Below are 51,638 nucleotides of genomic sequence, written 5' to 3'. Positions count from 1 at the left end.
GGAGGGCAGCGAAGGGGGGGGGGAGGGGACAGGCCCTCCCCGCCGAAAGACCCCGGTACCTCGGTTACGTCAGAAGCAGGGGTTGCTGCCGGACGAGAGGTTGAGGTGCATGTTCGCCAGAGCGAAGGTGCCGGCCGAGGTGGCCCACGCCGTCTGCTTGACGTTGGTCAGGTCGGCGGAGTCCGCCTCCTGGCCGAAGCTGCCCGCGAAGCCCGGCTGGCCGGCGGAGGTGGAGTCCACCGGGCCCTTGCTGATGGCGCCGCCGGCGACACCGATGTTGATGTTGTTGAAGGTCGCGGTGTCGGCCTTCAGGTCCGTCATGTCGATGAACAGCTTCGACGCCTGGACCGGGGTGCCCGCGTCACCGGCGGTGATGCGCAGGGTGTAGTCACCCCACGGCATCGGCACGTCGACCGACTGGCACAGGTTGGTGATGCTCGCGCTGTTGAAGCCCGAGACCGCCACCGGCAGGTTGGTCTTGGCGCCCTTGCTGTCCACCACCGCGTCGACGGTGCCGTACTGCGAGAACCCGTCGCCGTGCAGCTGGCCGGCTTCGACCTTGAACGACGCGCCGGAGAGCGCGAAGGACGCGGCGAGCGCGCCCTGGGCGATGCTGACACCGACGGCGGCGGTCGCGGCCAGCGTCGGGACCATGACGACGGCGAACCGCTTCCAGCGGGTCTTGCCGAAGGTCTGGGACATGAGTCGAGATCCTCCTTCTCGGACGTACATCTCCCGGCGAGGTGTGGGGGCCCGGCCGGAGATGGGGAGAAGAGCTACGTCCTCGGGAGGTGAGAGCACCCCCGAGCGACAACCACTCGAGCGTGCCGAGGGGCACGCCCGTTGCGAGTACAGGCTCCATCCGCTGGACGGAGACCCCCCTGTCCTCAACTCAGATGCCGGCGAACCGACACCCCGCTCGGTGGGGATTCCGTCCCCCGCCCCCGACCGGCTGCCGGGGATATGAGTGATGGACCGAGCGTGCTGATCGTGGTCCATGCGGAGCCTCTGCACAAGTGGTTCATTACCGATGAGTAAGGAACACGTGAACCGGGCTCCACTTCGCGGTGCGCCCGACATGACGCTCCGTGAGCGCGACTGACAGGCACTCAGGGCCAACCCGCAGGAAAGGTGGGCACAACAGGCGAAGACGGCCACTTTGCGTGACCGTCTCGCCGGAATGTCAAGATTTGATAAACCTAATCACCGTGTCGACACATCCCCGCAACACGCTCACAAAGGTGACACCCGTCAGAAGAGCTTGCGTGCCAGTGCCCCCCGGGCCTTCACAACCCGGGGGTCCTCGGCGCCGATCACCTCGAAGAGCGAGAGCAGGTGGAGACGCACCTTGTCGCGCTCCTCGCCGAAGGTGCGGCCCACGGTGTCGACCAGGCGCCCGAAGGCGTCGTCCACATGACCGCCCACCAGATCGAGGTCGGCCGCGGCGATCTGAGCCTCGGCGTCGTTCGGCTTCTCCGCGGCGGCGGCCCGCACGGCCGCCGGGTCCAGGCCCTGCACCCGCTGGAGCAGCTCCGCCTGAGCCAGGCCCAGCTTGGCCTCCTCGTTGCCCGGCTGCTCGGCCAGCACGTTGCGGTAGGCCTGGACGGCGCCGCCCAGGTCACCGGCGTCGAGCGCCTGGTGCGCCAGCGCGAGCGCGGGATCCTGCGGGAGCTCGACGTCCTCGGCCGGGCTCGGCTCGCCCTTGCCGCTGCGGGCGCCGGGCTCGCCGGCGATGCCGAAGCGCTCGGCGGCCTCCTTGATCAGCTGGTCCAGCAGCGGACGGATCTCCTCCGCCAGGGCCGGGCCCTCGAACAGCGGGATCAGCTGGCCGGCGACGACGACCAGCACCGTCGGCAGGTCGCGCAGCTGGAGCTGCTGGGCCAGACGCTGGTTCTCGCGGACGTCCACCTCGGCCAGCACGAAGCGGCCGTCGTACTCCTCGGCCAGCGCCTCCATCACCGGGACCTGCTGCTCGGCCGGGCCGTAGCCCTCGGCCCAGAACAGCAGCAGCACCGGGACCTCGGCCGAGAGGGGGACGATCTGGGCCTCGAAGTCGGCCTCGTTGACGGAGAAGATCAGAGGCTCGGCCGCTGCGTCCGCTCCGCTCGCTTCGGCCTTTCTGGCGCGCTCGGCGCGCATCTGCTCCGCCTTGGCGGCGGCGTCGGCGGCCGCCTTGACCGCGGCGAGGTCGACCGCGCCGCGCAGGGACATGTTGTTCCGTGGCTGCATGGGCCTATCCTCCCCCGTCGGCCGGTCCGTTCGCACCAATACCCCCGCTGTGCTGCCGGATGCAGGACCACGGGGGCTGTGACGCGCGTGACAAGGTCGTACTGTTCAGCGAGCGCGGATCCCCATCCGCGCGACAGCGTGGTTGTCGCTCTTTCGCTACGAGTCGTAGCGTATATCGAGCCCGGGACGCCGCGCAGCAGGATTCGGGTGAGCTGCGCCACTCTTCCGGACGGCGTCTCGGCGACAGGAGTACCGACGAGTAGCCTTCGTTAACCCAGTCGTCACACAAGGAGCCGACGTGACCGCACCGTCCGGCCCCCGCAAGGGCCGCCCGCGCAACGCCGACGCGGACGGCGCGATCCTCGCGGCCACCCGCGAGGCACTGGCGGAGCTGGGCTGGGGCGGCCTCACCATGGGCGACGTCGCCGCGCGCGCGGGCGTCGCCAAGACGACGCTCTACCGGCGCTGGCCCTCGAAGAACGAACTCGTCGTCGCGGCGGTCGCGGAACAGCTGGACGAGCTGGAGATGGCGGATCTCGGCAGCCTCCGCGCCGACATCGAGGCCGTGGTCGCCCAGTTCGCCGCGCTGCTGTCCGCGCCGGAGACCCAGGCCGCGCTGCTCGCGCTCTTCGCCGAGGCGACCCGCGACCCGCTGCTGCGCAAGCGCGTGCGCGAGTCCATCATCGAGCCGCAGAAACGTCTCGTCATCGCCGGCCGCGCGGCCGCGCAGACCCGCGGCGAACTGCCCATGGACTCCTGCGAGGAGATGGCCTCGGCAGCGGTCGACATCATCTTCGACACCGTGGCGGGCACGGTCGTCCACCGCATGCTGGTCAGCGGCGAGCCCGCCACGGCGGAGTGGATCAGCGCCTTCACCACCCTGCTGCTCGCCCCGCTGACGGAGATCGCCGCAGGCTAGGGCCTGTCTTCGGACTCGCGCCGGATCAGCCCGGGTCTCCCCCGGCCTCCGGCCGGGGGTGCCCCACGGCGCGGCCAGATGCACGGCGGAGGGGCGCCCTCGTACTGGGCGTACTTGGGCGTGCCGCCAACGCAGCGCGGGGGTCCCCCGGCCCTCAGGCCTGCCGGCCCGTAGGCGCGAACGGCTCGTAGGCGCGAACGGACCGACGGCGTCGATGGTCGACGCCGTCGGCCCGGAGAAGGGGAAGTGAGGGCGGCTCAGAAGCCGGCCGGCTCCACGTAGACGCCCCACTCGTCGCGCAGCGCGTCGCAGATCTCGCCGAGGGTGGCCTCCGCGCGGACCGCGTCGAGCATCGGGGGGACCATGTTCTCGCCCGCACGCGCGGCGGCGAGCATCGCGTCGAGGCCGGCCTTGACCGCGGCCTCGTCACGGGCCGCCTTGCGGCCGGCCAGGACGCGGACCTGCTCCCGCTCGACCTCGTGGCTGACCCGGAGGATCTCCAGCGGCGGGGTGACCGAGCCGGTGTGGCAGTTGACGCCGACGACGCGCTTCTCGTCCTTCTCCAGCGCGGTCTGGTACTGGAAGGCCGCCTCCGCGGTCTCGCCGGTGAACCAGCCGTTCTCGATGCCGCGCAGGATGCCGGAGGTCATCGGGCCGATCGGGTGCTGCTTGCCCGCGCCGACGGCCACCGCGCCCATGTCCAGGATCTTGCTGAAGATCGCCTCGGCCTGGGCCTCGATCCGGTCGGTCAGCGCTTCGACGTACCAGGAGCCGCCCAGCGGGTCGGCGACGTTGGCGACGCCCGTCTCCTCCATCAGCACCTGCTGCGTGCGCAGCGCGATCTCCGCCGCCTGCTCGCTGGGCAGCGCGAGGGTCTCGTCGAGGGCGTTGGTGTGCAGGGAGTTGGTGCCGCCCAGCACGGCCGACAGGGCCTCGACCGCGGTGCGCACCACGTTGTTGTAGGGCTGCTGCGCGGTCAGCGAGACGCCCGCCGTCTGGGTGTGGAAGCGCAGCCACTGCGCCTTCTCGGTCTTGGCGCCGTAGACGTCGCGCAGGCGCTTGGCCCAGATCCGGCGCGCGGCGCGGAACTTGGCGATCTCCTCGAAGAAGTCCAGGTGGGCGTCGAAGAAGAAGGAGAGGCCCGGCGCGAAGACGTCCACGTCCAGCCCGCGCGAGAGGCCGAGCTCGACGTAGGCGAAGCCGTCGGCGAGGGTGAAGGCCAGCTCCTGCGCGGCCGTCGCACCGGCCTCGCGGATGTGGTAGCCGGAGACCGAAAGGGGCTTGTACGCCGGGATGTTGGCGGCGCAGTACTCCATCAGGTCGCCGATCAGGCGCAGGTGCGGCTCGGGGGCGAAGAGCCACTCCTTCTGCGCGATGTACTCCTTGAAGATGTCCGTCTGGAGCGTGCCGTTGAGCACGCCCGGGTCGACGCCCTGGCGCTCGGCGGCGACGAGGTACATGCAGAAGACCGGGACGGCCGGGCCGGAGATGGTCATCGAGGTGGTGACGTCCGCCAGCGGCAGGCCGCGGAAGAGCACCTCCATGTCGGCGGCGGAGTCGATCGCGACGCCGCAGTGGCCGACCTCGCCGAGCGAGCGCGGATCGTCGGAGTCGCGGCCCATCAGCGTCGGCATGTCGAAGGCGACGGAGAGGCCGCCGCCGCCCGCGTCCAGGATCATCCGGTAGCGCTCGTTGGTCTGCTCGGCGTTGCCGAAGCCGGCGAACTGGCGGATGGTCCAGGTGCGGCCGCGGTAGCCGGTCGGGTAGAGGCCGCGGGTGAACGGGAACTCACCGGGCCAGCCGATGTCCTCGAATCCGGGGTAGGTCGTGCCGGCCGGCGGGCCGTACGCGGGCTCGACCTCGTCACCGGAGAGCGTGGTGAAGTCGGCGTCGCGCTTGCGGGCGCGGTCGTAGCGCTGCTGCCACCGCTCCCGGGCGGCGTCGGTCTGCTGTGCGTCCATCGGTGGTGGCCCTGGCCCTTCGGCAGAATCTGCAGATACAGAAGATATTCGGACGTCCTAGTACCTCAATTTACTCGGACGTCCTACTACCTGTCGATGGAGACATGACGCACAACGCCCCACGGTCCGGTGAACCGTGGGGCGCGGGCGGAGGTCGCGAAAGATCAGGCGCCGACCAGTTGCTCCTGCTCCTGGGCGGCGATCTGCTCCTTCATCTCCCGCACGACGCGGCGCTCGACGAAGAAGACGGCGGTGGGGATGGTCCCGGCGAGGACCGTCCAGATGATCTTGCCCATCGGCCATTCGAGCTTCATGCCGAGGACGAAGGCGACCACGACGTAGGCCATGTACAGCCAGCCGTGCAGGGTGCCCACGATCATCACGGGCGTCGCCGACGCGCCGAAACCGTAGTGGGCGATGCAGGCGACGCAGAGCAGGACCAGGCCCACGCCGGTCACGTACGCCAGTGCACGGTAGGCCGTGAGCAGGGAGGTGGGGTTGGACTTGTTCATAGTCATCGAGAGTAGACCGACAAAAGTCGATCTCTCACACCGCCCCGGACTCTTCCGCGTCCTCGAAGTCGCCGGCGGCTATCCGCAGCGGCCGCAGCATTTCGAAGAGCTGCTTGCAGCCCTCCGCGTCGTAGCCGGTCAGGCCGAAGTCCATGGCCATCAGGTCCCGGGTGGCGGCCTCGACGACGTCGCGGCCCTTGGGCGTGATGGCCGCCAGGACGCCGCGGCCGTCCAGCGGGTTCGGGCGACGCGCGACCAGCCCGGCCGCCTCCAGGCGGTCGACGGTGTTGGTGACACTGGTCGGGTGGACCATCAGCCGCTGGCCGATCTTGGACAGCGGCAGCTCGCCGGCCTGACTGAAGGTGAGCAGCACCAGCGCCTCGTAGCGGGCGAAGGTCAGCTTGTACGGCTTGACCACCGCGTCGACCTGCGCCAGCAGGATCTGCTGTGCCCGCATCACCGAGGTGATCGCCGCCATGGACGGCACCGCGCCCCAGCGCCGCGCCCACAGTTCGTCGGCGCGTTCGATGGGGTCGAAGGAGAGGCTCAGCGGCTTCGGCACGCTGACACCGTACCGCTTGGTCGACGAACGGTGACCGGCCGTCTCACGCCATGGAGGGCGCGGTCTCCCGCTCCTCGCGGGCCAGCAAGCGCTCGGCGTACAGGCCGCCGAAGGGGATGACGGAGAGCGCCATCACCCACACGAAACGGCCGAAGCTCCAGCCCTGCTCGCGCCAGGCCAGCATCGCGAAGATCACGTAGGCGATGAAGAGGCACCCGTGCAGCGGGCCGAGCACCGGGACGGCGTTGAAGCCGGAGTTGTACTTCAGGTACGTGCAGATGAGCAGGAGCACGAACGAGACGCCCTCCGGCATGGACACCAGACGCAGGCGGTGGACGGCGGTGGTCTTCACTTGGAACCTCTCGGAAATGTCGCAATCGTGCGCCAAGGGCGCCGGTTCAGTATGACCGACCGACCTTTCCCGCCCGTATCCGGCTATTCTCCCGCGCATGACGAGGGACTGGGACCGCCGACACTGCGCCCGCAAGGGGCACACCACCTACGCGCCGACCGAGCCGGAACTGCGTGACCGGCTTCACGTCCAGGCGGCGGTCGGCGAGGCCTGGCGCTGCCTGCGCTGCGGGGACTTCGCCGTCGGCGCCCCGCACGGCGAGGGCGCCGCCGCCGACGCCCCCTACGTCCCGCGCGGCAAGGCGCTGCGCGACCTGTTCATCCTGCGCCTCCTGGCCGCGGAGCGGCTGGTGCGCGGCGTCTTCATCGTGCTGGTGGCGTGGGCGGTCTGGAAGTTCAGCAACAGCCAGACCTCGGTCCAGCAGCTGTTCGACGACAACCTGACGCTCTTCCGCCCGATCGCCCAGCACTTCCACTACGACCTCGACCACTCCCCGATCGTCGACACGATCCAGAAGACCTTCCAGTACAAGCACAACACGCTGCTGATCACCGCGGCCGCGCTGCTCGCCTACGCGCTGATCGAGATCGTCGAGGCGTTCGGCCTGTGGGCGGCCAAGCGCTGGGCGGAGTACCTGACGGTCGTGGCGACGGCGGCGTTCCTGCCGCTGGAGATCATGGAGCTGACGCACAAGGTCAGCGGGTTCAAGATCGGCACGCTGGCGCTGAACGTGCTGGCCGTCCTCTACATCCTGCTGGCCAAGCGCCTCTTCGGGCTGCGCGGCGGGGCGAAGGCCTTCGAGGCGGAGCGGCACGGCGCCTCGCTGCTGGAGGTCGAGGCCGCGGCCCAGCAGGCCTCGCTCAAGGCCCGCGAGGCCAGCGTGGCCGAGGCGCTGGCGGGCGTCCACCGGACGCTGCCACTCGATCGGGTGGCAGCACAGCCGGACGAAGCCGTGGGCGGGCCTTCGACGATCGTTGAATAGTACACTTTTCAACTAAACGACGTATCATCGAGGTCATGGACACCACCACAGCCCCAGCGGTCCTCCCCGACGAGTCCCACCAGGACACCGACGAGGACGCACCGTGGCTCACCGCGGAGGAGCAGCGTCTGTGGCGAGCCCACCTGGAGGTGAGCCGGCTCCTGATGTACCAACTGGAGCGCGAGCTGCAACCCTACGGGCTCTCGATCAACGACTACACCATCCTGGTGGAGCTGTCCGAGGCGCCGCAACGGCGCATGCGGATGACCGACCTCGCCGTCGCCACGCTCCAGTCGAAGAGCCGCCTCTCCCACCAGATCACCCGCATGGAGGCCGCCGGGCTGGTCGCCCGCGACACCTGCCCCGGTGACCGGCGCGGCCTGTTCGCGGTGCTGACCGAGCAGGGCTGGCAGACCATGCGGCACGTGGCCCCGCACCACGTCCGCAAGGTCCGCGAGCACTTCATAGACCGCTTCGACGAGGACCAGATCGCCTCCATGTACGAGGCGCTCGCCCCCGTCGCGGAACACCTGCGCGAACTGCGCGGCCGGGGCTAGCACTCACGCGCCGGTGCGGAAGACCGGCCAGCAGATCTCGGTGCGCCAGCGGCTCCCGTCCTCCGTGTCGCGACGGCCGGTGAGGTAGTACTCCCTCACCGGCCCGGCCACGGCGAGGGAGTGGCGTGCCACGTACGAGGCGAGCGCGCCGTAGCTGCGGTCGGCCTCGATCGGCGGGCCCCGGTGCACCAGCACGGCCAGCCGGGCGGCGGGGATCACCGACGGCCCGACCCGGCCGATGGGCCGGACCGGGCCGTCGCAGGGCACGAACACCGTGGCCAGGCCCCGGTGACGGGTGAACAGCTCGTCGTCGAAGACCCCGCCGGTCGGTCCGGTCCCCCGCAGCCCCTGCCCGCCGAGCGTCGCGTCCAGCTCCCCAGAGCGCCCTGGCACCAGGCGGCGCAGTCCTGCGCGTCCACCACCGCCGACACCGCCGCGGCCCGCACCGCGGGCACCTCGCGCAGTTCGACCGCCGGCCCGTCCGCGGGCGGCCCCACCAGCAGGTCCCGCAGCGAGGCCACGGCTCGCCGGGTCCGCCCGAGCTCCTCCTCCAGCCGGTTCAGGTGGGCGCCGAGGTGCCGGTCTCGCGCCTCCGCGTCGGGCGCGGCCAGCACCGCCTTGATCTCCTCCAGCGGCATCCCGAGATCCCGGAACCGGCGGACGACCTGTGCGGTCGGAATCTGCTCGACGCCGTACCGGCGGTACCCGGTCGACGGATCGACCTCGGCGGGCTCCAGCAGTCCGATGTCGTGGTAGTGCCGCAGTGTCTTGACGGTCATGTGGGTGGCGCGGGAGAAGTCCCCGATGGAAAGCCGGCTCGTCACGTCCTCGATTCTCACCCCTCCGGTAGGGGGAGAGTCCCGCATTCCCACTCCTCTTGACCCTCCCGCGACGGTCGCCGCGATCGTGGGGACCACCTGAGAGACAGGTTCGGAAGAAGGAGTCGAGAAGATGTCGTCGATCGTCGACCGTTACGTCGCCGTCTGGAGCGAGCCGGACCCGGAGGCCCGCCGGAAGACCGTCTGCGCGCTGTGGACCGAGGACGGTGTCGAGTACGTCGAGGGAGCGCAGTTCCGTGGCCACGAAGGCCTGGTGGAGCGGATCGCCGGAGCGTACGAGCAGTTCGTGGCCACCGGCGAGTACCGGGTGGACCACGACGGGACCTTCACCCGGCACGGGGACGTCGTCGTTCTCACGCTCCGGCTGGCCCGCCCGGACGGGTCCACCGCCTGGGCGGCGCGGGCCTTCCTGGTGCTGACCGAGGACGGCGGCCGGATCCGCGAGGACTACCACCTCACCGTCCAGCCGCTGCCGCCGGCCTGAGGCGGGCGAGGGTCTTGTGCGCCAGGCCGCGGGCCGTCAGGCGCAGCATGTCCCGCTTGCGCGGCTCGTTGTAGACGAGGAAGTCGTCGAACCGGTGCACCCCGCGCCGGTCCGCGACGGACGCGGCCGCGTCGCGCACGGCGGTCAGTTGGGCGGGCGTCATCTGCGGCGCCGGCTCGTCCGGCTGGTACTGCGCGCCGATCGGGTAGTCCCGGCCCGGGGTCCTGGTCATCTCGATGTGGCAGCCGAGGACGTGCGTCACCGGGTGCTCCGCGGTGAAGGCCACGAGCCGGTCCAGGGTCGCGACGAAGGCGGGGAAGTCGAACGCGTAGAGGCGGCCGGGGTAGACGGTGTCGCCGGTCAGCAGGAAACCCGTCGCCGGGTCGTAGTACGTGACCGCGGCGGCGTGGTGGCCGGGCGAGCCGATCAGCGTCAACTCGCGTCCGCCCAGCTCGAAACGGACAGTCCCGGTGGGCCAGTCCGCGCCGAAGCCGAAGAACTCCCGCACCGCCTCGGCCTCGCGCGCCACCACGGTGGTGTGCGGGCGGCCGGCGAACTGGGCGTCGCCGGCCACGTGGTCGCCGTGGCCGTGGGTGTGCGCGACGACGAGCTCGTAGCCCTCGCGGGGGTGCCGCTCCAGCCACTGGGCGACCAGGCCGTCGACGGTCTCCCGCAGCGGGAACGCAGCCGGGTCCTCGGTGGCCCCGGTGTCCAGCAGCAGCGCGCGATCCGCCCCGAAGAGCAGGAACAGGAACGGCGCCTCGTAGTTGATCCGCTTGCTCTGCCGCAGGATCACCGTCGCGTCGTCGTACCGGTGCACCTGGATCGCGGGCTCCCCGGGAGCGCCGTGGATCCACGCGACGTCGAGCGAACGGTCGGTCATCGCGCTCCCCAGCTCCTGTTCCCCTGTGTCCGGCATCGGCATCAGTGTGGCCCACCCGGGCCCGCCCTGGTCCGCTCGGGTCGCGGAGGCGGGCGGCACCAGCCGACGGAGCGCGCGACGGTCCGGGCTGCCGCCCGCCGGCTCCGGGCTTCCGTTCTGCCGCAGCGGTCAGCCGGTGACCGAGGCGATCAGGTCGTCCGCGGCGGCGTACGAGTCCAGCTCGCCCTGCGCGACCTTCTCGGCCAGCGCGTCCAGGTGACGGTCCCCGTGCAGGCTGCCGAAGCGCTCGCGCAGCGCGGTGAGGGCGATGGCCTCGATCTCCTGCGCGGCGCGGCGCAGCCGCCGGGCGGCGAGCTCGCCGTTGTTGGCCATCCAGGCGTAGTGCTTCTCCAGGGCCTCGACGACCTCGCCGACACCCTCCTGCTTCGCCGCGACCGTCTTCACGATCGGCGGACGCCAGTCCCCCGCGCCGCGGGCCTCGCCGAGGCCCAGCATGTGGTTGAGCTCGCGCGCGGTGGCGTCCGCGCCGTCGCGGTCGGCCTTGTTGACGACGTAGACGTCACCGATCTCCAGGATGCCCGCCTTCGCGGCCTGGATGCCGTCGCCCATGCCGGGGGCGAGCAGCACGATCGTGGTGTCCGCCTGCGCGGCGATCTCCACCTCGGACTGGCCCACGCCGACCGTCTCCACCAGGATCACGTCGCAGCCTGCCGCGTCCAGCACGCGGATCGCCTGCGGCGCGGACCAGGCCAGACCGCCCAGGTGGCCACGGGTGGCCATGGAGCGGATGAAGACCTCCGGGTCCGTCGCGTGCTCCTGCATGCGGACGCGGTCGCCCAGCAGCGCGCCTCCGGAGAAGGGCGAGGACGGGTCGACGGCGAGCACCCCCACCCGCTTCCCGAGCCGCCGGTACGCCGTGACCAGCGCGGACGTCGACGTCGACTTGCCCACGCCCGGGGAGCCGGTCAGGCCCACGACGTAGGCGTTGCCGGTCAGCGGCGCGAGCGCGGCCATGACCTCCCGCAGCTGCGGGCTCGCGCCCTCGACCAGCGAGATCAGCCGGGCGACCGCCCGGGGTCGCCCTTCTCGGGCCTGTGCGACGAGGGTGGGGACGTCGATCATCGTGCGGAGCTCCAGAGATGCGTCGGACGGACCAGTTGCACTACCCAGGGGCGCGGGGAACTGCGCGACAAGCCACCGCAGGTGGTGCGTCGCTCAGCGAGCAGGGCCACCCGCGTACCGGTGGTTGCCCGCGCAGTTCCTCGCGCCCCCGGAGTGGCTACGCCTTCGGCACGCGCACGATCAGCGCGTCGCCCTGGCCGCCGCCGCCGCACAGCGCGGCCGCGCCGACGCCGCCGCCGCGACGCTGCAGCTCCAGCGCCAGGGACAGCACCAGGCGGGCGCCGGACATCCCGATCGGGTGACCCAGGGCGATCGCGCCGCCGTTGACGTTCACCTTGTCGAGGGAAATCCCCAGGTCCTTCACGGACTGCACGGCGACGGCCGCGAACGCCTCGTTGATCTCGACCAGGTCGAGGTCCTCGACGCCGATGCCCTCCTTGTCGAGGGCGTGCTTGATCGCGTTGGACGGCTGCGACTGGAGCGAGTTGTCCGGGCCGGCCACGTTGCCGTGGGCGCCGATCTCGGCGATCCAGGTCAGGCCCAGCTCCTCGGCCTTGGCCTTGCTCATCACGACCACCGCGGCGGCGCCGTCGGAGATCTGCGAGGCGGAACCGGCGGTGATGGTGCCGTCCTTGGTGAAGGCCGGACGCAGCTTGCCGAGCGACTCGACCGTGGTGTCGGCGCGGACGCCCTCGTCCACGGAGAACAGCACCGGCTCGCCCTTGCGCTGCGGGATCTCCACCGGGACGATCTCGGCCTCGAAGACGCCGTTCTTCTGCGCGGCCGCGGCCAGCTGGTGCGAACGGGCGGCGATCTCGTCCTGCTCGGGGCGGGCGATGCCGAGACGGGTGTTGTGGATCTCGGTGGACTCGCCCATCGGGATGCCGTCGAACGCGTCGGTCAGGCCGTCGTAGGCCATCGCGTCGAGCATCCCGATCGCGCCGTACTTGAAGCCCTCGCGGGACTTGGGCAGCAGGTGCGGGGCGTTGGTCATCGACTCCTGGCCGCCGGCCACGACGATGTCGAACTCACCCGCGCGGATCAGCTGGTCGGCCAGCGCGATGGCGTCCAGGCCGGAGAGGCAGACCTTGTTGATGGTCAGCGCCGGGACGCTCATCGGGATGCCGGCCTTGACCGCGGCCTGGCGGGCGGGGATCTGGCCGGCGCCGGCCTGCAGCACCTGGCCCATGATCACGTACTGGACCTGGTCCCCGGAGACACCCGCGCGCTCCAGCGCGGCCTTGATCGCGACGCCGCCGAGGTCGGCGCCGGAGAACCCCTTGAGCGAGCCGAGCAGGCGGCCCATGGGAGTGCGGGCGCCCGCGACGATCACGGACGTGGTGGCGCGGCTTGCCGTGTTGCTCATGGTGGTCGAGCCCCTTTGCTGCGACGGGAACTGGCGGGCGACGGTGTGCCACGGCACCGAGTGCCAGTTGGGAGTTTTCCGCCAATGTATCGACCGGCCGGGACACCGTCACCCGGCGAACGGTGTGATCACGGGCACGGTCGGCGCGGGTTTCGTCCGAACGCGAGTTGCGCTCTATTGGAGTGAAGCGACCTGTCGTCGCCCGCCATTCCCAGACGAGCACAGTCCCAGGAGGACCTCCCCGTGCTGACGCGCATCGACCACATCGGCATCGCCTGCTTCGACCTGGACAAGACGGTCGAGTTCTACCGCGCGACCTACGGCTTCGAGGTCTTCCACACCGAGGTCAACGAGGAGCAGGGCGTCCGCGAGGCCATGCTGAAGATCAACGAGACCTCCGACGGCGGCACGAGCTACCTGCAGCTGCTGGAGCCCACCCGTGAGGACTCCGCGGTCGGCAAGTGGCTGGCCAAGAACGGCGAGGGCGTGCACCACATCGCCTTCGGCACGGCGGACGTCGACGGCGACTCGGCGGACATCCGTGGCAAGGGCGTCCGGGTCCTCTACGACGAGCCGCGTATCGGCTCCATGGGCTCCCGAATCACCTTCCTGCACCCCAAGGACTGCCACGGCGTGCTCACCGAGCTGGTGACCTCCGCCTCTCACGAAACTCACGAGTAGCAAACATCTGAGCACGCACTGCCAAGAAAATCCGGCCGACCCCCCTGCGCTCACCCCCGATGACGTGAGAAAATGCGCCGGTGCCACGGGCCCGGTAAGCGGGGGGTGCGGGCGGGGCAGGCGGGACACCGAGTGGCCCACCCTCTCCCACGATCTGCCACCATTCTCCGTAAGGCATAGGGTTCACCAAGGAGCTCACCCGGACGGCGGAGCGGGATACACCCGATCCGCGCACGGTGCGGCGACGCGATCATGGAGACGGATGGGACCGCGGAGTGCGGGGCAACGACGGCTACGAGGTTGACGATCACCTCGCCAAGTTCGAGGCCGACATGGAGCGGCTTCGCAAGGAGCGCGAGAAGGCCGTCACACACGCCGAGGACCTCGCCTACCAGGTCGAAGTCCTCCGCGCCAAGCTGCACGAGGCACGTCGGCAGCTCGCGCAGCCACGCGCTTTCGACTCCGTGGCCGGGCAGGCCGAGCAGATCCTGCGCAACGCCGAGGCCCAGGCCGAGCAGCTGCGGCAGGAGGCCGAGCGCACCCGGATGGAGGCGCAGAACGCCACCGCCCGGCTGATGCAGGAGGCCGCGGACCGCTCCGCCCGGCTCCAGGCCGAGTGGCAGGCCGAGGCCGAGGCCCGGCGCCGCCACCTGGAGGCCGAGCTCGCCGAGCTGCGCCGCAACGCCGAGCAGCACGTCAACGAGAACGTCTCCTGGGCCGAGCAGGCCCGCGCCGGCACCGAGGCGCAGGCCCGTCAGATCATGGACGAGGCCCGCGCCGAGGCCGAGCGCCTGCTGAGCGTCGCCCGCGCCGAGGCCATGGCCGTCTCCGAGGCCGCCACCTCCCAGGTCGCCGCCGACGTCGAGTCCACCCGCGCCGAGGCCGACTCGGTGCTGCACCGTGCCCGCACCGAGGCCGAGCGGCTGCTGAACGCCGCCGCCGCGCAGGCCCAGGACGCCACCGAGCGCGCCGAGCGCGTCCGCGCCGACGCCGGGGTCGAGGCCGACGAGCGGCTGGCCGGCGCCCAGGCCGAGATCCAGCGGCTCCGCGACGAGGCCGCCGCCCTGCGCGGCGAGGCCGAGCAGCTCAGCCACGAGGCCGAGGCCCGCCTGGCCACCGCCGAAGCCGCCGGTCAGCAGCGCGCCGACACCGCCAAGGCCGAGGTCGCCCGCATGGTCGCCGTCGCGACCAGGGAGGCCGACGAGCTCAAGGCCGAGGCCCAGCGTCTGCTGGAGGAGGCCCGCGCGGAGATCGAGCGGCTCAAGGCCGAGGCCCTGGAGTCCGCCCGCACCGAGGGCGCCGCCAGCGCCACCGTCCACCTCGCCAAGGCGGCCCGCACCGCCGAGGAGGTCGTCGCCCGCGCCACCGCGGACGCGGAGACGGTCCGGCAGAACGCCGCCGACGAGGCGGAGCGGGTCCGCGCCGAGGCCAAGTCCGAGGTGCAGCTGCTGCGCGAGCAGGCCAAGGCCGGCGTCGAGCAGGCCCAGGGCATGGCGCTGGACGAGATCGCCGCGCACCAGGACGCCGCCGCCCAGCTGCGGGCCGAGGCCGAGCAGCTGCGCGCCGAGAGCGCCGTCGAGGTCGAGCGGACCCTCGGCGAGGCCCGTCGTCAGGCCATAGCGCAGATCGAGGAGTCGGCCCGCTCCGCCGAGGAGCTCCTGGTCAAGGCCAAGGCCGACGCGGACGAACTGCGCGGCGGGGCCGCCGAGGAGGTCGCCGCCGCCAGGGCGCGCGCCGCCGAGGAGGCCCGCGAGATGCAGGCCCGCGCCGAGCAGGTGCTGACCCGCGCCAAGGCCGAGGGCGACCGCATCCGCGGCGAGGCCGAGGGCGTCCGCGACACCGAGGCCGCCAAGGGCGCCGCCAAGGCCGAGGAGATCCGCGCCGCCGCCCAGGCCGCCGCCGAGGAGACCCACCAGACCGCCGCGACCGCCGCCGACGAGCTGCGGGCCCAGGCCGCCGCCGAGGCCGAGCGCCTGCGGGCCGAGGCGCGGCAGGAGCGCGACGAGATCCTCGCCGCCACCGAGCAGCTGGCCGGAGAGCGTGCCCAGCAGGCCGCCGCCGACGCCGACCAGGCCGCCGAGGACGCCCGCGCCGCCGCCGAACTGCGCGAGCGGACCGCCGCGGAGGTCGCCGAGTCCCGCGCCCAGGCCGAGAACGAGCTCGCCCGGATGCGCGCCGACCTGGACTCCGAGATCGAGCGCCTGCGCGCCGAGGCCCAGGAGCACCTCGAGCGGGACCTGGCCGCCGCCAAGGCCAAGACCGACTCGGCCGAGGCCGACGCCGAGCAGATCCGTGCCGAGGCCCGCGACGCCGCCGCCCAGGACATCGAGGACGCCAGGACCCTGCGCGAGCAGGCCGCCGCGTCCGTCGCGGAGGCGGAGGCGGAGGCCGAGCGGATCCGCGAGGCCGCCCGCGACCTGGAGGCAGACCTGGTCAGCCGCCGGGAGGCCGCCGAGGCCGAGGCCGAGCGCCTGGCCGAGGAGGCCCGCCAGGCCGCCGAGCAGCAGGCGAACGAGCTCGCCGAGCGCCGCGTCACCATGCTGGCCACCGCCAAGGCCGACGCCGACATGATCCGCGGCCGCGCCCAGGAGGCCGCCGAGCAGGCCGACCAGGAGCGCGCGCAGCAGCTCGCCGAGGCCGCGCAGCAGCGCGAGACCCTGCTCGTCGCCGCGCAGGTGGAGGCCGAGCGGCTGACCGCCGAGGCCCAGGCCGCCGCCGAGCAGCTGCGGCTGACGATGGACCAGCACGAGGCGGACGCCACCGCCCGGCGCGAGGCCCTGCACGCCGAGGCCCGGACCGCGGTGGAGCAGACCGAGCAGGCGCGCGTCCAGCACGCGGCCGACCTCGCCGACCTGCGGGCCAAGGCCGAGCTCGAGCACGCCGAGCAGCGCGAGGCGGTCCTCGCCGACGCGCACGGCGAGGCCGACCGGGTCCGCGCCGAGGCCCGCGAGGCTGCCGCCGTCGACCTCGCGGACGCCAAGAACTCCCGCGAGTCCGCCGCCAAGGCCCTCACCGACACCGAGACCGCCGTCGCCGAACTGCGCGAGGAGGCCGCCAAGACCCTCGCCGACGCCGAGGCCAAGGCCGCCGCCGACCGGGAGGCACTGGAGGCGGAGTTCGCCGAGCTGCGCGCCGAGGCCGATCGCGCCGCCGCCGGCATCCGCGAGGCCGCGCAGGCCGCCGCCGACGAGATCCACGCGCGCGCCCGCCGCGACTACGACGAGGCCGGCGTCGAGCTGGCGAGGATCCGCGCCGAGGCGGACGCGGCGATCGAGTCCGAGCGTGCGGCGATGATCGAGCAGCGCGGCGCCGCCGACGCCCGCACCGCGGAGATCATCGCCCAGGCCGAGCAGGACGCCGCCCAGCACGCCGCCGACCTGGCCGCGCTCCGCGCGGAGACCGAGCACGAGCTCGCCGACCGCCGCGACGCCGTACTGGCCGAGGCGCACGGCGAGGCCGACCGGGTCCGCGCCGAGGCCCGCGAGGCCGCCGCCGTCGACCTCGCGGACGCCAAGAACTCCCGCGAGTCCGCCGCCAAGGCCCTCACCGACACCGAGACCGCCGTCGCCGAACTGCGCGAGGAGGCCGCCAAGACCCTCGCCGACGCCGAGGCCAAGGCCGCCGCCGACCGCGCGCTCTTCGACGCCGAGCTCGCCGAGCAGCGCACCGCCGCCGACCTGGCCGCGGGCGAGACCCGGGACTCCGCCGAGCGCGAGGCCGCGCAGGTCCGCCAGCTGGCCACCACCGAGGCGGCCCGGCTGCGGGCCGAGGCCGCGGAGGACCGCGAGCGGGTCACCTCCGAGCTGGCCGCGCTGCGTGCGGAGGCCGCCGAGGCCTTCGCCGAGGAGCGGGCGGCCGTCGAGGCCGAGCGCGAACGGCACGAGCGCGACGCCGCGAGCCGCATCGCCGCCGCCGAGGACGAGGCCGCCGAGGTCCGCCAGTCCGTCGCCGGCCTCTACGAGCAGGCCGAGGCGCAGACCACGCAGACCCGCGCCGACGCCGAGCGCGAGGCCGCGCAGATCCGCGAGCTGGCCACCGCCGAGGCCGCCCGGCTGCGCGCCGAGGCCGAGCAGGTCCGCGAGCAGGCCGAGCAGGAGTCCCAGCGCCTGCGCGCCGAGGCCGAGGAGCTGCGCGCCCGCGCCGCGGAGGAGTCCACCCGGGCTCTGGCCGAGGCGCAGGAGCTGGCCGAGTCGGTCGCCGCCGACGCCGAGACCGCCGCGCTGGCCACCACGGCCGCCGCGGAGGAGCAGGCCGACGCCATGGTGTCGGCCGCCCGCAAGGAGGCCGAGCGGATCACCGGCGAGGGCGCGGCCGAGGGCAGCGCGCTCGTCGAGCAGGCCCGCCGCGACGCCGACCAGATGCTGGTCGAGGCCCGCGGCGACGCCACCTCGATCCGCGAGCGCGCCGAGGAGCTGCGCGAGCGCACCCACGCCGAGATCGAGGCGCTGCACGAGCGGGCCCGCAAGGAGTCCGCGGAGGCGATGCGCGCGGCCGGCGAGCGTGTCGACAAGCTGATCGCCGACACCGGCGAGCAGCTCGACGCCACCCGGGCCGAGGCCGCGCGCGAGCTCGCCGTGGCCAAGGAGAAGGCCGCCGAACTCCAGGCCGAGGCGTCCGCCGAGGCCAGCAAGGTGCGCATCCAGGCGGTCAGGAAGGCCGAGAGCCTGCTCAAGGAGGCGGAGGCCCGCAAGGCCGACGCCGACGCGGGGCTCGAGGCCGCCCGCGAGGAGGCCGAGCGGCAGCGCGCCGAGGCGGCCGAGGCCGCGGAGAAGACCCGTCAGGACGCCGTCGAGGCGAGCGAGGCGGAGCTGGCCCGGGCACGGGCCGAGGCCGAGCAAACCGTCGAGGAGGCGAGGTCCGAGGCCAAGCGGATCACCGACGAGGGACGCCGGGAGCTCGACGAACTGGTGGGCCGGCGCAAGGACATCAACACCGAGATCGCCCGCGTGCAGGACGTCCTCCAGGCCCTCGAGGCCTTCGAGGCGCCCTCCGGCGCGGGCAAGCCCAGCGGGGGATCGGGCGGTGCCGGCAACGGCGCGGCCGGAGGGGCGAGCAGGGCCAACGGGGACAGCACCAACAGATCGGGTGGCGGCCGCGGCGGCGCCCCGGCGGGCGTCGGAGCGGGGGCTACCCGTCCGGGTGGCAAACGTGCCGGTACGCAACCACCCGATTGAGCGGACATTCTCCACTCTTCATCGGCTTTCCGCCGATGACACACCGAATCCGTGTCAGGATTCGCCCTATCACCTCACCTCAACCATCCGACTCTCCGGGCATACGACAGGAACTCCACCCCTATGAGCGACACACACTCTCCGCACGGCTTCGACGTTGTGCGCCGCGGGTACGAGCGGGCTCAGGTCGACGAGCGCATCAGCAAGCTGGTCACGGACCGCGACGGCGCCCTCAACCGGATCGGCGCGCTGGAGAAGCGCATCGAGGAGCTGCACCTCGAGACGCAGACCGCACAGGCACAGATCACGGACGCCGAGCCGTCCTACGCGGGCCTGGGCGCCCGGGTCGAGAAGATCCTGCGTCTGGCCGAGGAGGAGGCCAAGGACCTGCGCGAGGAGGCCCGTCGGGCCGCCGAGCAGCACCGTGAGCTCGCCGAGGCCGCGGCCCAGCAGGTCCGCAGCGAGGCCGACGGCTTCGCCAAGGACCGCAAGGCCAAGTCCGAGGAGGAGGGCGCTCGTATCGTCGAGAAGGCGAAGAGCGACTCCGCGCAGCTGCGGGCCGAGGCCGCGAAGGACGCGCAGAACAAGCGCGAGGAGGCGGACGCCCTCTTCGAGGAGACCCGCGCCAAGGCCGCCCAGGCCGCGGCCGACTTCGAGACCAACCTGGCCAAGCGCCGCGAGCAGTCCGAGCGTGACCTGGCGGCGCGTCAGGCCAAGGCCGAGAAGCGCCTCGCCGAGATCGAGCACCGCGCCGAGCAGCTCCGCCTGGAGGCGGAGAAGCTCCGCACCGACGCCGAGCGTCGCGCGCGCCAGACCGTCGAGACCGCCCAGCGCCAGGCCGAGGACATCGTCGCCGACGCCAACGCGAAGGCGGACCGCGTCCGCAGCGAGAGCGAGCGCGAGCTCGCCGCGCTGACGAACCGTCGTGACAGCATCAACGCCCAGCTCACCAACGTCCGCGAGATGCTCGCCACCCTCACGGGCGCGGCGGTCGCGGCGGCCGCCGCCCCCGACGACGACGTCATCGGCCGCGGCGTGCCGGCCCAGCAGAGCCGCTAAGCGCGCCGGCGCTTCAGCGCTCGAGCCCTTCAGGGGCGCGAGGAACGGCGCGAGCAACCACCCCGTGCGGATGGCCCTGCTCGCCCGGCGACACACCACTTCGGGTGGCTTGTCGCCCCGTTCCCCGCGCCCCTGACGCTTGGCCACTCATCCCGCCCGGAACAGGGCTGTCCACAGGAACGTCACGCCGAAGAGCGCGGATTCCGGCGGCATCGCCCGCATGCGGCGCAGTTCGACCTCGATCAGGTCGGAGAAGATCGAGCGCAGCGAGTCAGGGGTGTAGGCGAGGCCGCCTTCGAGGTCCCGTTCGCGGTAGAGGTCCGCGTCCGAGCGCTGCGAACCCATCCCGCCCTCGCCGGCGGCAAAGCTGGTGAGGGCGAGATGGCCGCCCCGGGCCAGGACGCGGTCGAGGAGAGCCAGGTAGCTGACGCGGCGGTGCGGCGGCAGGTGGTGGAAGCAGCCCGAGTCGACGACGAGGTCGTACGGGCCGGTCAACTCGGCGGCGGGAAGCGCGAAAGCGTCACCCCAGCGGAAGCGGATCCCGACCCCGGCCTCACGGGCCCGGTCCTCGGCCCACGCGACGGCGACGGGAGAGAGGTCGACGGCGTCCACCTCGAAGCCCCGCGCCGCAAGGTACAAGGCGTTGCGGCCCGCACCGCACCCCAGGTCCAGGGCCCGACCGGGAGCGATCAGGCCCTGGTCGAGGTAGGCGGCGAGGTTCTCGTCCGGCTTCGCCACGAAGAAAGGGACCGGCCTCGTTCTGTCGGTGTAGAAGCGGTCCCAGAAGTCCTTCCCGTCGCCGGTCGCCAAACGACCGTCCGCCCCCTCGGATTCGGATGCGAAGAGCCCGTCCAGCAGCGCGAGAACATCCTCGACCGTACGTACGGTCCGGTCCATCCGGCCCCCCTTTCGACCCTGATCGATCCTAGAAACGATCGGGACGAAAGGCCAGGTCAGGCCACATACGGCGACGGCTTGGGCGGGTTGCTGCCGCGCCCGTCGGCGGGAGCCGGGATCCCGGTCGGGCCCGCGGCCCCGGGGCCGACCGAGCGCCCGTCCGGGGCCGGGAAGGGGCCGTCCCGGGCGGGGCCGGAGGGACTTTTTCGATGGATTTCCGTGGGGCGCTAGTCGATGCGCGCGAGCAGGCCGCGGACGGCGGTGTTGAACGCCTCCGGGACCTCCAGTGCCGAGAGGTGGCCCGCGCCCGGAAGGATCGTCAGTTCGGCCTGGGGCAGGGCGGAAGCCAGGGCCTCAGCGTCCGGGACCGGGGTGAGCGCGTCCTCGTCGCCGACGACGACCAGGGCCGGGACGTCGACGGCGCGGAGGGACTGCAGGGAGTCCGGGCGCGCGGCCATCGCGCGCTGGGCCCAGGCGACCGCGGCCGGGGACGCCTCCCCGATGAGTTCCGCGACGTAGTCGACCAGCTTCGGGCAGCGCTTCGCCGTCGTCCCGCCGAGCAGCGGCGCGGGCAGTTGCTCGTCCACCAGGAGGCGGACGCTGTCGCGGGCGAGGACCGCCTTCGCGATGCGTTCGCGGTTGGTGCGCGCGGTCTCGGTGTCGGCGGCGCCCTTGGTGTCGGCGAGCAGGAGGCCGGAGAGGCGGCCCGGGTGGCGGCGTGCGAAGGCCATCGCGACGTAGCCGCCCATGGAGAGACCGCCGAGGACCGCCTGCTCGATGCCCGCGGCATCGAGCAGCAGCGCGATGTCGTCCGCGAGGAGGTCCAGCGAGGGGGCGTCGGCCCCGAGCGCCGTGCCGCCGAAGCCGCGCAGGTCGACCGCGAGGACACGGGCGTCCGTTCCGTCGGGGCCGGGGAGCTCGTCGAGCTGGGACTCCCACATCCGTGCGGAGAGCGGGAACGCGTGCAGCAGGACCAACGGCGTGCCGGAGCCCGCCTCACGCACGGAGAGTCGTTCGGTCATGGGGACAGCGTATGCACCGATCGGTGCTCCGAGCCCCCATCCACGGCGATCCTGCCCTAGGGTGAACTCATGATCGAGGTCAACGAGCTGACCAAGCGGTACGGCGACAAACTCGCCGTCGACCATCTCAGCTTCACCATCCCGCAGGGCGTGGTGACGGGCTTCCTCGGCCCGAACGGCGCCGGCAAGTCGACGACCATGCGCATGCTGCTCGATCTCGACCGGCCGACCTCGGGATCGGTCCGGATCGACGGCAAGCACTACGGCCAGCTCCGCGAACCGCTGAAGTACATCGGCGCCCTGCTGGAGGCCAAGGCCGTGCACCCGGGGCGCACCGCCTACAACCACCTGCTCTGGCTCGCGGCCAGCAACCGCATTCCGACCCGGCGGGTGGACGAGGTGCTCGCCCTGGTCGGGCTGACCGCCGTCGCCAAGAAGCGTTCCGGCGGGTTCTCGCTCGGCATGGGGCAGCGGCTCGGGATCGCCGCGGCGCTGCTCGGAGATCCGAAGATCCTGATGTTCGACGAGCCGGTCAACGGCCTGGACCCGGAGGGCATCCTCTGGGTCCGCAACCTGATGAAGTCCCTGGCCGCCGAGGGACGCACGGTCTTCGTCTCCTCGCACCTGATGAGCGAGATGGCGCTGACCGCCGAGCACCTCATCGTGATCGGCCGCGGCCGGCTCCTCGCGGACATGCCGATGAACCAGTTCATCGACCAGAACTCCCGCTCCTTCGTGCGGCTGCGCACCCCGCAGCCCGAGCAGCTGCTGGACATGCTCTCCCGCAACGGCATGACCGCCCTGCAGGACAGAGACGGCGGGTGGGAGGTGGAGAACGGCGACATGGCCCGCATCGGCGACCTCGCGGCCGAACACCGCGTGACGCTCCACGAGCTGAGCCCGCAGCGCGCCTCGCTGGAGGAGGCGTTCATGCGGATGACGGCGGAGTCCGTCGAGTACCACACCGGCGGGTCCGGCACCGGCGCGCCCGCGCAGCAGGACCCCAAGCCCGAGCCCGCGGCCGCCTGGGGCGCGAACTGGAAGAAGGAGAGCTGACGATGTTCCCGGTGCTGCTCTCCGAGTGGATCAAGGTCAGAACGGTCCGGTCCACCTTCATCACGCTGCTGCTCACGTTCGTGGTCACGGTGGGCCTGGGCGCGGTCGTGTGCGCCGTGCTCGCCTCGACCTGGAACACCCAGCCCGCGTCCGAACGTGCCGACTTCGACGCGACAGGGGCCAGCTTCAGCGGTATCGCCCTGGGCCAGCTCGCGCTGATCGTCTTCGCGGTGCTCGTCGTCACCAGCGAGTACAGCAGCGGCATGATCCGCGCGACGCTCGGCGCCGTGCCGCAGCGCCTGACCCTGATGCTGGCCAAGGTCCTGACCGTGGTGGGCCTGGTCGGCGTCGTCTCGGTGCTGACCGCGTTCATCAGCTTCTTCCTGGGCCAGGCCCTGCTCGGCAGCCACCGCACGTCCCTCTCGGACCCCGGGGTGACCCGGGCGGTGTTCGGCATGGCCGTCTACATGACGCTGCTGGCCCTGCTGTCCGTGGGCGTCGCCTTCATCGTGCGCCGCCCGATCCCGGCGCTGGCGATCCTGATGCCGTTCTTCTTCCTGGTCTCGCCGATCCTCAACGCGGTCCCGAAGGTGAAGAACGTCGCGCACTTCTTCCCCGACGTGGCCGGCCGGCAGCTGTACTCGGTGCACGGGAACACGGACGTCCCCTACGGGCCGACGGCGGGCTTCTTCATCGTGCTCGCCTGGTCCGTGGGCTGCGTGGTGATCGGCTACCTGCTCTTCGCACGTCGGGACGCGTAGTCCCCGGCAGCCCGTCAGTACCTCGGAGCGCCGCGTCCCCGCAGCACGTTGGGGCCGCGGCGTTCGCGGTTGGACCAGCAGGCGCGGTGCCAGTGGCGGCGGTCGTCCACTCCCCCGGACGAGCCCATCGACAGCGCGGGCCACGCCACGACGTGGCCGACGCCGCGCGGGATCTCCTGGTCGCAGCCGGGGCAGCGGTAGGACTTGCCGCTGTCGCCGGCGACCGCGCGGACCTTCCACTCCTCGTCGCCGTAGGTCTCGGTCCGCTCCAGCCAGGTGCCGCCGCCAACCGCACGGGCGTTCCTGGGTTCGTCCCCGTGGGGGCGACTTCGGCGAGGAGACATCGTTCCCCCTAGGTGGGCGGCATGCTGGTCTGACAAGGGTAGTGGAGCGCGTCGCGCGGGCCCCCGAACGCGCCGGGGGTGGCTTTTACCACAGGGGCCGGGATCCTGCCAGGGCGCAAGGGCAAATCCACCCGTTATCACGTCGATGCCCGGATTCCGCTGTGCCCGTGGCACATGACGTGAGTTACTCCTGTGGTAGTCGCGGGATCGAAGTTCCCCGCGGGGCCAAGGAGTTGATTCCATGTCCGCCGTGCACGCCAGCGCCGTACCCACCCTCGCGCCGTACAAGCTGCCCCGGCAGCGCAGCGCGCGGCGGGTACCGGGCGGGCTCAGCACCGGAGTCTTCCTGCTCTCCGCCCAGTTTCCCGGGCAGGGCCACGCCGAGGCCTTGGAGCGCACCGTCTCCGCCGCCGTGGCCGCCGAGCAGGCGGGCCTGGACAGCGTCTGGCTGGCCGAGCACCACTTCGTGCCGTACGGCGTCTGCCCGGACGCCGCGACGCTCGCGGGGCTGCTGCTCGGCCGCACCCGGCGGGTGCGCATCGGTACGGCGGTGAGCGTGCTGCCGACGCACCACCCGGTGCGCCTCGGCGAGCAGGCCGCGCTGCTGCACCTCACCTCCGGCGGGCGGTTCACGCTGGGCGTGGGGCGTGGCGGGCCGTGGGTGGATCTCGCCGTCTTCGGGGGTGGCGCGGAGGCGTACGAGCGGGGCTTCCCCGAATCGCTGGATCTGCTGCTGCGCTGGCTGCGCTCCTCCCGCGTCGGCGCCTCCGGGCCCCGCTACCAGTTCCCGGAGGTCACGGTCGTCCCGCGGGCGACGGAACGGCCCTTCCTGCCGCACCACACCGGGCGCCAGGCGGCAGCGGCGACACGGGCGGACCGTCAGGCGGGCCCGGCCCAGCACGCCTTCGCGGAGGCCTCCGCGCCCTCCCCGGCGGCGGCCGGGAGCGGCGCACGGACGGCCGGGGGGCCGCCCGTGGTGGTCGCCTGCACGTCGCTCGGCACCGTGCGGCTGGCCGCGCAGCAGGGCCTGCCGATGCTGCTCGGCATGCACTCGGGTGACGAGGACAAGGCCGAGATGGTGGCCGCCTACCGCGCCGCCGCGCTGGAGGCCGGCCGCACGCCGGACCAGGTGGCCCGGATCGAGGCCGAGCACGTCGCCGCCGGTGTGGCCCAGGTCGCCGACCGTACGGCCGACGCGAGGTCCCGCCTGCTGCGGGCCATGCCGGACTTCTTCCGCTTCGGGCTCGGCGCGCACCGCACGGTGGACGGGCGCGAGCGCCGGATGCGCGATCCGGAGCAGTACACCGAGCTGCTGTGCGACCTGCACGCCGTGGGCACCCCCCGGCTCTGCGCCGACCGGCTGCTCGCCACGCACGAACGCACGGGCATCCGGCGCTTCGCCCTGCTGGTGGAGGGCTCCGGCGACCGGGCCGAGACGGTGGCCAACATCGCTCGGCTGGGTGCGGAAGTCCTCCCCCAGCTGCCGCAGGACTGAGCCCGCGTCCGAGTCGGGTTCGAGTCAGGTCCGAGCCGGGTCCGAGCCGATCAGCAGTCGCGGAGCTCGGGTGACTGGTTGAGCAGCTGGGCCCGCACCGAGGTGAACGCGGCGTAGCGGGCCTCGGACTCGGGCCCTGGCGAAAACACCGCGACCCGATGGCAGTTCTGGAAAGCGAGACGCACCCCGAAGTGCCGTTCCAGTGAACCCCTGATGGCGTCGCTCGCCAGGGCGCGCAGCAGTTGTCCGCGCTCCGTCTCGGACGGCGGGGGGACCTGGTTGTCGGCGAACTCACCGCCGTCGACCTCCCGCTGGAGCACCAGCGAGCTGATCAGGTCCCAGGCATAGGGCAGGGAGGTGCGGACGCAGTCGACGAATTCCCGCTCGTCGACCTCGCCTCGTTCGGCCATCTCAAGCAGGGCCGGTGAGACGTCGAGCGACATGGGTTCTCCTCTCGCAGGGCCCCCGGGGCGGCTCCCCCGGGGGGTGGTGCTGAGCGGACGGTGGCACCGCTACCAGCGTCCCAGGGAACGGCCGGACAGGGAGCGGAATGTGGCAATCTCCCTACCCTGAGTGGCCGTGACACACCGTAAGCCCCTGTAAGCAGCGGCACCAGAGCACAACGAATGGATCAAGCCAGAGTCGAAGATGATCTGACAGTCACCATTACACTGCGCTGCGTGGTCGGCGGTTCCTCTGAGTGATGACAACGCCACCGTGCGGCATCCGGTTTCCGCTTACCACTGGAAAGCCCGTCTTCCCGCGGAATCGCTTCGAATGGCCTCCGTGGGCTAGCGTGGTCGGCCGTGCGTCTCGTCATTGCCCGCTGTTCCGTCGACTACGCAGGCCGGCTCACCGCCCACCTGCCGTCCGCCCCTCGGCTCATCCTGGTGAAGTCGGACGGGAGTGTCGCCGTGCACTCCGACGACCGCGCCTACAAGCCGCTCAACTGGATGTCACCGCCGTGCTCCCTCAAAGAGGAGGACGGACGCTGGACAGTGGAGAACAAGGCTGGCGAGAAGTTGATCATCACGCTCGAAGAAGTGATGCTCGATTCCACCCACGAACTCGGTGTCGACCCCGGTCTGATCAAGGACGGGGTCGAGGCACACCTCCAGGAGCTGCTGGCGGACCGCATGGAGGTCCTCGGCGCGGGCTGGAGCCTGATCCGCCGCGAGTACATGACGGCCATCGGCCCCGTCGACATCCTCTGCCGCGACGCGGACGGCACGACGGTCGCGGTCGAGATCAAGCGCCGCGGCGAGATCGACGGCGTCGAGCAGCTGACCCGCTACCTGGAGCTGCTCAACCGCGACCCCCTGCTGGCGCCCGTGAAGGGCGTCTTCGCCGCCCAGCAGATCAAGCCCCAGGCCCGGGTCCTGGCCGCCGACCGCGGCATCGACTGCGTGATCCTCGACTACGACGGCCTCCGCGGCATCGAGGACGACAAGCTCAAGCTGTTCTAGCCGAGGGCTCACCTCAGCGGCCCGAGGAACTGCCTCAGTCAGCCGAGCGGACCGGTCGTCGCGTCCTGTCCGCCCGCGGCGGAGGTCGGGGAGTCCGTCGGGGACGCGGTGGCCGTGTCCGTCGGGGTCGGGGTGGTCGGCGGCGCCGAAGGAGACTTCGACGCGCTCGGGGTACTCGTCGGGGTGGTCGTCCGGCCCGGCTGCGAGGGAGTCGCCGTCGGAGGCGTCGACGAGGTGCCAGGATTCGGCTGTCCGCCGGCCTGACCGCCCGCGCCCGAGGTCGTGCCGGAGCCGCTCGGCGAGGCCGACGGGCTGCCGGAGGCGGACGCGGACGGGGAGGCGGAGTCCGTCGGGGCGTCCGTCGTGGACGGGAAGGCGGGATCGGTCGCGGCCGGGGTGTCGGCCGGGACGACCGGGGTGCCGGAGGGCGGAGTGGAGTCGCCCAACGAGGTGACCGCGACGGCGACGCCCGCGCCGAGGACGCCCATGAGGACCACCGCGCCTGCGGCCAGCGCCAGTTGGCGTCGGGTGGCGGGCTGGCTGCGGATGTCGAGCGCGTGCCGGCCCACCGGTCGCGCCGTGGGGCGCGCGGAGGCGACCGCGGAGCGGGAGGCGTTGCGCAGCGTCGCGAACGGCGCGAAGCGCCGCAGACGCTCGTCGCGGCCGCGGGCCGCGGTGAGCGCGGTCGCACCGGAGAGCACCAAGGCCTGGTCCAGCAGTTCCAGCACGTGGCGGCCGTTGGCGGTGCCGCGCGTGTCGGCGAGGGCGCCCCGCAGCGCGACGGAGGCCTCCAGTTCGGCGCGCGAGCGGTCGTACGCTCCCGCGCAGAAGGTGAGCACCCCGAGCTCGTGGTGGAACCACGCCTCCTGGGCGACGGACTCGGTCGCCCGCGCGGACTCCAGCCCGTACCGCAGGGCGCGCTCCCAGGCGCCCCAGCGCAGCGCGAGCGCGAACGAGGGCGCGCAGGCGCGGGCGAGGAGGACGACCTGCTCGTGCCGACCGGCCTCCTGGTCGGTCCGCAGGACGGCCAGCAGGACCTCGGCCTCGGCCGCTATCTGAGCCTCCGTGACCGAGGCGTGGCCGGTCCACCAGGTGAAGTGCTGTCCGGCGTCGGCGAGGCCGACCGCCGGCCACTCCTCGGCGAGCAGCAGCGCGGCGCCCTCGACGAGGCGGTGCGTGCTCCCGGGGGTCGGCTCGGCGAGGCCCGCCTCGACCAACTCCTCCAGCGCGGCCTCGCCGTGGCCGACGTCGACGAGCGCGGGCAGGTGCGGCGGGGTGGGGATCTCCCCGCCCAGCGCCGAGGCGAGTTCGAGGACGCGCCGTGCCGGCTCGCCGAGGCCGCGGGCGATGCGGACGGCCGGGGCGGCGCTCTCGGCGACGGTCGGCAGCGGCACCGGGTCCTCGTCCGGCTCGACCAGGCCGCCCGCGAGGGCGTCGATCGCCACCTCGCGGTGGCGCAGCAGCGCCGCCGCCTGGACGAAGCGCAGCGGCAGGCCCTCGGACTCGAACCAGAGGTCCACCGCCCAGGCACGCTCGCTCTCGTCGAGCGAGCGGCCGGCCAGCTTGGCGAGCAGCGCGAGGCTGCCGGCCCGGGTGAGCCCGCCCAGGCGCGACTCCTCGATCGGCGCGCCGACGGAGGGCGCCTGCGTCTCCGGTGTGGCGGCGATCAGGTAGGAGCAGTCGGGCGCGGCGCCGAGCAGGTCGTCGAGAGCCTCGCCGCCGAAGTCGACGTCGTCGACGAGGACGATGGCCCGCACCCCCGCCAGCAGGCCGGGCAGTTCACGGCGGGAGGGCCGGTGCCCGGGAGCGCCGCCGAGGGCCTCGTAGAGGGCCTGGAGCACGTCTCCGAGGGGCTTGCGGTGGGCGCTCAGCCGGACGACGCCGCCGGGCGTCAGCGCGGCGCAGGAGGCGGCCACGGCGTCCAGCACGGCCGTGCGGCCGGAGCCGTGCGGGCCGGTGAGCCGTACCGAGCGGCCCTGGCCGAGCAGCTCGCGCAGTCGCGCGCACTGCTCCTCGCGCTCCAGCAGACCGGACAGGACGTAGCGGGCGGTGCCCGTCGGGGCGGCCGGCACGGCGGGCGCGGCGGGGTGGCGTTCGTCCGGCAGCCGTTCCGGGGTGGAGCCCTCGGGGCCGTTGACGGTCAGCAGCAGGTGGCCGACGACGAGCTCACCGCTGCGGGCGCTGCCGTCGGGACGGCGCTCGCCGCCGTTCGCCTGGGCATGGCTCTGCTCGGGGACGGTGCTGACGACCGTGCCGCTCGTATTGTTCCTGAGTACCAGCTCGCCGCCACTGGGGGTGTGAGCGGAGTGATGGCCTGTGGCTTCGCCCACGTCTTCTTCCAGCCCGTCTTCCGGCCCGTACGACCGTGCCTCGGAAGGGCACGATGCGGGGGTCATTCTGCGGCACGGAAGTTACTGGTGGGGAGTGGTCGAGACCAGACCGTTACGACGGGACCGGACCGTTACGGGATGGAGACCGGCATCGGGTCGGCCTCGGGGTAGTAGCTCTCGATGGCCAGGATGCGGTGCAGCTTGGTGGCCACCAGCAGGCGCTGGAGCTGGAGCGGGACGCCGCGCAGCACGAGCCGCCGTCCGGCCCGCCCGGCGCGCCGGTGCGTGCCCATGATGACGCCGAGGCCGGTCGCGTCCCAGGAGGACAGTCCGCTCAGTTCCAGCACGAGGTCACCGACGCCGTCGTCGACGGCCCGGTGCAGCGCGGTGCGCGCGTCCGCCGCGGAGCGGACGTCGAGCTCGCCCTCCACGGCGAGGTGACGGTGGTCACCGCGAATGAACATGCGGGCTCCCCTCGCTCGCGTTGCTTCTCCCGCGTTACTTCTCTCATCTGACGCAACGACAGGCGGGTACGTTGCTGGCCACGGCGAGATCTGAAAGGAAATCACCCGTGTAGGTGAAGGAAGAATCGTTTTGCCGGTGGCCGGCCGCGCGGATGTTCGTTTGATTATCGGGGACATCCGACGGGCCGTGGGCCCCTGGGTGAGCCAACTCACCTGGGGCCCACGTCACATCGGGGCTACTTCTGGTAGCCGTAGAAGCCCTGGCCGCTCTTGCGACCGAGGTCGCCGGCGGTCACCATGCGGGCCATGATCTCCGGCGCGGCGAACTTGGTGTCCTGCGTCTCGGAGTAGATGTTGTGCGCGGCGTGCAGCAGGATGTCGACGCCGGTCAGGTCCGCGGTGGCCAGCGGGCCCATCGCGTGGCCGAAGCCGAGGCGGCAGGCGGTGTCGATGTCCTCGGCGGTGGCCACGCCCGACTCGTAGAGCTTGACGGCCTCGACGACCAGGGCGGTGATCAGGCGGGTCGTCACGAAGCCCGCGACGTCCCGGTTGACGACGACGCAGGTCTTGCCGACGCTCTCGGCGAACTCGCGGGCGGTCGCGAGCGCGGCGTCGCTGGTCTTGTAGCCGCGGACCAGCTCGACCAGCTGCATCATCGGCACCGGCGAGAAGAAGTGCACGCCGACGACGTCCTCCGGACGCTCCGTCACGGCGGCGATGCGGGTGATCGGGATCGCGGAGGTGTTGGTCGCCAGCACGGCGCCCGGCTTGGCGATCTTGTCGAGCTCGCGGAAGACGCGTTCCTTGATCTCCAGCTGCTCGAAGACCGCCTCGACGATGATGTCCGCGCCGGAGGCGGCGCCCAGGTCGGTCGTGGTGGTGATCCGCGCGAGGGCGGCGTCCATCTCGTCCTGGGTCATCTTCCCCTTGGCGACGAAACGGGCGTAGCTGTCGCGGATGCCGTTCAGACCGCGGGTCAGGGCGGCGTCGGTCACGTCGCGCAGCACCACGTCGTGGCCGGCTGCGGCCGAGACCTGGGCGATGCCGGAACCCATGAGGCCGGCTCCGACGACGGCGATGCTGCTGGTCACGGTGGTGTCCTCCGTGTCGTGTCGTGTGGTGTGGCCCGGTGGCCCGCCGCACGACGAGGATCACCCGCGCACGGCGTCGTGCCTGCGAGGAATCTACACACTTCGCGGCCGTCCGAAGCAGAATGGGAGCGTGATCGCGCTCACCCTGCGGGTGCTGGCACCGTTCCTGGTGATGGGGGTCCTGGTCCTGCTCCTGCGCTGGACGTGGAGCAAGGGCCATTCGGTCGTCCCGCGGAGTCCCGCGCCGGGCGCGCCGAACGAGTACGGCCTGCTGGTCCCCGTCGCCGCCCCGGCGGACAGCGCACAGGCGCTGGCGATCGGCGCCCTCCTGGAGCAGGCGGGCATCCGCTCCACCCTGGCGGACACCAAGGCGGGACCACGCGTCATGGTCTTCTTGGACGACGCGGACCGGGCACGGGCCTTGCTGCGCTGAGTCGGTTGCACTGCCCGAGGGCGCGGGGAGCCGCGCCGCCGAGGGCTACTGCAACTCCTTCTCGCGGGTGATCCGGGCGCCCAGCGCCCGCAGCTGCTGTTCGAAGCCCGCGTAGCCGCGGTCGATGTGGTGGATCTCCGAGACCAGTGTCGTGCCGTCAGCGACCAGGCCCGCCAGGACGAGGCCCGCCCCGGCGCGGACGTCGGAGGAGACCACCGGCGCGCCGGAGAGCCGCGGGACGCCCCGCAGGACCGCGTGGTGGCCGTCGGTGCGAACGTCCGCACCGAGGCGGGCGAGCTCCTGGAGGAAGACGAACCGGGCCTCGAAGATGTTCTCCGTGATCATCGCCGTCCCCTCCGCGACCGCGTTCATCGCCGCGAACTGGGGCTGGAGGTCCGTCGCGAAGCCCGGATAGGGCAGCGTCACCACGTCCACCGCGCGCGGGCGACGCTCCATCACCACGCGGAAGCCCTCCGGGTCCGCGCTGACCTGCGCGCCCGCCGCGACGAGCTTGTCGAGGGCGATGCGCAGGTGCTCGGCGCGCGCGTGGTCCACGCGCACGTCGCCCATGGTCATCGCCGCGGCCACGCCGAAGGTCCCGGCGACGATCCGGTCGGGGACGGTGTCGTAGGAGACCGGCAGCAGCCGGTCGACGCCCTGGACGGCGATGGTCGACGTGCCCGCGCCGTCGAGCTTCGCGCCCATCGCGACGAGCATCTCGCACAGGTCGACGATCTCGGGCTCGCGCGCCGCGTTGTCGATGACGGTCTCGCCCTTGGCCAGGACCGAGGCCATCAGGATGTTCTCCGTCGCGCCGACGCTCGGGAACTCCAGCTCCACCGGCGCGCCGATCAGACCACCGGAACGGGCCTCCGCGACGAGGAAGCCGTGCTCGGTGGTGATCCGCGCACCCAGCCGGGTCAGGCCGTCGATGTGCATGTCCAGCCCGCGCGAGCCGATCGCGTCCCCGCCGGGCCGGGCCACGCGCACCCGCCCGCAGCGGGCCAGCAGCGGGCCGAGGACGGCGATGGAGGCGCGGAACCTCCGCACCAGGTCGTAGTCGGCCTCGTGGCCGATCTCACCCGGCACGGTGACGAACGCGGTGCCGGCGGACTCGTCCGTCCACTCCAGCCGGACCTCGCAACCCATCCGGCGCAGCAGCTCCGCCATGATCTCGACGTCCAGGATCCGCGGCAGGTTGCCGATCCTGAACTCGCCCTCTGCCAGCAGCGTCGCCGCCATCAGCTTCAGTGCGCTGTTCTTCGCGCCGGGCACGCGCACCCGCCCCGCGAGCCGCGCCCCGCCGACCACCCGGAACCGTTCCATGGTCAGGCATCGTACGTTGCGTTCACCGGCTTCCCGTCCGACCGACGGCCTGAGGCCGCGTCGGGGTCGCGTCGGGGCCGCGCCGGTCGCGGTCGCGGACGGACGGACAACCGCCTAGCGGTTCTCCCCCGGCACCCACAGCACGTCGCCCACCGACTTGTTCGCCGAGCGCGCCAGGATGAACAGCAGGTCCGAGAGCCGGTTCAGGTACTTCGCCGTCAGCGGGTTGATCCCGTCGCCGTACTCCTCGATCGCCGCCCAGGTGCTCCGCTCCGCGCGCCGCACCACGGTGCAGGCGACGTGCAGGTAGGCCGCGCCCGGGGTGCCGCCGGGGAGGATGAAGCTGCGCAGCTTCGTAAGCTCGGCGTTGAACCGGTCGCAGTCCGCCTCCAGGCGGTCGATGTAGGACTGGAGCACCCGCAGCGGCGGGTACTTCGGATCCTCGACCACCGGCGTGGCCAGGTCCGCGCCCACGTCGAAGAGGTCGTTCTGGACGCGGGTCAGCACGGCGGCGACCTCCGGGTCCAGCCCTCCGCAGGCCAGGGCGACGCCGAGGGCGGCGTTGGCCTCGTTGCTGTCGGCGTAGGCGGCGAGCCGGGTGTCCGTCTTGCGGGTGCGGCTCATGTCGCCCAGCGCGGTGCTGCCGTCGTCGCCGGTCCGGGTGTAGATGCGCGTGAGGTTGACCATGCCCGCAGCGTAGCGCTCAGCGTCCGGGGCGCAGGGTGGGGTCCAGACGGGTCAGCAGGGTGCGCAGGGAGCTCCGCTCCGCCGCGCTGAGGTGGCCGAGGACCTCCTCGTCCAGGCGCGGGACATGGGCCTCCAGGCCCAGCCGCAGCGCCTCCGCGCCGGCCTCGGTCATCCGGACCAGGTACGCGCGTCCGTCCTCGGGGTCGCGCGAGCGCCCGATCAGGCCCTTGCGCTCCAGCCGGGCGACCAGCTTGGTGGTGCCGGCGGAGGTGAAGCCCATGGTCTCGCCGACGCGGGTGGCCATCCCCCGGGCCCCGGGAAAGCGGGCCAGGCGCAGCAGGAACTCGAACTCGGAGCCGTCCAGGCCGGTGGCGTCGGCGATGTCGTGCCGCAGCCGGTCGTTGATCAGCCGGTACACGTTGCCCATCAGGCCCCAGAGGACCACGCCTTCGTGCTCGACGAGCTCGTCCATGCCGGGGCGCTCAGGCCACGTTCACGCGCTGGCCGGGAGGCGCGGCCTCGAGCCAGGCCAGGAACCCGGTGAGCGCGTCCTCGCTCATCGCGAGCTCCAGCGGCTCGCCCGCGTGGGTGCAGACCAGGACCACCGCACCGGACAGGAGCGCCAGCTCCTCCTGCCCCTCGGGCGTGCGGCGCTCGATCACCTCGATCTGCGAGCGCTCCAGCACCCGGCGCGGACGCGGGGCCCAGCTGAAGACGCGGAACCACTCGACCGAGTCGTTGTTGTAGCGGGCGATCCCGAAGATCCAGCCCTTGCCGCCCGCCTCGTCGGCGGACTCCCCCGGTGCGGGGGGCGGCGGCACGTGCAGGCGCGCCGAACAGTCGAAGGTGCCGCCAGGTCTCTGGATCAGACGCCGCCGTACCGCGAAGGCCCCCAGCCCGAGCAGGCAGACCAGCAGCACCGCGAGGACGACGCCCACCGCGAGCACCATGCCCGGCTCCCTCCTCGTCGGCCCCCGAGCCGACGTCCTGCTGTAGCTCAACCGTTACTGCTGTCAACTGATACAGCAGTCCCGGGGTCACCCGTAGGTGCCCCGGGACTGCCGGTGAAGCTCGTGTCGCCGAAACGCTCCTTCGAGCGTCTCAGCGGCCGGTCGCCGCAAGGAGCCGAACCTCGGCGCGGCGCTGGGCCACGGCCTCGGAGTCAGCCTTGGCGGAGGCCAGGGCCCGCTCGGCGCGGTCGACGTCGATCTCGTCGGCCAGCTCCGCGACCTCGGCCAGGATCGACAGCTTGTTGTCCGCGAAGGACAGGAAGCCGCCGTGCACCGCCGCGATCACCGTGGTGCCGTCCGCCTGGCGGATGGTCACCGGCTGGGGGTCCATGGCACCCAGGACCGGGGTGTGGTTCGGCTGGATGCCGATGTCACCGGACTTGGTACGGGCAAGGACGATCGTGGCCTCGCCCGACCAGACCTTTCGGTCGGCCGCGACCAGCTCGACGTGCAGCTCAGCCACCGTGGGCTCCTCGGTCTCGACCCCCCGCCGTGAAGCGGGGGTGGGGAAAAGAATAACGGGTGGGAAAGGGGCGGTCCCAACCAGCGGTCGGAACCGCCCCTTTTCCGCAGCGGACTACTTCTTGGCGAGCTCGGCGGCGTTGCGCTCGAGGTCGTCGATGCCACCGCACATGAAGAACGCCTGCTCCGGCACCGAGTCGTACTTGCCGTCCGCGATCGCGTTGAACGCGTCGATGGTCTCGGACAGCGGCACGGTGGAGCCGTCGACGCCGGTGAACTGCTTGGCGACGTAGGTGTTCTGCGACAGGAAGCGCTCGATGCGGCGCGCCCGGTTGACGGTGACCTTGTCCTCCTCGGACAGCTCGTCCATACCGAGGATCGCGATGATGTCCTGGAGGTCCTTGTACTTCTGCAGGATCCCCTTGACACGCACGGCGGTGTCGTAGTGGTTGGCCGAGATGTACCGCGGGTCGAGGATGCGGGACGAGGAGTCCAGCGGGTCCACGGCCGGGTAGATGCCCTTCTCCGAGATCGGACGGGAGAGAACCGTCGTCGCGTCGAGGTGGGCGAAGGTGGTGGCCGGGGCCGGGTCGGTCAGGTCGTCCGCGGGGACGTAGATCGCCTGCATCGAGGTGATCGAGTGACCGCGGGTCGAGGTGATGCGCTCCTGGAGCTGGCCCATCTCGTCGGCCAGGTTCGGCTGGTAACCCACCGCGGAGGGCATACGGCCGAGCAGGGTCGACACCTCGGAACCGGCCTGGGTGAACCGGAAGATGTTGTCGATGAAGAGGAGCACGTCCTGGCCCTGCACATCGCGGAAGTACTCCGCCATGGTCAGCGCGGACAGGGCGACGCGCAGACGCGTGCCCGGCGGCTCGTCCATCTGGCCGAAGACCAGGGCGGTCTTGTCCAGAACGCCCGAGTCGACCATCTCGTGGATGAGGTCGTTGCCCTCACGGGTGCGCTCGCCGACGCCGGCGAACACGGACACACCACCGAAGTTCTCGGCGACGCGGTAGATCATCTCCTGGATCAGAACGGTCTTGCCGACACCGGCACCACCGAACAGACCGATCTTGCCACCCTGGACGTACGGGGTGAGCAGGTCGATGACCTTGATGCCGGTCTCGAACATCTCGGTCTTGGACTCGAGCTGGTCGAAGTTCGGCGCCTTGCGGTGGATCGGCCAGCGCTCGGTGACCTCGGCGTTGAACGCCTCACGGTCGGTGTTGAGCACCTCGCCCAGGGCGTTGAAGACCTTGCCCTTGGTGATGTCGCCGACCGGCACCGAGATCGCGGAGCCGGTGTCGGTGACCGCCGCGCCACGGGTCAGGCCGTCGGTGGGCTGCATCGAGATGGCCTTGACCATCCCGTCGCCCAGGTGCTGCGCGACCTCGAGGGTCAGCGTCTTCTTGCCGGTGCCGTCGGGCGCGTCGATCTCGACGTGCATGGCGTTGAACATGTCCGGCATGGCGTCGACGGGGAACTCCACGTCGACGACCGGGCCGATGACCCGCGCGACGCGGCCCGTCGCCGTGGCCGTCTCTACAGTGGCAGTCATAGTGTCAGTCACTCCCCGCGGTCGCGTCGGCCAGGGCGCTCGCGCCACCGACGATCTCGCTGATTTCCTGGGTGATTTCGGCCTGGCGGGCCGTGTTGGCGAGTCGCGTGAGCGACTTGATGAGCTCGCCGGCGTTGTCCGTCGCGCTCTTCATCGCGCGGCGGCGGGCGGCGTGCTCGGAAGCAGCCGACTGCAGCAGCGCGTTGTAGATCCTGCTCTCCACGTACCGCGGCAGCAGGGCGTCCAGGACGCCCTCGGCCGACGGCTCGAAGTCGTAGAGCGGGAACGGTCCCTGCTCCTCGGCGTCGGCCTCGGTCTCAGCCAGCGACAGCGGCAGGAGGCGGGCCTCCACCGGGTTCTGGGTGAGCATCGAGACGAACTCCGTGGAGACGATGTGGAGCTCGTCCACGCCGCCCTCGGCCGTCTCCGTCACGAACGCGTCGATCAGGGCCGCGGACGCCTCCTTGGCGTCCTGGTACGTCGGCTTGTCGGAGAACCCGACCCACGAGCCCGCGACCGGGAGGTTGCGGAACCCGTAGTAGCTGACGCCCTTGCGGCCGATGATGTACGTCTCGACGGCCTTGCCCTCGGACTGGAGCCGCTTGGTCAGCTCCAGCGCCGCCTTGATGGCGTTGCTGGAGTAACCGCCGGCCAGACCGCGGTCCGCGGTGACCACGAGCACGGCGGCGCGGGTGGCGCCCTCGGGCTCGGTGGTCAGCGGGTGCTTGGCGTTCGATCGCGTCGCGACCGCGGTCACCGCGCGGGTGAGCTCAGTCGCGTACGGGGTGGAGGCGGCCACCGCGCGCTGCGCCTTCATGATGCGCGACGCGGAGATCATCTCCATCGCCTTGGTGATCTTCTTCGTCGCGGTGACAGAGCGGATCCGGCGCTTGTAGACCCGAAGCTGTGCTCCCATGGGTCGTTACGTCCTTTCCGTCTCGTCAGGCGTCTTCGCCGAGCAGCGCACCGGTGTGGGTGGTGAACTCGCGCTTGAAGGCGTTGATCGCCTCGGTGAGGGACTCGATCGTGCCGTCCTCGAGCTTCTGCGTCTCGACGATGGTGGTCAGGACGCCCTTGTGCTCGCGGCGCAGGTAGTCCAGGAACTCACGCTCGAACTTGCGCACGTCCGCGACCGGGACGTCGTCCAGGCGACCGGTGGTGCCGGCCCAGATCGAGACGACCTGCTCCTCGACCGGGAACGGCTGGTACTGGCCCTGCTTCAGCAGCTCGACCAGGCGGGCGCCACGCTCCAGCTGGGCCTTGGAGGCCGAGTCCAGGTCGGAGGAGAAGGCGGCGAACGCCTCCAGCTCGCGGTACTGGGCCAGGTCCAGACGCAGACGGCCGGCCACCGACTTCATGGCCTTGATCTGGGCGGAGCCACCGACGCGGGAGACCGAGATACCGACGTTCACGGCCGGGCGGATGCCGGCGTTGAACAGGTCGGACTCCAGGAAGCACTGGCCGTCGGTGATGGAGATGACGTTGGTCGGGATGTACGCCGAGACGTCGTTGGCCTTGGTCTCGATGATCGGCAGACCGGTCATCGAGCCGGCGCCCAGCTCGTCGGAGAGCTTCGCGCAGCGCTCCAGCAGGCGGGAGTGCAGGTAGAAGACGTCACCCGGGTAGGCCTCGCGGCCCGGCGGACGGCGCAGCAGCAGCGACACGGCGCGGTAGGCCTCGGCCTGCTTCGACAGGTCGTCGAAGATGATCAGGACGTGCTTGCCGTCGTACATCCACTCCTGGCCGATGGCGGAGCCGGTGTAGGGGGCCAGGTACTTGAAGCCCGCCGGGTCCGACGCCGGGGCGGCGACGATGGTGGTGTACTCGAGCGCACCGGCCTCCTCCAGCGCACCGCGAACGGAGGCGATGGTGGAGCCCTTCTGGCCGACGGCGACGTAGATGCAGCGGACCTGCTTCTTCGGGTCGCCCGAGCGCCAGTTGTCGCGCTGGTTGATGATGGTGTCGATCGCCACCGCGGTCTTGCCGGTCTGGCGGTCGCCGATGATCAGCTGGCGCTGGCCGCGGCCGATCGGGGTCATCGCGTCGATGGCCTTGATGCCGGTCTGCATCGGCTCGTGCACCGACTTGCGGACCATGACGCCCGGAGCCTGGAGCTCCAGCGCGCGGCGGCCGTGGGTCTCGATCTCGCCGAGGCCGTCGATCGGGTTGCCGAGGGGGTCCACCACGCGGCCGAGGTAGCCCTCGCCGACCGGAACGGACAGCACCTCGCCGGTGCGGCGGACCGTCTGGCCCTCCTCGATCGCACCGAACTCACCGAGGACGACGACACCGATCTCGCGGGTGTCGAGGTTGAGCGCGAGGCCGAGGGTGCCGTCCTCGAACTTCAGCAGCTCGTTGGCCATGACCGAGGGAAGACCCTCGACCTTGGCGATGCCGTCAGCCGTGAAGGTGACGGTGCCGACCTCTTCACGCGAGGCGGCGTCCGGCTGGTACGACTGGACGAAGTTGTCCAGCGCGTTCCGGATCTCCTCCGGCCGGATCGTGAGCTCCGCCATCTGGGTTCCCTGCTCTCCTAGTTGCGTCCTCGGCCCGCCCGTGGAGGGCCGCAAGTATTCGACTCTCGGTCAGGTCCTGCGAACGAGGCTCTGACCGTCCTCTGTTGTGTACCGACCGAGGGTCGGGATGCGGCTTTCTCAGCCGGCCAGGCTCCGGTCCGCGGAGTCGAGACGACCCGCGATCGTGCCCTCGATGATCTCGTCGCCGATCTGGACCCGGACTCCGCCGAGGACCGCGGGGTCCACGTCGAGGTTCAGGTGCACCGGGCGGCCCACCAGGGTCGCCAGGGAGGCGGCGAGGCGCTCCTTCTGGGTGTCGGACACCGGCACCGCGGTGGTCACCAGGGCGACCACGCGACCGCGACGGCCGGCGGCCAGACGGGCGTACTCGTCCAGGCCACTCTCCAGGCTACGACCACGCGGCTGCGTCACCAGGGCGGTGACCAGCGCGACGGTCGCGGCCTTGGCCTTGCCGCCGAGCAGGCTCCGGACCAGCTCCGCCTTGGCGGAGGTGGTGGCGGCGCCGTCGGTCAGCGCGGAGCGCAGCTCCAGGTTGCCGGCGACGACACGGCCGAAGCGGAACAGCTCGTCCTCGACGTCGTCCAGCTCGCCCGCCTTGTCGGCGCCGATGATCAGCGCCAGGGCGGCCAGCTGCTCGGTCGCGTCCGACAGGTCGCGGCCGGCGCTCCAGCGGGAGCGGACCATGCCCGAGAGCAGGTCGACCGTCTCGGCCCCGACCTTGCCCTGGAGCAGGCCGGCGACCAGGTCGGCCTTGGCCTGACCGGGGGCGGCCGGGTCCGTCAGGATGCGGCGCAGCGAGACCTCGCGGTCCAGCACCCGGGTCACGTCCAGCAGGTCGCTCGACAGCGCGGCGAGGTCGACGGACGTGTTGTCCGTCAGCGCCTCGAGACGCTCACGGGCGGCCGCGGTGGACTGCCGGGTGGAGCCGCTCACTTGGCACCCGCCGACTCCGCTGCCTTGGCTTCGAGCTCGTCAAGGAAGCGGTCGATGGTGCGGCTCTGGCGGGCGGAGTCCTCGAGGGACTCGCCGACGACCTTGCCGGCCAGTTCGAGCGAGATGCGGCCGATGTCGTGCCGCAGCGCGGTGGTCACCTGACCACGGGTGCGCTCGATCTCCGCCTGGGCGTGGGCGACGGTGATCGCAGCCTGACGCTGCGCCTCCTCGCGGGCCTCGGCGATGATCATGGAACCCTGCTCACGGGCGTGCTCGGTGATCCGAGCGGCCTCGTGACGGGCCTCCGCGAGCTGGGCCTTGTACTCCTCCAGCGTCCGGGTGGCCTCGGCCTGCGCCTCAGCTGCCCGCTCCAGGCCACCCTCGATCGCGTCGCGCCGCTCCTCCAGAGTCTTCTGGATGTTGGGCAGGAGCTTCTTGCCGAGGACGCCGAACACGATGAAGAACGCGATCAGGCCGATGATGAGTTCCGACGTGGCGGGGATCAGCGGGTTCTGAGGCCCCTCCGCAGCCAGCTGCGTCAGCGTCAGCATGTCTGAACCTTTCGTCGAGTGTGGCTACTGGGTTTCGACTCAGGCCGTGAAGATGAACGGAACGACCAGGCCGAGGAGGGCCAGAACCTCACACAGGGCGAAGCCGAGGAACATGTTCTGGCGGATGATCGGCATGGCCTCGGGCTGACGGGCCATGGCCTCGATGGAGTGACCGAAGACCAGACCGATACCGACACCCGGGCCGATGGCGGCCAGGCCGTAGGCGACGGCACCCAGGTTGCCCTTGACGCCGGTGGCGGCAGCGGCGAGGTCGACGAGCTGAGCAGACATGGTGACCCTTGTCCTTCTTGTGAAGCGATCCGACAGGGGGCTTCCCGCCGGAAATCTGATGGTTGGTACGGGCTAACGCGCGAGGATCAGTGACCCTCTTCGAGCGCTCCGCTGATGTAGAGCGAAGCAAGCAGGGTGAAGATGTAGGCCTGCAGGAACTGGATCAGGACCTCGAAGGCGGTCATACCGATCGCGAGCACGAAGGAGCCGCCCGAGAAGAGGGCGTACACCGACGGCGTCAGCAGGTACCAGGTCGCCGCGCTGAACATCACGATCAGCATGTGGCCCGCGAACATGTTGGCCCACAGTCGCACCGCGAGGGTGAACGGGCGGGTGATGACGTTCTGGAGGAACTCCAGGACGACGATGAGCGGGACCAGCGGCTTGGGCAGACCCTCGATGATCGTCAGGTGCTTCCAGCCGCCGACGAACCCGTGGGTCTTGAAGGTGAGGTACATGTACGTGATCCACACCAGCGCGGCCAGGGCCACCGGGTACGCGAAACGCGAGGCCACGGGGAACTGGGCGAGCGGGATGATGGACATGATGTTCATCAGCCAGACGAAGAAGAAGATCGACGTCAGGAACGGGACGAACTTGTCGCCCTTCTTGCCGATGACCTCACGCGCGATGTTCCGGGCGATGAAGTTGTAGCCGATCTCGCCGACCAGCTGCAGCTTGCCCGGGACCAGCTTCGGCTTGCGGAACGCGGTCCAGAAGAAGCCGACCACCAGCACCATGCAGATGAGCGCCAGCAGCATCGGCTTCGTGAAGTGGAAGCTCCCGATGCTGAAGATCGGCTTGAAGTTGAAGGAGTCCAGCCCGGGGGCCGGGAAACCGCATCCAGAGGGGGTGATGTGACACCCGCTCGCCAAGAGCGTCGTGGAGGGGCTACTCACCCTTGACTCCTTCGTCGTGAAGCATCAGAACTGCAACCTTGTGTGTCGGCGCGACAGCGACCGCCGCGTTGGCACCGTGATCGGGTTGACCGGAGCCGCACACGCCGCTTGACGCTCGTGGTCGCGCAGGGGGCTCCGGAATCCGGACGATAGCAGATGTCTTGGTACTACCTTTACGCGGGCCTTACGTTCAGTCCTTGCCGTCGGGCTTCGAACCGGCCGAGGGATCGACGTAGAGGGTTTTGCTCTTCAAGGTGAACCAGACCTGCCCGCCCACCCAGGCGAGCAGAGTCGCCAGCAGGGAGAACCCGAAGGCCTTGCCGTTGAAGAACGAAGCGTGCTTGAAGACCACGATGAAGACGCCTGCGAGCAGCATCTGCACCGCGTAGACCAGCAGTCCACCGGTCAGGACCAGCTGCGGCTTGTCCCGGGTGAGTCTCATCAGTGCGGCGAATCCGCCCGCGAACACCACCACGACCACGGCGAGCGCCACCAAGGCGCCGATCAGTCCCTTGGAGCCGGCCAGCACGGTGCTGAGAACCACGGCGAGGACCCACACCGGCGCCGCCACAAGGGCGCAGCCGCGCAGGATCCGGGCGTCGTTGGACAGCATCGTCAAAGCTCCGGGGGGTGGGGGTCGTGCGGACGATCAGGAGGAGACCTGGGCCGAACGACCTTCTCCCATAAGGTCCTTCGGCAGCTCTCCTGATGTCGTGAACGATATCACAAGCTATTTGGTGCAGTCTTTACTTTCTTGGTGTGCTCCTTGACACACGCTCTGCACCAGCACCGGATCGTCCCGATGTGCCCGAATGGCGACGCATCGCGTGCGAGCCTGTTCCGATCTTGTCCAACAGGTCCTCATCTGCGACGGAGAGGGCCGCACCTGCCGGAATGGGCTCGTCCGTGATCTCCTTTACCGCCTCTTCGGTAAGAACATCCCTTACCTTTACGGTCCGGCGATACCGGGGCGGAACGAAGCGCTCCACCATGCGCGGCGCGTGCGGCCGGAACCGCGGGAAGAGCAGCATCAGGATGCCGAGGACCAGCAACCCGAGCAGGACGTTGAGAGCGAGACGCTCGGTGCGGTCCACCGAGAAGGCGACGGTGCCGAAGGCGAGCAGCGCGGCCCAGAAATACATGATCAATACTGCGCGGCTGTGGGAATGCCCGAGTTGCAGCAGTCGGTGATGAAGATGCTGCTTGTCCGCCGCGAAAGGGGACTTTCCCGCCCAAGTGCGGCGCACCACCGCGAGAATGAGATCCGCGAGCGGAATGGCGATCACCGTCAGCGGAAGCAGCAGCACGATGTAGATCGGCACCATCGCGTGCACCGCGGTGGTCTGGCTGCCGCCGCTCTGCGCGGTGATGACGTCGGGGTCGACCCGGCCGGTCACCGAGATCATGCAGACCGAGAGCACGAGGCCGAGCAGCAGCGCCCCCGAGTCCCCCATGAAGATCCGCGCGGGATGGAAGTTGTGCGGCAGGAAGCCCAGCACCATGCCGACCAGGATCACGCTGAACAGCGCGGCCGGCGCCGCGTCCGGCACCGAGAAGCCGTACCAGAGCCGGTAGGCGTAGACGAAGAACGCCCCGGCCGCGATGCAGACCATGCCGGCCGCCAGACCGTCCAGGCCGTCGATGAAGTTCACCGCGTTCACGCTTATGACCACCAGCGCGACGGTGATGAAGGAACCCCAGGTGTCCGTCACCGCCACGGTGCCGACCCCCGGGATCGGCAACCACAGCACGGTGAGGCCCTGGTAGACCATGACGCCCGCGGCGACCATCTGCCCGCCGAGCTTCACCAGGGCGTCCACGCCCCACTTGTCGTCCAGCACGCCCAGCACCCACATGATGGTCGCGCCGGACAGCAGGGCCGGCACGTCGCTGGAGTTCTGGAAGACGGCGTGCAGGGCCGACAGGTGGTCGGCGGTGAGCAGGCCGGCGCACAGACCGCCGAACATGGCGATGCCGCCGAGTCGTGGCGTCGGCTCCTTGTGCACGTCGCGGTCGCGAACAGCCGGCATGGCGCCCGCGATGATGGCGAACTTCCGTGCCGGACCGGTCAGCAGGTAGGTCACTGCCGCGGTCACACAGAGCGTCAGCAGGAACTCACGCACCAGAGTCCTCCATTGCTGCGCTGGACACCCCCGTGACAACGGCAGAGCATAGCCGCCTTGCCTTGGGCGCGAGGTGGCTCTGCGCTCGGGAATGGAGGTGCGTCACGCACACACCCTATTCATGAGGACGCCGACTTCCCGCATTGCGGTTTTGTCGACAGACTGGGAAAACGCTGCGCGAGCGATTGGACGCGCTGCGTGACCGAATCATCGGGATTCCCTGCGGCCGCCTGGATCAGGTCGGCGACCTCGGTCATCTCCGGTTTCCCCATGCCCACGGTGGTCGCGCTCAGCGTCCCCATCCGCAGCCCGGAGGCCGACGCGGGCGGCACGTCCTCGTAGGGCACCGCGCAGTGGCCCAGCAGCAGCCCCGCGCTCTCGCAGCGCCGCTCGATCTCGCGGCCCGTGAGGCCCAGGCCCCGGGCGTCCACGGTCACCAGGTGCGTGTCGGTGCCCCCGGTGAGCGGACGCAGGCCACGGCCCTCCAGTTCGGCCGCGAGGTGCCGCGCGTTCGCGACCGTCAGCGCCGCGTACTCCCGGAAGGCCGGGGCGGCCGCCCGGCCGAGCGCGTACGCCTTGGCGGCGAGCTGGTTGACCATCGGCCCGCCCTGGACGAAGGGGAACACCGCCCGGTCCACCCGCTCGGCCAGGTCCCGCGTGCACAGGATCAGCCCGCCGCGCGGCCCGCCCAGCACCTTGTGGGTGACCCCGCAGACGACGTCCGCGTACGGCACGGGAGACGGGATCACCCCGGCGGCGGAGAGCCCGAGCGTCTGGGCGGCGCCCGCGACCAGGTACGCGCCCACCTCGTCGGCGATCTCCCGGAAGCCCTCCCAGTCGATCACCCGCGGATACGAGATCGCCCCCGCGACGATCACCTTGGGCCGCCGGGCCCGCGCCTGGTCCCGCACCTGGTCGAGGTCGATCAGCCCGTCGCTGCGGCGGACCCCGTACGCGGAGACGGAGAACCAGCGTCCGGAGAAGTTCGCGGAGGAGCCGTGGGTCAGGTGGCCGCCGTGCGCGAGGGACATCGCCAGGACGGCGTCCCCGGGCCGCAGCAGCGCCGCGGCGGCGGCGAGCATGGCGATGGAGCCGGAGTACGGCTGCACGTTCGCGTGGTCGGCCCCGAACAGCTTCTTCGCACGGGCCACGGCCAGGGTCTCCACGTCGTCGGCGGGCCCGCACCCGGTGTGGTGCCGCCGCTCGGGGTACCCCTCGGCGTACTTGTCCGCGAACGCGCTCCCCAGCAGCGCGAGCACGCCGGGCGACTCGAGGTTCTCCCCGGCCAGGAGGTTGACCTGCCGGCGGCGGCGGTCGTCCTCGCGTGCGAGCAGCGCCGTCAGCGCGTCGTCGGGCACATCGGCGAGCGCCGCCTGCGTGGATTCGTCACTGGTCGCAAGGGTCGCCATGGCCGCATGCACCTCCGGTGGTCACGGTACGCCGAGCCGGTGGCGCCAGCACGCCCAAGGAGGCGGGACACGGGACGCGCCGCCGACCTCGGCTTGGGCGCGGCAGGTCCCCGGAGCGGGCGCCCCCCGTGTCCCGGGGGTCGGCGCGAGCTCGGACGAGCTCAGACGCGCACCCGGCTGACGCCCGTCAACGCGGTGACGATCGGGTCCAGGGCGTCGAAGATCTCCTCGCCGCAGTTGCGGAACATGCCGAGAGGTGCGCCGTACGGGTCGTCGACCTCGTCCGCCTCCGGGGAGGCGGCCAGCAGCCAGCCCCGCAGCGCGGCCGCGGCGCGGACCAGGACGCGGGCGCGCTCGGCCAGGGCGCCGGGGCCGACGGAGTCCGGCAGGGTCGCCGGGTCGATGGCGCGGACGAGGCGGGTGAACTCCTTCAGGGTGAAGGTCCGCAGGCCCGCGTCGTGGCCCATGGAGATCACCTGGGCCCGGTGGTCGCGGGTGGCCGTCAGGACCAGGTCCGCCTCGATGACGTGGTCGTCAAGCAGCTCGCGGCCGACGAAGCCGGTGGAGTCCGCGCCGAACTCGGCGAGGATCTCCGCCGCGTGGGACTCCATCGGGGCGCCCTCGTGACCCCAGGTGCCCGCGCTCTCGACCGATATCTCGGTCTTCGCGTCCTCGCCCAGACGGAGCGTCAGCTCATGACGGGTCAGCCGCTCGGCCATGGGCGAGCGGCAGACGCCGCCGGTGCAGACGTAGAGGATGCGGAACGCGCCGAAGCGATGGCTCACGACCTCGTGGTGGAGGCGCGGGAGAGGACGTATCGGCGGCCGGAGGCGATGGCGCCCGGTCAACTGCCGGCCTCCACGTCTGGTACGACCTCACGGAGCTGCTCCAGTGAGACCGCACCCGCGCGGCGCAGAACGGGGATCTTGCCGGTGACGTCGACGATCGTGGACGGCACCGCGTGGTCGGCGCGACCGCCGTCGAGGTAGACCGAGACGGACTGGCCGAGCTGCTCCTCGGCCTCGTCGCAGGTGGCCGGGGACGGGCCGCCGGTCAGGTTCGCGCTGGAGACGGCGAGCGGGCCGGTGGTGTTCAGCAGCTCGATCGCGACGGGGTGCAGCGGCATGCGGACGGCCACGGTGCCGCGGGTGTCGCCCAGGTCCCACCGCAGCGACGGCTGGTGACGGGTGACCAGGGTCAGGCCGCCCGGCCAGAACGCGTCGACGAGCTCCCACGCGGACTCGGAGAAGTCCGTGACCAGACCGTGCAGCGTGGTCGGCGAGCCGACCAGCACGGGGGTGGGCATGTTGCGGCCGCGGCCCTTGGCCGCGAGCAGCTCGGCGACGGCCTCGGCGGAGAACGCGTCGGCGGCCAGGCCGTAGACGGTGTCGGTGGGGATGACCACCAGCTCGCCCCGGCGGATCGCGGAGGCGGCCTCACGCAGACCGGCGGCGCGCTCGGTCGCGTCGGAGCAGTCGTAGCGACGACTCATCGGTGGATCCCTTCCCTACAGGACGGCGCGGCGCGCGGTGGCGAAGCGGGGGCGGTTGTTCAGGTCGCGGTGGTCGGCGGCGTCGGTCCAGCCGGCCTCCTCGCGGAAGATCCAGGGGACGACCCCGCCCTGGGTGTCCGCGTGCTCGACGACGACCACTCCCCCGGGCCGCAGCAGGCGCGCCGCGACGCGCTCGATGCCGCGGATGGTGTGGAGTCCGTCCTCGCCGGAGAAGAGTGCCATCTCCGGGTCGTGGTCGCGAGCCTCCGGAGCGACGTATTCCCACTCGGTCAGCGGGATGTACGGCGGGTTGCTGATGACCAGGTCGAACTGGCCGCTCAGCTCGGGGCGGTCCTCGAAGGCGCGGGTGGCGTCGCCCTGGATCAGCTCGATCCGGGCGGCGTCCGGGCTGGCGTCGATGTTGCGGCGGGCCCAGGCGTGGGCGTCGTCGGAGAGCTCCACGGCGTGCACGCGGCTGCGCGGCACCTCCTGCGCCAGCGCCAGCGCGATGGCGCCGGAGCCGGTGCACAGGTCGACCACCATCGGCTCGGCGACGTCCATGTCGCGCAGCGCGTCTATCGCCCAGCCGACCACCGACTCCGTCTCCGGCCGGGGCACGAAGACGCCCGGACCGACCTGGAGCTCCAGGTAGCGGAAGAAGGCCCGGCCGGTGATGTGCTGGAGCGGCTCACGCGCCTCGCGCCGGGAGATGACCTCCCAGTAGCGGGCGTCGAAGTCGGCGTCCTTGACGCCGTGCAGCTCGCCGCGCTTGACGTCGTGGACGTACGCTGCGAGCTCCTCCGCGTCGAACCGCGGCGAGGGCACACCGGCATCGGCCAACCGCTGGGTGGCTCGGGCCACCTCGGCGAGGAGGAGGTTCACGTCGCGCCTCTCTTAGCGGACTTGAGCGGACCGGCAGGGCTCGGGCCGGTACGGCTGGGTCAGGTGGCCTCGGCGAGGCGGGCGGCCGCGTCCTGGTCGACGGCGGACTGGATCACCGCGTCGAGTTCGCCGCCGAGCACCTGGTCCAGGTTGTACGCCTTGTAGCCGGTGCGGTGGTCGGAGATCCGGTTCTCCGGGAAGTTGTAGGTGCGGATCCGCTCGGAGCGGTCCACGCTGCGCACCTGGCTGCGGCGCGCGTCGCTGGCCTCACGGTCGGCCTCCTCCTGCAGTGCCGCGAGGATGCGGGAGCGGAGGATGCGCATGGCCTGCTCCTTGTTCTGGAGCTGGCTCTTCTCGTTCTGGCAGGACGCGACGATGCCGGTGGGCAGGTGCGTGATGCGGACGGCGGAGTCGGTGGTGTTGACCGACTGCCCGCCCGGCCCGGAGGAGCGGTAGACGTCGATGCGCAGGTCGTTCGCGTTGATCTCGACCTCGACGTCCTCGGCCTCGGGGGTGACCAGGACGCCCGCCGCGGAGGTGTGGATGCGGCCCTGCGACTCCGTCGCCGGCACGCGCTGCACGCGGTGCACGCCGCCCTCGTACTTCAGCCGCGCCCAGATGCCCTGGCCGGGCTCGGGGTGGCCGCCGCGGTACTTCACCGAGACCTGGACGTCCTTGTAGCCGCCGAGGTCGGACTCGTTGGAGTCGATGATCTCGGTCTTCCAGCCCATCTTCTCGGCGTAGCGCAGGTACATGCGCAGCAGGTCGCCGGCGAACAGCGCGGACTCCTCGCCGCCCTCGCCCGCCTTGACCTCCAGCAGCACGTCCTTGTCGTCGCTCGGGTCGCGCGGGACCAGCAGCAGCCGCAGCCGCTCGGTCAGCTCCTCGCGCTGGGCCTCCAGCGACTTGATCTCGGCGTAGAAGTCCGGATCGTCGGCGGCGAGCTCGCGGGCCGCCTCGATGTCCTCGCCGGCCTGGCGCCACTCGCGGTAGGCCTTGGTGATCGGCGTCAGCTCCGCGTACCGCTTGGACAGCTGCCGCGCCGTCGCCGGGTCGGCGTGCACCGCCGGGTCGGCGAGACGCTCCTCCAGCGTCGCGTGCTCGTTCAGGAGCTCCTCGACTGCCTCGAACATGGGAGCTGAGCCTTCTTTCGAACCGATTCGACCGAGCGGGGCTCGGCCGAGAGGGGCAAGGGGGCCAACGCGAACGGCGCCGACCGGAACGCACCCGCGGAAACCACGGGTACGCCCGGCCGGCGCCGCAAGGCGGTTAGGCCTTGGCGTGCTTCTTGCCGAAGCGGGCCTCGAAGCGGGCCACGCGGCCACCGGTGTCCATGATCTTCTGCTTGCCGGTGTAGAAGGGGTGGCAGGCCGAGCACACCTCGGCGCGGATGACGCCGGAGTTCTCGGTGCTGCGGGTGGTGAACTCGTTGCCGCAGGTGCAGGTGACCTGGGTGACCACGTAGGTCGGGTGGATGTCGCGCTTCAAGGGATGCTCCTAGGTTTGCGGGAGGGTTCCGGGTCGGAGGAGCGGACGCTGTCCGTGAACCGGGACCGACGTACCAGTCTGCCAGGACTGGCGCCGTGCTCCAAAACGACCTTGCGCGGGCGGATATTCCGGCCGCCTCAGCTCTCGGCCGGGTTCTTCGGCTGGAGCTCCATGACCGAGGACGGGACCGGCCGGTCGGCCTTCAGGGCCGCCCAGAGCTCGTCCGCCTGCGGCTGGAGGGTCACCAGCCGGTTCGGGTCGCCGGGGGCCGTCGTGGTCGGCATCGTCACGCCCGTGATGTCGGTGGACTTCACGTGCTGCAGGCCCTCGGCGAAGCCGAGCAGGGAGTGGACCGAGCCGAGCGTGGAGTCCGTGGTGACCGAGCCCGTCGCGGAGTCCGCGATCGAGAAGAGCTTCGTCGGGCTGCTGAACAGGTCCAGGTTCTCGATCTGCTTCAGCACCGACTTCACCATCTCCTGCTGGAGCTGTATGCGGCCGAGATCGCTGCCGTCCCCCACCCCGTGCCGGGTGCGCACGAAGGCCAGGGCCTGGTCGCCGCCGAGGTGGTGGGTGCCCGCGGGGAGGTGGAGGCCGCTCAGGGCGTCGTCGATGGGAATCGTCGTGGTGACGTCCACGCCGCCGAGTGCGTCGATCAGCTTGGCGAAGCCGGCGAAGTCGAGCTCGAGGTAGTGGTTCATCCGCAGGCCCGTCATCGCCTCGACGGTCCTGACCGCGCAGCTCGCGCCACCGACCTCGAAGGCGGTGTTGAACATGGCGCCGGACGCCGCGGGGGTGGCCCCGCAGGCCGGGCGGTCCACCAGGGTGTCGCGGGGGACGGAGACCACCGTGGCGGCCGTGTGCGCCTCGTTGACGTGCACCACCATCGCCGTGTCCGAGCGGGCCGTGCCGTCGGTGGTGCCGCCCGCCAGCTTCCCGTTCGCTCCCGCACGGGAGTCGGAGCCCAGGACGAGGATGTTCATCGCGCCGGAGGCGTCCTGAGCGGGCGGGGTCAGCTCACCGCTCAAGTCGACCGTCTTGAGATTGTGGCTGAGCTTCCAGTACACCCAGCCTGCTCCGGCCCCGCAGAGCAGGACCACCACGGCCGTGCACAGCGCCAGGATGCGCATGGCACGGCGCGACCGCGTTCCGCGCAGCTTCGCCCACTTGTCGGACATGTCCTCGAAGGTACGGGATGCGCCTTAAAACCCTTCTCAGAAAAACGTGAAACCCCGGGCAGAAAGCCCGGGGCCACACGTTCATTCACCGGAAAAGGTGAGATCAGTCGTCCTGACCGGGAGTGGTCTTGGCGATCTGCATCAGGAACTCGGCGTTGCTCTTCGTCTGCTTCATCTTGTCCAGCAGCAGCTCGATCGCCTGCTGCGAGTCGAGCGCGTGCAGCACCCGGCGCAGCTTCCAGACGATCTTGAGCTCCTCGGGGGACATGAGGATCTCTTCCTTACGGGTGCCGGACGGGTCGACGTCCACCGCGGGGAAGATGCGCTTGTCGGCGAGCTTCCGGTCGAGCTTGAGCTCCATGTTGCCGGTGCCCTTGAACTCCTCGAAGATCACCTCGTCCATGCGCGAGCCGGTCTCGACCAGCGCGGTGGCCAGGATCGTCAGGGAGCCGCCGTTCTCGATGTTGCGCGCGGCGCCGAAGAACTTCTTCGGCGGGTAGAGCGCGGTCGAGTCGACACCACCGGACAGGATGCGGCCGGAGGCCGGCGCCGCCAGGTTGTAGGCGCGGCCCAGACGGGTGATCGAGTCCAGCAGCACGACCACGTCGTGGCCCAGCTCCACCAGGCGCTTGGCGCGCTCGATGGCGAGCTCGGCGACGGTGGTGTGGTCCTCGGCGGGGCGGTCGAAGGTCGAGGAGATGACCTCGCCCTTGACCGAGCGCTGCATGTCGGTGACCTCTTCCGGACGCTCGTCGACGAGGACGACCATCAGGTGGGTCTCGGGGTTGTTGTGGGTGATCGCGTTGGCGATCGCCTGCATGATCATCGTCTTGCCGGTCTTCGGCGGGGCGACGATCAGACCACGCTGACCCTTACCGATCGGGGCGACCAGGTCGATGATGCGGGTGGTCAGCACCCCCGGGTCGGTCTCCAGGCGCAGCCGGTCCTGCGGGTACAGCGGCGTGAGCTTGTTGAACTCCGGGCGGTTGCGCGCCTGCTCCGCGTCCGTGCCGTTGACCGAGTCGAGGCGGACCAGCGCGTTGAACTTCTCGCGGCGCTCGCCCTCCTTCGGCTGCTTCACGGCGCCGGTGATCGCGTCACCCTTGCGCAGGCCGTTCTTGCGGACCTGGGCCAGCGAGACGTAGACGTCGTTCGGGCCGGCCAGGTAGCCGGAGGTCCGCACGAACGCGTAGTTGTCCAGGATGTCCAGGATGCCGGCGACGGGGATCAGGATGTCGTCCTCGCCGACCTGCGGCTCGGCCACGCCGTCGAAACGGTCGCCACGACGGCGGTTGCGGTCGCGGTAGCGACCGCGGCGACGGCCGCCGAACTCGTCGTCCTCGAAGTCGCCGCCCTGCTGGCTCTGACCCTGGCCCTGGCTCTGGCTCTGCTGCTGACGGCCCTGACGGCCGCCCTGGCCGTCCTGCTGGCGACCGCCCTGGCCCTGCTGGCCCTGGCCGCCGTCCTGGCCGCCCTCGCGGCGGTCACGGCGGTTGCGGCGCTCGCGACGGCTCTCACGGCCCTCGCCCCGGTCGCCGCGGTCGGCACGCTCGCCGCGCTCGCGGGTCTCGGTGCCGGCGGCGGCCTGCGCCTCGGCGGCGGGCTTCTCGGCGACGGCCTTCTCAGCCTTCTCCGACTTCTCGGTCTTCTCCGCCTGCTGCTGGGCCGGGGCGGCCGTGGCGGACGCCTGCGCGGCCTCGGTCGCGACGGTCGCGGTCGCGGCGCCGCCCTCCGGCGAACCGGCCGGCGCGGTGGCCCGGCGGCTGCGGCG

General features: G+C 71.4%; 52 protein-coding genes. 12 read left to right on the top strand and 40 right to left on the bottom strand.

Annotation, left to right across the window (positions count from 1 at the left end; all coding sequences use genetic code 11):
- Window positions 1-69: 69 nt before the first annotated feature.
- Together TR50_RS28560 and TR50_RS28555 are read right to left on the bottom strand one after the other, a co-directional pair.
- Window positions 70-702 carry a DUF6230 family protein gene (locus tag TR50_RS28560; protein WP_042428304.1) on the bottom strand — a complete coding sequence of 211 codons (633 nt, stop codon included), beginning with the start codon at window positions 700-702 and terminating at the stop codon, window positions 70-72.
- A gap of 549 nt (window positions 703-1,251) precedes the next feature.
- Entirely contained in the window at window positions 1,252-2,229 is a 978-nt protein-coding gene (locus tag TR50_RS28555; RefSeq protein ID WP_042428300.1) for a tetratricopeptide repeat protein, read from the bottom strand.
- A 298-nt stretch (window positions 2,230-2,527) separates the two neighbouring features.
- On the opposite strand from TR50_RS28555, the gene TR50_RS28550 reads away from it, so the two are divergent.
- Window positions 2,528-3,148, top strand: a complete 621-nt coding sequence (locus tag TR50_RS28550; protein WP_042428297.1) for a TetR/AcrR family transcriptional regulator — start codon at window positions 2,528-2,530, stop codon at window positions 3,146-3,148.
- 257 nt (window positions 3,149-3,405) lie between these two features.
- On the opposite strand, the gene icmA is transcribed toward TR50_RS28550, so the two are convergent.
- The 4 genes from icmA to TR50_RS28530 all read right to left on the bottom strand — a co-directional run bounded on the left by icmA (window position 3,406) and on the right by TR50_RS28530 (window position 6,535).
- Window positions 3,406-5,109, bottom strand: a complete 1,704-nt coding sequence (gene icmA / locus TR50_RS28545; RefSeq protein ID WP_042428294.1) for a coenzyme B12-dependent isobutyryl-CoA mutase large subunit — start codon at window positions 5,107-5,109, stop codon at window positions 3,406-3,408.
- 164 nt (window positions 5,110-5,273) lie between these two features.
- On the bottom strand, window positions 5,274-5,621 hold the full coding sequence (locus TR50_RS28540; RefSeq protein ID WP_174514868.1) for a DUF3817 domain-containing protein: 348 nt from the start codon (window positions 5,619-5,621) through the stop codon (window positions 5,274-5,276).
- Window positions 5,622-5,655: 34 nt separating this feature from the next.
- Window positions 5,656-6,183: a MarR family winged helix-turn-helix transcriptional regulator gene (locus TR50_RS28535; protein WP_042428290.1), complete on the bottom strand. Its 528-nt coding sequence runs from the start codon at window positions 6,181-6,183 to the stop codon at window positions 5,656-5,658.
- A gap of 43 nt (window positions 6,184-6,226) precedes the next feature.
- Window positions 6,227-6,535 (bottom strand): DUF3817 domain-containing protein, encoded by a 309-nt coding sequence (locus TR50_RS28530; protein WP_236654627.1) that lies wholly within the window; start codon window positions 6,533-6,535, stop codon window positions 6,227-6,229.
- Between the two features lie 97 nt (window positions 6,536-6,632).
- On the opposite strand from TR50_RS28530, the gene TR50_RS28525 reads away from it, so the two are divergent.
- Window positions 6,633-7,517, top strand: coding sequence for a DUF2127 domain-containing protein (locus TR50_RS28525; RefSeq protein WP_084701120.1), 885 nt, complete (start codon window positions 6,633-6,635; stop codon window positions 7,515-7,517).
- Window positions 7,518-7,552: 35 nt separating this feature from the next.
- On the top strand, window positions 7,553-8,074 hold the full coding sequence (locus TR50_RS28520; protein WP_042428287.1) for a MarR family winged helix-turn-helix transcriptional regulator: 522 nt from the start codon (window positions 7,553-7,555) through the stop codon (window positions 8,072-8,074).
- Window positions 8,075-8,077: 3 nt separating this feature from the next.
- Here TR50_RS28520 and TR50_RS49235 read toward each other — a convergent pair whose 3' ends face one another.
- Window positions 8,078-8,356, bottom strand: a complete 279-nt coding sequence (locus TR50_RS49235) for a GyrI-like domain-containing protein (RefSeq protein WP_439654252.1) — start codon at window positions 8,354-8,356, stop codon at window positions 8,078-8,080.
- Window positions 8,290-8,898, bottom strand: coding sequence for a MerR family transcriptional regulator (locus TR50_RS28515; RefSeq protein WP_236654625.1), 609 nt, complete (start codon window positions 8,896-8,898; stop codon window positions 8,290-8,292). Before TR50_RS28515 ends, TR50_RS49235 begins: the two co-directional genes overlap by 67 nt.
- Window positions 8,899-9,025: 127 nt before the next feature.
- Between TR50_RS28515 and TR50_RS43030 the strand changes: the two genes are divergently transcribed.
- Window positions 9,026-9,397 carry a nuclear transport factor 2 family protein gene (locus tag TR50_RS43030; RefSeq protein WP_052441424.1) on the top strand — a complete coding sequence of 124 codons (372 nt, stop codon included), beginning with the start codon at window positions 9,026-9,028 and terminating at the stop codon, window positions 9,395-9,397.
- Here the strand turns inward: TR50_RS43030 and TR50_RS28505 are convergent.
- The 3 genes from TR50_RS28505 to TR50_RS28495 all read right to left on the bottom strand — a co-directional run bounded on the left by TR50_RS28505 (window position 9,369) and on the right by TR50_RS28495 (window position 12,768).
- A complete protein-coding gene (locus TR50_RS28505) occupies window positions 9,369-10,316 on the bottom strand; it encodes an MBL fold metallo-hydrolase (RefSeq protein WP_084701130.1) in 948 nt (315 codons plus the stop codon). The genes TR50_RS43030 and TR50_RS28505 overlap by 29 nt on opposite strands.
- Window positions 10,317-10,448: 132 nt before the next feature.
- A complete protein-coding gene (meaB, locus tag TR50_RS28500) occupies window positions 10,449-11,402 on the bottom strand; it encodes a methylmalonyl Co-A mutase-associated GTPase MeaB (RefSeq protein WP_042428284.1) in 954 nt (317 codons plus the stop codon).
- Between the two features lie 157 nt (window positions 11,403-11,559).
- Complete coding sequence (locus TR50_RS28495; RefSeq protein WP_042428358.1) at window positions 11,560-12,768, bottom strand: acetyl-CoA C-acetyltransferase; 1,209 nt, start codon at window positions 12,766-12,768, stop codon at window positions 11,560-11,562.
- Window positions 12,769-13,011: 243 nt separating this feature from the next.
- Between TR50_RS28495 and mce the strand changes: the two genes are divergently transcribed.
- From mce to TR50_RS28480, 3 genes are all read left to right on the top strand, one after another.
- The gene (gene mce / locus TR50_RS28490) at window positions 13,012-13,449 is read left to right on the top strand and encodes a methylmalonyl-CoA epimerase (protein WP_042428281.1); all 438 of its coding nucleotides are present in this window, start codon (window positions 13,012-13,014) and stop codon (window positions 13,447-13,449) included.
- Window positions 13,450-13,724: 275 nt separating this feature from the next.
- Window positions 13,725-18,623 carry a polarized growth protein Scy-related protein gene (locus TR50_RS49860; protein WP_042428278.1) on the top strand — a complete coding sequence of 1,633 codons (4,899 nt, stop codon included), beginning with the start codon at window positions 13,725-13,727 and terminating at the stop codon, window positions 18,621-18,623.
- 123 nt (window positions 18,624-18,746) lie between these two features.
- Complete coding sequence (locus TR50_RS28480; protein WP_042428276.1) at window positions 18,747-19,682, top strand: coiled-coil domain-containing protein; 936 nt, start codon at window positions 18,747-18,749, stop codon at window positions 19,680-19,682.
- A 147-nt stretch (window positions 19,683-19,829) separates the two neighbouring features.
- Here TR50_RS28480 and TR50_RS28475 read toward each other — a convergent pair whose 3' ends face one another.
- On the bottom strand, window positions 19,830-20,579 hold the full coding sequence (locus tag TR50_RS28475; protein WP_042428274.1) for a class I SAM-dependent methyltransferase: 750 nt from the start codon (window positions 20,577-20,579) through the stop codon (window positions 19,830-19,832).
- A 227-nt stretch (window positions 20,580-20,806) separates the two neighbouring features.
- Window positions 20,807-21,601 (bottom strand): alpha/beta fold hydrolase, encoded by a 795-nt coding sequence (locus tag TR50_RS28470; RefSeq protein ID WP_042428272.1) that lies wholly within the window; start codon window positions 21,599-21,601, stop codon window positions 20,807-20,809.
- Between the two features lie 69 nt (window positions 21,602-21,670).
- On the opposite strand from TR50_RS28470, the gene TR50_RS28465 reads away from it, so the two are divergent.
- A complete protein-coding gene (locus TR50_RS28465; protein ID WP_042428270.1) occupies window positions 21,671-22,657 on the top strand; it encodes an ABC transporter ATP-binding protein in 987 nt (328 codons plus the stop codon).
- 2 nt (window positions 22,658-22,659) lie between these two features.
- Complete coding sequence (locus tag TR50_RS28460; protein WP_042428267.1) at window positions 22,660-23,418, top strand: ABC transporter permease; 759 nt, start codon at window positions 22,660-22,662, stop codon at window positions 23,416-23,418.
- 14 nt (window positions 23,419-23,432) lie between these two features.
- On the opposite strand, the gene TR50_RS28455 is transcribed toward TR50_RS28460, so the two are convergent.
- Complete coding sequence (locus TR50_RS28455) at window positions 23,433-23,762, bottom strand: Rv1322 family protein (RefSeq protein WP_042428264.1); 330 nt, start codon at window positions 23,760-23,762, stop codon at window positions 23,433-23,435.
- Window positions 23,763-24,003: 241 nt separating this feature from the next.
- Between TR50_RS28455 and TR50_RS28450 the strand changes: the two genes are divergently transcribed.
- The gene (locus TR50_RS28450; RefSeq protein WP_084701118.1) at window positions 24,004-25,257 is read left to right on the top strand and encodes an LLM class flavin-dependent oxidoreductase; all 1,254 of its coding nucleotides are present in this window, start codon (window positions 24,004-24,006) and stop codon (window positions 25,255-25,257) included.
- Window positions 25,258-25,307: 50 nt separating this feature from the next.
- On the opposite strand, the gene TR50_RS28445 is transcribed toward TR50_RS28450, so the two are convergent.
- The gene (locus tag TR50_RS28445; protein WP_042428261.1) at window positions 25,308-25,700 is read right to left on the bottom strand and encodes an SCO5389 family protein; all 393 of its coding nucleotides are present in this window, start codon (window positions 25,698-25,700) and stop codon (window positions 25,308-25,310) included.
- A 363-nt stretch (window positions 25,701-26,063) separates the two neighbouring features.
- Between TR50_RS28445 and nucS the strand changes: the two genes are divergently transcribed.
- Window positions 26,064-26,723 carry an endonuclease NucS gene (gene nucS / locus TR50_RS28440; protein WP_042428259.1) on the top strand — a complete coding sequence of 220 codons (660 nt, stop codon included), beginning with the start codon at window positions 26,064-26,066 and terminating at the stop codon, window positions 26,721-26,723.
- A gap of 38 nt (window positions 26,724-26,761) precedes the next feature.
- Here the strand turns inward: nucS and TR50_RS28435 are convergent, their stop codons facing one another.
- The 3 genes from TR50_RS28435 to TR50_RS28425 all read right to left on the bottom strand — a co-directional run bounded on the left by TR50_RS28435 (window position 26,762) and on the right by TR50_RS28425 (window position 30,608).
- Complete coding sequence (locus TR50_RS28435; protein WP_052441422.1) at window positions 26,762-29,053, bottom strand: ATP-binding protein; 2,292 nt, start codon at window positions 29,051-29,053, stop codon at window positions 26,762-26,764.
- Between the two features lie 131 nt (window positions 29,054-29,184).
- On the bottom strand, window positions 29,185-29,517 hold the full coding sequence (locus TR50_RS28430) for an STAS domain-containing protein (RefSeq protein ID WP_042373581.1): 333 nt from the start codon (window positions 29,515-29,517) through the stop codon (window positions 29,185-29,187).
- Window positions 29,518-29,753: 236 nt separating this feature from the next.
- A complete protein-coding gene (locus TR50_RS28425; protein ID WP_084701116.1) occupies window positions 29,754-30,608 on the bottom strand; it encodes a 3-hydroxyacyl-CoA dehydrogenase family protein in 855 nt (284 codons plus the stop codon).
- Window positions 30,609-30,738: 130 nt separating this feature from the next.
- On the opposite strand from TR50_RS28425, the gene TR50_RS28420 reads away from it, so the two are divergent.
- Window positions 30,739-31,041: a putative signal transducing protein gene (locus TR50_RS28420; protein WP_201776888.1), complete on the top strand. Its 303-nt coding sequence runs from the start codon at window positions 30,739-30,741 to the stop codon at window positions 31,039-31,041.
- Between the two features lie 45 nt (window positions 31,042-31,086).
- On the opposite strand, the gene murA is transcribed toward TR50_RS28420, so the two are convergent.
- The 22 genes from murA to rho form a co-directional block, all read right to left on the bottom strand.
- Window positions 31,087-32,367, bottom strand: coding sequence for a UDP-N-acetylglucosamine 1-carboxyvinyltransferase (murA, locus tag TR50_RS28415; protein WP_042428256.1), 1,281 nt, complete (start codon window positions 32,365-32,367; stop codon window positions 31,087-31,089).
- A 114-nt stretch (window positions 32,368-32,481) separates the two neighbouring features.
- The gene (locus TR50_RS28410) at window positions 32,482-33,054 is read right to left on the bottom strand and encodes a cob(I)yrinic acid a,c-diamide adenosyltransferase (RefSeq protein ID WP_042428253.1); all 573 of its coding nucleotides are present in this window, start codon (window positions 33,052-33,054) and stop codon (window positions 32,482-32,484) included.
- Between the two features lie 16 nt (window positions 33,055-33,070).
- Window positions 33,071-33,526, bottom strand: a complete 456-nt coding sequence (locus TR50_RS28405; protein WP_042428250.1) for a MarR family winged helix-turn-helix transcriptional regulator — start codon at window positions 33,524-33,526, stop codon at window positions 33,071-33,073.
- A gap of 10 nt (window positions 33,527-33,536) precedes the next feature.
- Window positions 33,537-34,004, bottom strand: a complete 468-nt coding sequence (locus TR50_RS28400; protein WP_042428248.1) for a DUF2550 domain-containing protein — start codon at window positions 34,002-34,004, stop codon at window positions 33,537-33,539.
- 151 nt (window positions 34,005-34,155) lie between these two features.
- The gene (locus TR50_RS28395) at window positions 34,156-34,527 is read right to left on the bottom strand and encodes a F0F1 ATP synthase subunit epsilon (RefSeq protein ID WP_042428245.1); all 372 of its coding nucleotides are present in this window, start codon (window positions 34,525-34,527) and stop codon (window positions 34,156-34,158) included.
- 114 nt (window positions 34,528-34,641) lie between these two features.
- The gene (gene atpD / locus TR50_RS28390) at window positions 34,642-36,087 is read right to left on the bottom strand and encodes a F0F1 ATP synthase subunit beta (protein ID WP_042428241.1); all 1,446 of its coding nucleotides are present in this window, start codon (window positions 36,085-36,087) and stop codon (window positions 34,642-34,644) included.
- Window positions 36,088-36,091: 4 nt separating this feature from the next.
- Window positions 36,092-37,003, bottom strand: a complete 912-nt coding sequence (locus TR50_RS28385) for a F0F1 ATP synthase subunit gamma (protein ID WP_042428238.1) — start codon at window positions 37,001-37,003, stop codon at window positions 36,092-36,094.
- A 25-nt stretch (window positions 37,004-37,028) separates the two neighbouring features.
- Window positions 37,029-38,603 (bottom strand): F0F1 ATP synthase subunit alpha, encoded by a 1,575-nt coding sequence (gene atpA / locus TR50_RS28380; RefSeq protein WP_042428235.1) that lies wholly within the window; start codon window positions 38,601-38,603, stop codon window positions 37,029-37,031.
- A 138-nt stretch (window positions 38,604-38,741) separates the two neighbouring features.
- Window positions 38,742-39,557: a F0F1 ATP synthase subunit delta gene (locus TR50_RS28375; RefSeq protein WP_042428233.1), complete on the bottom strand. Its 816-nt coding sequence runs from the start codon at window positions 39,555-39,557 to the stop codon at window positions 38,742-38,744.
- Window positions 39,554-40,108 (bottom strand): F0F1 ATP synthase subunit B, encoded by a 555-nt coding sequence (locus TR50_RS28370; protein WP_042428231.1) that lies wholly within the window; start codon window positions 40,106-40,108, stop codon window positions 39,554-39,556. Before TR50_RS28370 ends, TR50_RS28375 begins: the two co-directional genes overlap by 4 nt.
- A 39-nt stretch (window positions 40,109-40,147) precedes the next feature.
- Window positions 40,148-40,399 (bottom strand): ATP synthase F0 subunit C, encoded by a 252-nt coding sequence (gene atpE, locus TR50_RS28365; protein ID WP_042373565.1) that lies wholly within the window; start codon window positions 40,397-40,399, stop codon window positions 40,148-40,150.
- A gap of 86 nt (window positions 40,400-40,485) precedes the next feature.
- Complete coding sequence (atpB, locus tag TR50_RS28360; protein ID WP_042428229.1) at window positions 40,486-41,298, bottom strand: F0F1 ATP synthase subunit A; 813 nt, start codon at window positions 41,296-41,298, stop codon at window positions 40,486-40,488.
- A gap of 190 nt (window positions 41,299-41,488) precedes the next feature.
- Complete coding sequence (locus TR50_RS28355) at window positions 41,489-41,911, bottom strand: Cg1360 family ATP-synthase-associated protein (protein WP_052441419.1); 423 nt, start codon at window positions 41,909-41,911, stop codon at window positions 41,489-41,491.
- Between the two features lie 133 nt (window positions 41,912-42,044).
- A complete protein-coding gene (locus TR50_RS28350) occupies window positions 42,045-43,421 on the bottom strand; it encodes an MraY family glycosyltransferase (protein ID WP_084701114.1) in 1,377 nt (458 codons plus the stop codon).
- A 119-nt stretch (window positions 43,422-43,540) separates the two neighbouring features.
- Window positions 43,541-44,830, bottom strand: coding sequence for a serine hydroxymethyltransferase (gene glyA / locus TR50_RS28345; RefSeq protein ID WP_042428226.1), 1,290 nt, complete (start codon window positions 44,828-44,830; stop codon window positions 43,541-43,543).
- 161 nt (window positions 44,831-44,991) lie between these two features.
- Window positions 44,992-45,615 (bottom strand): arsenate reductase/protein-tyrosine-phosphatase family protein, encoded by a 624-nt coding sequence (locus TR50_RS28340; RefSeq protein ID WP_084701112.1) that lies wholly within the window; start codon window positions 45,613-45,615, stop codon window positions 44,992-44,994.
- 59 nt (window positions 45,616-45,674) lie between these two features.
- Entirely contained in the window at window positions 45,675-46,322 is a 648-nt protein-coding gene (locus tag TR50_RS28335; RefSeq protein ID WP_042386659.1) for an L-threonylcarbamoyladenylate synthase, read from the bottom strand.
- Between the two features lie 15 nt (window positions 46,323-46,337).
- Window positions 46,338-47,204 carry a peptide chain release factor N(5)-glutamine methyltransferase gene (gene prmC, locus TR50_RS28330; RefSeq protein WP_042428222.1) on the bottom strand — a complete coding sequence of 289 codons (867 nt, stop codon included), beginning with the start codon at window positions 47,202-47,204 and terminating at the stop codon, window positions 46,338-46,340.
- 59 nt (window positions 47,205-47,263) lie between these two features.
- A complete protein-coding gene (gene prfA / locus TR50_RS28325) occupies window positions 47,264-48,337 on the bottom strand; it encodes a peptide chain release factor 1 (RefSeq protein WP_042428219.1) in 1,074 nt (357 codons plus the stop codon).
- 136 nt (window positions 48,338-48,473) lie between these two features.
- Entirely contained in the window at window positions 48,474-48,692 is a 219-nt protein-coding gene (gene rpmE / locus TR50_RS28320; RefSeq protein WP_042373553.1) for a 50S ribosomal protein L31, read from the bottom strand.
- 137 nt (window positions 48,693-48,829) lie between these two features.
- Complete coding sequence (locus TR50_RS28315; protein WP_042428215.1) at window positions 48,830-49,867, bottom strand: LCP family protein; 1,038 nt, start codon at window positions 49,865-49,867, stop codon at window positions 48,830-48,832.
- Between the two features lie 103 nt (window positions 49,868-49,970).
- The coding region (rho, locus tag TR50_RS28310) for a transcription termination factor Rho (RefSeq protein WP_042428212.1) at window positions 49,971-51,638 on the bottom strand (1,668 nt) is incomplete at its 5' end.

Origin of the sequence: Streptacidiphilus anmyonensis (assembly GCF_000787855.1) — a bacterium.
Classification (GTDB): Bacteria; Actinomycetota; Actinomycetes; order Streptomycetales; family Streptomycetaceae; genus Streptacidiphilus; species Streptacidiphilus anmyonensis.
Note: the sequence above shows the minus strand (reverse complement) of the source record. Positions and strands in the feature narration are given on the sequence as shown.

Excerpts from the sequence above, each read along its gene's own strand:
- TR50_RS28560 (WP_042428304.1), bottom strand. The coding sequence starts at position 702 with ATGTCCCAGACCTTCGGCAAGACCCGCTGGAAGCGGTTCGCCGTCGTC.
- TR50_RS28555 (WP_042428300.1), bottom strand. The coding sequence starts at position 2,229 with ATGCAGCCACGGAACAACATGTCCCTGCGCGGCGCGGTCGACCTCGCC.
- icmA (WP_042428294.1), bottom strand. The coding sequence starts at position 5,109 with ATGGACGCACAGCAGACCGACGCCGCCCGGGAGCGGTGGCAGCAGCGC.
- TR50_RS28540 (WP_174514868.1), bottom strand. The coding sequence starts at position 5,621 with ATGAACAAGTCCAACCCCACCTCCCTGCTCACGGCCTACCGTGCACTG.
- TR50_RS28525 (WP_084701120.1), top strand. The coding sequence starts at position 6,633 with ATGACGAGGGACTGGGACCGCCGACACTGCGCCCGCAAGGGGCACACC.
- TR50_RS28520 (WP_042428287.1), top strand. The coding sequence starts at position 7,553 with ATGGACACCACCACAGCCCCAGCGGTCCTCCCCGACGAGTCCCACCAG.
- TR50_RS43030 (WP_052441424.1), top strand. The coding sequence starts at position 9,026 with ATGTCGTCGATCGTCGACCGTTACGTCGCCGTCTGGAGCGAGCCGGAC.
- TR50_RS28505 (WP_084701130.1), bottom strand. The coding sequence starts at position 10,316 with ATGCCGGACACAGGGGAACAGGAGCTGGGGAGCGCGATGACCGACCGT.
- meaB (WP_042428284.1), bottom strand. The coding sequence starts at position 11,402 with ATGATCGACGTCCCCACCCTCGTCGCACAGGCCCGAGAAGGGCGACCC.
- TR50_RS28495 (WP_042428358.1), bottom strand. The coding sequence starts at position 12,768 with ATGAGCAACACGGCAAGCCGCGCCACCACGTCCGTGATCGTCGCGGGC.
- TR50_RS28480 (WP_042428276.1), top strand. The coding sequence starts at position 18,747 with ATGAGCGACACACACTCTCCGCACGGCTTCGACGTTGTGCGCCGCGGG.
- TR50_RS28475 (WP_042428274.1), bottom strand. The coding sequence starts at position 20,579 with ATGGACCGGACCGTACGTACGGTCGAGGATGTTCTCGCGCTGCTGGAC.
- TR50_RS28470 (WP_042428272.1), bottom strand. The coding sequence starts at position 21,601 with ATGACCGAACGACTCTCCGTGCGTGAGGCGGGCTCCGGCACGCCGTTG.
- TR50_RS28465 (WP_042428270.1), top strand. The coding sequence starts at position 21,671 with ATGATCGAGGTCAACGAGCTGACCAAGCGGTACGGCGACAAACTCGCC.
- TR50_RS28460 (WP_042428267.1), top strand. The coding sequence starts at position 22,660 with ATGTTCCCGGTGCTGCTCTCCGAGTGGATCAAGGTCAGAACGGTCCGG.
- TR50_RS28455 (WP_042428264.1), bottom strand. The coding sequence starts at position 23,762 with ATGTCTCCTCGCCGAAGTCGCCCCCACGGGGACGAACCCAGGAACGCC.
- TR50_RS28450 (WP_084701118.1), top strand. The coding sequence starts at position 24,004 with ATGTCCGCCGTGCACGCCAGCGCCGTACCCACCCTCGCGCCGTACAAG.
- TR50_RS28445 (WP_042428261.1), bottom strand. The coding sequence starts at position 25,700 with ATGTCGCTCGACGTCTCACCGGCCCTGCTTGAGATGGCCGAACGAGGC.
- TR50_RS28430 (WP_042373581.1), bottom strand. The coding sequence starts at position 29,517 with ATGTTCATTCGCGGTGACCACCGTCACCTCGCCGTGGAGGGCGAGCTC.
- murA (WP_042428256.1), bottom strand. The coding sequence starts at position 32,367 with ATGGAACGGTTCCGGGTGGTCGGCGGGGCGCGGCTCGCGGGGCGGGTG.
- TR50_RS28410 (WP_042428253.1), bottom strand. The coding sequence starts at position 33,054 with ATGGTCAACCTCACGCGCATCTACACCCGGACCGGCGACGACGGCAGC.
- TR50_RS28405 (WP_042428250.1), bottom strand. The coding sequence starts at position 33,526 with ATGGACGAGCTCGTCGAGCACGAAGGCGTGGTCCTCTGGGGCCTGATG.
- TR50_RS28400 (WP_042428248.1), bottom strand. The coding sequence starts at position 34,004 with ATGGTGCTCGCGGTGGGCGTCGTCCTCGCGGTGCTGCTGGTCTGCCTG.
- atpD (WP_042428241.1), bottom strand. The coding sequence starts at position 36,087 with ATGACTGCCACTGTAGAGACGGCCACGGCGACGGGCCGCGTCGCGCGG.
- TR50_RS28385 (WP_042428238.1), bottom strand. The coding sequence starts at position 37,003 with ATGGGAGCACAGCTTCGGGTCTACAAGCGCCGGATCCGCTCTGTCACC.
- atpA (WP_042428235.1), bottom strand. The coding sequence starts at position 38,603 with ATGGCGGAGCTCACGATCCGGCCGGAGGAGATCCGGAACGCGCTGGAC.
- TR50_RS28370 (WP_042428231.1), bottom strand. The coding sequence starts at position 40,108 with ATGCTGACGCTGACGCAGCTGGCTGCGGAGGGGCCTCAGAACCCGCTG.
- atpE (WP_042373565.1), bottom strand. The coding sequence starts at position 40,399 with ATGTCTGCTCAGCTCGTCGACCTCGCCGCTGCCGCCACCGGCGTCAAG.
- TR50_RS28355 (WP_052441419.1), bottom strand. The coding sequence starts at position 41,911 with ATGCTGTCCAACGACGCCCGGATCCTGCGCGGCTGCGCCCTTGTGGCG.
- glyA (WP_042428226.1), bottom strand. The coding sequence starts at position 44,830 with ATGGCGACCCTTGCGACCAGTGACGAATCCACGCAGGCGGCGCTCGCC.
- TR50_RS28335 (WP_042386659.1), bottom strand. The coding sequence starts at position 46,322 with ATGAGTCGTCGCTACGACTGCTCCGACGCGACCGAGCGCGCCGCCGGT.
- prfA (WP_042428219.1), bottom strand. The coding sequence starts at position 48,337 with ATGTTCGAGGCAGTCGAGGAGCTCCTGAACGAGCACGCGACGCTGGAG.
- TR50_RS28315 (WP_042428215.1), bottom strand. The coding sequence starts at position 49,867 with ATGTCCGACAAGTGGGCGAAGCTGCGCGGAACGCGGTCGCGCCGTGCC.